37 protein-coding genes, 1 tRNA gene and 1 pseudogene (1 of these 39 only partly in view) are annotated in these 57,671 nt (G+C 65.6%); 23 read left to right on the top strand and 16 right to left on the bottom strand.

Features of this window, described 5'->3' with window-relative positions; all coding sequences use genetic code 11:
• Together rdgB and rph are read right to left on the bottom strand one after the other, a co-directional pair.
• Window positions 1–258: the start of an RdgB/HAM1 family non-canonical purine NTP pyrophosphatase gene (gene rdgB, locus Q9Q95_RS01175; RefSeq protein WP_306093226.1), read on the bottom strand. 387 nt of this gene lie to the left of the window's left edge; only the first 258 of its 645 coding nucleotides appear in the window; it begins with the start codon at window positions 256–258; its stop codon lies off the left edge, out of view.
• The gene (rph, locus tag Q9Q95_RS01170) at window positions 255–968 is read right to left on the bottom strand and encodes a ribonuclease PH (RefSeq protein WP_306093225.1); all 714 of its coding nucleotides are present in this window, start codon (window positions 966–968) and stop codon (window positions 255–257) included. Before rph ends, rdgB begins: the two co-directional genes overlap by 4 nt.
• A gap of 86 nt (window positions 969–1,054) precedes the next feature.
• Here rph and Q9Q95_RS01165 point away from each other — a divergent pair, with 86 nt between their 5' ends.
• The 8 genes from Q9Q95_RS01165 to Q9Q95_RS01130 all read left to right on the top strand — a co-directional run bounded on the left by Q9Q95_RS01165 (window position 1,055) and on the right by Q9Q95_RS01130 (window position 10,281).
• The gene (locus Q9Q95_RS01165) at window positions 1,055–1,555 is read left to right on the top strand and encodes a DUF6438 domain-containing protein (RefSeq protein WP_306093224.1); all 501 of its coding nucleotides are present in this window, start codon (window positions 1,055–1,057) and stop codon (window positions 1,553–1,555) included.
• Between the two features lie 127 nt (window positions 1,556–1,682).
• Entirely contained in the window at window positions 1,683–2,726 is a 1,044-nt protein-coding gene (gene hrcA, locus Q9Q95_RS01160; RefSeq protein ID WP_306093223.1) for a heat-inducible transcriptional repressor HrcA, read from the top strand.
• A 13-nt stretch (window positions 2,727–2,739) separates the two neighbouring features.
• Window positions 2,740–3,306, top strand: a complete 567-nt coding sequence (grpE, locus tag Q9Q95_RS01155; RefSeq protein WP_306093222.1) for a nucleotide exchange factor GrpE — start codon at window positions 2,740–2,742, stop codon at window positions 3,304–3,306.
• Between the two features lie 226 nt (window positions 3,307–3,532).
• Complete coding sequence (locus Q9Q95_RS01150) at window positions 3,533–3,931, top strand: hypothetical protein (RefSeq protein ID WP_306093221.1); 399 nt, start codon at window positions 3,533–3,535, stop codon at window positions 3,929–3,931.
• Between the two features lie 42 nt (window positions 3,932–3,973).
• The gene (locus tag Q9Q95_RS01145) at window positions 3,974–4,783 is read left to right on the top strand and encodes a ferredoxin--NADP reductase (protein ID WP_306093609.1); all 810 of its coding nucleotides are present in this window, start codon (window positions 3,974–3,976) and stop codon (window positions 4,781–4,783) included.
• A 190-nt stretch (window positions 4,784–4,973) separates the two neighbouring features.
• Window positions 4,974–7,721: a [protein-PII] uridylyltransferase gene (locus Q9Q95_RS01140; protein WP_306093220.1), complete on the top strand. Its 2,748-nt coding sequence runs from the start codon at window positions 4,974–4,976 to the stop codon at window positions 7,719–7,721.
• 13 nt (window positions 7,722–7,734) lie between these two features.
• On the top strand, window positions 7,735–8,118 hold the full coding sequence (locus tag Q9Q95_RS01135) for a VOC family protein (RefSeq protein ID WP_306093219.1): 384 nt from the start codon (window positions 7,735–7,737) through the stop codon (window positions 8,116–8,118).
• 348 nt (window positions 8,119–8,466) lie between these two features.
• Window positions 8,467–10,281, top strand: coding sequence for a glycoside hydrolase 43 family protein (locus Q9Q95_RS01130; protein ID WP_306093218.1), 1,815 nt, complete (start codon window positions 8,467–8,469; stop codon window positions 10,279–10,281).
• A gap of 28 nt (window positions 10,282–10,309) precedes the next feature.
• On the opposite strand, the gene Q9Q95_RS01125 is transcribed toward Q9Q95_RS01130, so the two are convergent.
• Both Q9Q95_RS01125 and Q9Q95_RS01120 read right to left on the bottom strand, forming a co-directional pair.
• Window positions 10,310–11,167, bottom strand: coding sequence for a hypothetical protein (locus tag Q9Q95_RS01125; protein ID WP_306093217.1), 858 nt, complete (start codon window positions 11,165–11,167; stop codon window positions 10,310–10,312).
• The gene (locus Q9Q95_RS01120) at window positions 11,164–11,370 is read right to left on the bottom strand and encodes a helix-turn-helix transcriptional regulator (protein ID WP_306093216.1); all 207 of its coding nucleotides are present in this window, start codon (window positions 11,368–11,370) and stop codon (window positions 11,164–11,166) included. Before Q9Q95_RS01120 ends, Q9Q95_RS01125 begins: the two co-directional genes overlap by 4 nt.
• A gap of 1,368 nt (window positions 11,371–12,738) precedes the next feature.
• Between Q9Q95_RS01120 and Q9Q95_RS01115 the strand changes: the two genes are divergently transcribed.
• Window positions 12,739–16,956 (top strand): RHS repeat domain-containing protein, encoded by a 4,218-nt coding sequence (locus Q9Q95_RS01115; RefSeq protein ID WP_306093215.1) that lies wholly within the window; start codon window positions 12,739–12,741, stop codon window positions 16,954–16,956.
• Between the two features lie 568 nt (window positions 16,957–17,524).
• On the opposite strand, the gene Q9Q95_RS01110 is transcribed toward Q9Q95_RS01115, so the two are convergent.
• Entirely contained in the window at window positions 17,525–23,389 is a 5,865-nt protein-coding gene (locus tag Q9Q95_RS01110) for an autotransporter domain-containing protein (protein WP_306093214.1), read from the bottom strand.
• Between the two features lie 210 nt (window positions 23,390–23,599).
• Here Q9Q95_RS01110 and Q9Q95_RS01105 point away from each other — a divergent pair, with 210 nt between their 5' ends.
• The 4 genes and pseudogenes from Q9Q95_RS01105 to Q9Q95_RS01090 form a co-directional block, all read left to right on the top strand.
• Window positions 23,600–24,487: a hypothetical protein gene (locus Q9Q95_RS01105; RefSeq protein ID WP_306093213.1), complete on the top strand. Its 888-nt coding sequence runs from the start codon at window positions 23,600–23,602 to the stop codon at window positions 24,485–24,487.
• 502 nt (window positions 24,488–24,989) lie between these two features.
• A complete protein-coding gene (locus Q9Q95_RS01100; protein WP_306093212.1) occupies window positions 24,990–25,460 on the top strand; it encodes a hypothetical protein in 471 nt (156 codons plus the stop codon).
• Window positions 25,461–25,464: 4 nt separating this feature from the next.
• Window positions 25,465–28,968, top strand: a complete 3,504-nt coding sequence (locus Q9Q95_RS01095; RefSeq protein ID WP_306093211.1) for a DUF4132 domain-containing protein — start codon at window positions 25,465–25,467, stop codon at window positions 28,966–28,968.
• 342 nt (window positions 28,969–29,310) lie between these two features.
• Window positions 29,311–29,664: pseudogene (locus Q9Q95_RS01090) on the top strand (transposase); the annotation flags it as partial.
• A 107-nt stretch (window positions 29,665–29,771) separates the two neighbouring features.
• Here Q9Q95_RS01090 and Q9Q95_RS01085 read toward each other — a convergent pair.
• Window positions 29,772–29,847 (bottom strand) — tRNA-Ala (locus Q9Q95_RS01085).
• A 202-nt stretch (window positions 29,848–30,049) separates the two neighbouring features.
• Between Q9Q95_RS01085 and Q9Q95_RS01080 the strand changes: the two genes are divergently transcribed.
• On the top strand, window positions 30,050–30,949 hold the full coding sequence (locus tag Q9Q95_RS01080; RefSeq protein ID WP_306093210.1) for a DUF2171 domain-containing protein: 900 nt from the start codon (window positions 30,050–30,052) through the stop codon (window positions 30,947–30,949).
• 78 nt (window positions 30,950–31,027) lie between these two features.
• Here Q9Q95_RS01080 and Q9Q95_RS01075 read toward each other — a convergent pair whose 3' ends face one another.
• The 4 genes from Q9Q95_RS01075 to murC all read right to left on the bottom strand — a co-directional run bounded on the left by Q9Q95_RS01075 (window position 31,028) and on the right by murC (window position 34,347).
• Window positions 31,028–31,234 carry a helix-turn-helix transcriptional regulator gene (locus Q9Q95_RS01075; protein ID WP_306093209.1) on the bottom strand — a complete coding sequence of 69 codons (207 nt, stop codon included), beginning with the start codon at window positions 31,232–31,234 and terminating at the stop codon, window positions 31,028–31,030.
• Window positions 31,231–31,653: a hypothetical protein gene (locus tag Q9Q95_RS01070; protein ID WP_306093208.1), complete on the bottom strand. Its 423-nt coding sequence runs from the start codon at window positions 31,651–31,653 to the stop codon at window positions 31,231–31,233. The genes Q9Q95_RS01075 and Q9Q95_RS01070 overlap by 4 nt, the downstream gene beginning before the upstream one ends.
• A gap of 178 nt (window positions 31,654–31,831) precedes the next feature.
• Window positions 31,832–32,800 carry a bifunctional 2-polyprenyl-6-hydroxyphenol methylase/3-demethylubiquinol 3-O-methyltransferase UbiG gene (locus Q9Q95_RS01065; protein WP_306093207.1) on the bottom strand — a complete coding sequence of 323 codons (969 nt, stop codon included), beginning with the start codon at window positions 32,798–32,800 and terminating at the stop codon, window positions 31,832–31,834.
• A 149-nt stretch (window positions 32,801–32,949) separates the two neighbouring features.
• Window positions 32,950–34,347 carry a UDP-N-acetylmuramate--L-alanine ligase gene (gene murC, locus Q9Q95_RS01060; RefSeq protein WP_306093206.1) on the bottom strand — a complete coding sequence of 466 codons (1,398 nt, stop codon included), beginning with the start codon at window positions 34,345–34,347 and terminating at the stop codon, window positions 32,950–32,952.
• 156 nt (window positions 34,348–34,503) lie between these two features.
• Between murC and Q9Q95_RS01055 the strand changes: the two genes are divergently transcribed.
• A complete protein-coding gene (locus Q9Q95_RS01055; RefSeq protein ID WP_306093205.1) occupies window positions 34,504–35,322 on the top strand; it encodes an LD-carboxypeptidase in 819 nt (272 codons plus the stop codon).
• Between the two features lie 138 nt (window positions 35,323–35,460).
• Here Q9Q95_RS01055 and Q9Q95_RS01050 read toward each other — a convergent pair whose 3' ends face one another.
• The gene (locus Q9Q95_RS01050; protein ID WP_371876655.1) at window positions 35,461–36,495 is read right to left on the bottom strand and encodes a family 43 glycosylhydrolase; all 1,035 of its coding nucleotides are present in this window, start codon (window positions 36,493–36,495) and stop codon (window positions 35,461–35,463) included.
• Between the two features lie 169 nt (window positions 36,496–36,664).
• Here Q9Q95_RS01050 and thrS point away from each other — a divergent pair, with 169 nt between their 5' ends.
• The gene (gene thrS, locus Q9Q95_RS01045) at window positions 36,665–38,668 is read left to right on the top strand and encodes a threonine--tRNA ligase (protein ID WP_306093204.1); all 2,004 of its coding nucleotides are present in this window, start codon (window positions 36,665–36,667) and stop codon (window positions 38,666–38,668) included.
• Between the two features lie 112 nt (window positions 38,669–38,780).
• On the opposite strand, the gene Q9Q95_RS01040 is transcribed toward thrS, so the two are convergent.
• Window positions 38,781–39,596 (bottom strand): TorF family putative porin, encoded by an 816-nt coding sequence (locus Q9Q95_RS01040; RefSeq protein WP_306093203.1) that lies wholly within the window; start codon window positions 39,594–39,596, stop codon window positions 38,781–38,783.
• Window positions 39,597–39,946: 350 nt separating this feature from the next.
• On the opposite strand from Q9Q95_RS01040, the gene infC reads away from it, so the two are divergent.
• Window positions 39,947–40,480, top strand: coding sequence for a translation initiation factor IF-3 (gene infC, locus Q9Q95_RS01035; RefSeq protein ID WP_306093202.1), 534 nt, complete (start codon window positions 39,947–39,949; stop codon window positions 40,478–40,480).
• Window positions 40,480–41,346, top strand: a complete 867-nt coding sequence (locus Q9Q95_RS01030) for a glycoside hydrolase family 16 protein (RefSeq protein ID WP_306093607.1) — start codon at window positions 40,480–40,482, stop codon at window positions 41,344–41,346. Before infC ends, Q9Q95_RS01030 begins: the two co-directional genes overlap by 1 nt.
• 219 nt (window positions 41,347–41,565) lie before the next feature.
• On the opposite strand, the gene Q9Q95_RS01025 is transcribed toward Q9Q95_RS01030, so the two are convergent.
• Together Q9Q95_RS01025 and Q9Q95_RS01020 are read right to left on the bottom strand one after the other, a co-directional pair.
• A complete protein-coding gene (locus tag Q9Q95_RS01025) occupies window positions 41,566–41,832 on the bottom strand; it encodes a response regulator transcription factor (protein ID WP_306093201.1) in 267 nt (88 codons plus the stop codon).
• Window positions 41,833–42,035: 203 nt separating this feature from the next.
• On the bottom strand, window positions 42,036–42,527 hold the full coding sequence (locus Q9Q95_RS01020; RefSeq protein ID WP_306093605.1) for a gluconokinase: 492 nt from the start codon (window positions 42,525–42,527) through the stop codon (window positions 42,036–42,038).
• 195 nt (window positions 42,528–42,722) lie between these two features.
• Here Q9Q95_RS01020 and Q9Q95_RS01015 point away from each other — a divergent pair, with 195 nt between their 5' ends.
• The 3 genes from Q9Q95_RS01015 (at window position 42,723) to Q9Q95_RS01005 (ending at window position 51,968) form a co-directional block, all read left to right on the top strand.
• Window positions 42,723–45,752, top strand: coding sequence for a glycosyl hydrolase family 28-related protein (locus tag Q9Q95_RS01015; RefSeq protein ID WP_306093200.1), 3,030 nt, complete (start codon window positions 42,723–42,725; stop codon window positions 45,750–45,752).
• A 127-nt stretch (window positions 45,753–45,879) separates the two neighbouring features.
• Entirely contained in the window at window positions 45,880–48,864 is a 2,985-nt protein-coding gene (locus Q9Q95_RS01010) for a TonB-dependent siderophore receptor (RefSeq protein ID WP_306093199.1), read from the top strand.
• Between the two features lie 74 nt (window positions 48,865–48,938).
• Entirely contained in the window at window positions 48,939–51,968 is a 3,030-nt protein-coding gene (locus tag Q9Q95_RS01005; protein ID WP_306093603.1) for a glycosyl hydrolase family 28-related protein, read from the top strand.
• Window positions 51,969–51,975: 7 nt separating this feature from the next.
• On the opposite strand, the gene Q9Q95_RS01000 is transcribed toward Q9Q95_RS01005, so the two are convergent.
• Together Q9Q95_RS01000 and Q9Q95_RS00995 are read right to left on the bottom strand one after the other, a co-directional pair.
• Window positions 51,976–53,262 (bottom strand): M20/M25/M40 family metallo-hydrolase, encoded by a 1,287-nt coding sequence (locus Q9Q95_RS01000; protein WP_306093198.1) that lies wholly within the window; start codon window positions 53,260–53,262, stop codon window positions 51,976–51,978.
• Window positions 53,262–56,093 carry a TonB-dependent siderophore receptor gene (locus tag Q9Q95_RS00995; RefSeq protein ID WP_306093197.1) on the bottom strand — a complete coding sequence of 944 codons (2,832 nt, stop codon included), beginning with the start codon at window positions 56,091–56,093 and terminating at the stop codon, window positions 53,262–53,264. Before Q9Q95_RS00995 ends, Q9Q95_RS01000 begins: the two co-directional genes overlap by 1 nt.
• A 112-nt stretch (window positions 56,094–56,205) precedes the next feature.
• On the opposite strand from Q9Q95_RS00995, the gene Q9Q95_RS00990 reads away from it, so the two are divergent.
• The gene (locus tag Q9Q95_RS00990; RefSeq protein WP_306093196.1) at window positions 56,206–57,216 is read left to right on the top strand and encodes a cyanophycinase; all 1,011 of its coding nucleotides are present in this window, start codon (window positions 56,206–56,208) and stop codon (window positions 57,214–57,216) included.
• Entirely contained in the window at window positions 57,213–57,653 is a 441-nt protein-coding gene (locus tag Q9Q95_RS00985) for an Lrp/AsnC family transcriptional regulator (protein ID WP_306093195.1), read from the top strand. Before Q9Q95_RS00990 ends, Q9Q95_RS00985 begins: the two co-directional genes overlap by 4 nt.
• The last annotated feature ends 18 nt before the right edge of the window (window positions 57,654–57,671 follow it).

Below are 57,671 nucleotides of genomic sequence, written 5' to 3'. Positions count from 1 at the left end.
GAGCGCGGGCAGGCCCGAAAGGTCCGCCGCCTGCAGCGCCTTCAACTCGGCATTGGCGACGAAGGTCGTGCCGGTCTCGTCGGGCTCGGGCAGATCGAGCTCGGCCGCCGAGACCGGCTCGACGCCGTACGGGCCGAGCAAAGCCTTGATCTCGCGCACCTTACCCGGATTGTGGCTGGCGATCACCAGCTTGCCGGGCTTCAGCTTGCGGATCGCCTGGGGGGTGTCGCCCCCAATGCCTTCGTCGGGATCGCTCATTGCAGGGCCTTCAACTGCGCAGCGAAGATCTGGTTGCAGCCGATGCGCGCGAGGCGGAGCAGGCGGAGCAGGCCTTCCTCGTCATAGCAAGCACCCTCGGCGGTCGCCTGCGCCTCGGCGATCTTGCCGTCGGCGAGCAGCACGAAATTGGCGTCGGCGTCGGCCGCGCTGTCTTCGTCATAATCGAGGTCGAGCACCGGATTGCCCTGATAGATGCCGGCGCTCACCGCCGCGACCTGAGTCAGGATCGGGTCCTTTTCGAGCAGTCCCGCGGTCAACAGCTTGTTGGTGGCGATGCGCAACGCCACCCATGCGCCGCTGATCGCCGCGGTGCGGGTGCCGCCATCGGCCTGGATCACGTCGCAATCGAGCGTGATCTGGCGCTCGCCGAGCAATTTGAGGTCGGTCACCGCGCGCAGGGAGCGGCCGATCAGTCGCTGGATCTCCTGGGTGCGGCCCGATTGCTTGCCCTTGGCCGCTTCGCGCTGGCCGCGCGTGTGAGTGGCGCGCGGCAGCATGCCATATTCCGCAGTGACCCAGCCCTCGCCTTTGCCGCGCAGCCAGGGCGGAATGCGCTCCTCGATGCTCGCGGTCACCAGCACGCGCGTGTCGCCGAAGCCGATCAGCACCGATCCTTCCGCGTGGCGGGTGAAATTGGGCTCGATGATGATGCTGCGCATCTCGTCGGGGGCGCGGCCGGATGGGCGCATCGGTTCATTCTCCTGAAAAGTCGATCCGGGCACGTAGACGGTGGACAGCGAACGCGCCAGTGTCGGCGCACGATCCGGAGGGTGCGATGAAGCAATGGTTGGGGCTGGGCGTGATGGGACTGGCGTTGGCCGGATGCATTCCGGAGAGTCGCGTGCCGGCCGGACCGACCCCCATCGAAGGCGATTCGATCACCTATGAGACCGGGCCGTGCTTCGGCAGGTGTCCGGTCTATGCCGTGACCGTTCGCCCCGACGGGACCGGCATATTCGAGGGCAAGCGCTTCACCGCAGTGACCGGCGAGCGCGGCTTCACCTTGAGCCGGGCGCAATATGACGCCTTCGCGGCGAGGCTCGCGCCCTATCGGCCGGCGAGCGGCGAGGTCCGCTATGCGCATGGCGAGCCCAATTGCGCGAACGCGCCGACCGACATGCCGAGCGTCGAGATTCGCTGGACGCGGGCGATCGGCGACAGCCAGGGATTGTATTTCTACCTCGGCTGCCGGCGGGACAATGCTGCGCTCGCCGAGGCGCTGGGCGGGGCGGTCGAGCTGCTGCCGGTGCAGGAATTGATTGGGGAGCGGCCCTGACAGCTCCGTGCTCCTGCGAAAGCAGGAGCCCAGAGTTACGAGCGACGAATTCTTCCACCCTGGGCTCCTGCTTTCGCGGGAGCACGGAGAGGTTGGCGTGTGCACGGACCGCGCTACATAGAAGCCCATGACCACCCCACCGATCCACGAACTTACCGATCGCGCGCGCGACGTGTTTCGGATCGTCGTCGAATCCTATCTCGACAATGGCGCGCCGGTCGGATCGCGCACCATCTCCAAAATCTCGGCGCTCAACCTGTCGCCGGCGTCGATCCGCAACGTCATGCAGGATCTCGAGGAAGCCGGACTGCTCGCCGCGCCGCATACCAGCGCGGGGCGGATGCCGACCCAGTCGGGGCTTCGCCTGTTCGTCGACGGGATGATGCAGGCGAGCGCGCCGTCGGCCGAGGAGCGCGCCGCGATCGAGGCGCGGGCCGGGCAGGCGGGTCCGGTCGAGGAAGCCCTGGCCAATACCACCGCCACGCTTTCGGGCCTGTCGGCCTGCGCCGGGCTGGTGCTGGTCCCCAAAAGCGAGCCGGTGCTGCGCCAGTTCGGCTTCGTGCCGCTCAGTCATGATCGCGCGCTCGCGGTGCTGGTCGGCGAGGACGGCTCGGTCGAGAATCGCGTCGTCGAGATCCCCGGCGGGATCGATCCGGTCGCGCTGCAGCAAGCCGCCAATTACATGAGCGCGATGCTCGCCGGGCTGACGCTCGCCGATGCGCGCGCGCGGATCGAGCGCGATCTTCGCCAGCAGCGCGCCGCGCTCAACAGCGCCGCCGCCGCTTTGGTCGAGCGCGGGCTGGCGGTGTGGAGTGAGGATGGCGGCCGTCGCCCGGTGCTGATCGTGCGCGGCCAGGCGCGGCTGATCGACACCGCGGCGACCGAGGATCTCGACCGCGTCCGGCAATTGCTCGACGAACTCGAGGGCAAGGAAGAGATCGCCCGCTTGCTCGACAGCGCCCGTGAAGGCGAGGCGACGCGCATTTTCATCGGATCGGAGAACAAGCTCTTTGCGTTGTCGGGTTCGTCGGTGATCGCAAAACCGGTACGTGCGCTCGACGGGCGCGTGGTCGGCGTGGTGGGCGTGATCGGCCCAACGCGGTTGAACTATGCGCGAGTCGTACCCATGGTGGATTTCACGGCCGCCACATTGGCCCGAATATTAGCCTGACGAACAGGGAATCATGTCGAACGAGAATGAGAAGATGAGCGCGGACGTACAGGACGCGGAAACCAATCTGCGCGAGGAAACCGCCGAGGCGGCTCCCGAAGTCGCCGAGCACGACCGCGTCGCCGAACTGGCGGCGCAACTTGCCGAGGCACAGGCGGCGGTGATGTATGCGCAGGCGGAGACCCAGAATGTCCGTCGCCGCGCCGAGAAGGAAGCGCAGGATGCGCGGGCCTATGCCGCGACTGCCTTTGCGCGCGACATCCTGTCGGTGTCCGACAATCTTTCGCGCGCGCTGCAGGCGATCCCCGCCGATCTGCGCGAGGACGAGAAACTGAAGGGGCTGGTCGTCGGGCTCGAGGCGACCGGGCGCGAGATCGATTCGGTGTTCGCGCGCCACGGCATCTCGAAGATCGTTTCGATCGGCGAGCCGCTCGATCCCAATCGTCACCAGGCGATGATGGAAGTCCCGACCGCCGATGCCGAGCCCGGCAGCGTCGTGCAGGAAATCCAGACCGGCTATATGATCAAGGATCGGCTGCTCCGCCCAGCTCTGGTCGGCGTGGCGAAGAAGCCGGACTAAGAATTTCCCTCTCCCAATGGGAGAGGGAAGGGGCCCGCTCGCGAAGCGAGTGGGAAGGGTGAGGGTGTCGCGAGGTCATCCTGCTCGCCCTCACCCTTCCGCCGACTTCGTCGGCTCCCTCCCTCTCCCGATGGGAGAGGGTTTCACAAATTCGCTATTGCTAATCATTCGCATCAAACGCTAGACGCAATGCGGCCCGCATTGGGGCCGATTGCGAGGTTGCGGCGTGTATCAGTTCCTCGATCGAACCGTGTCCGAACTCGTGCCGGGCGACGCGCTGCTCGTCTGGGCGATGCGCCAATGGGTCAGCGCGATGCGCGGCGGGCGCTGTCCCTGCGCCGCGCTCGGCCCGGCACTCGCCGCGCGCCGGCTCTCGACGATCCTGCCCGATTTCAACATCGCGATGATGCTGCTCGATCGCGAGGGCATTGCCTCGCTGCAATTCCGCACGGTCGGATGTCTCAGCTTGGGCGATGACGAGGCATTGTTGCTGGCGCTTCACGCCGCGGCCGCTAAAGGGCAGGAGACCGTGGTCCGGAACATCGTCGAAGCGCTGGTGAAGCCCGAGGCACAGCGCACGCTCCAGTTCGCCGCCACGCGCATCGCCCAGGCCCTCGCGGCCTGAGCGGAGCATCCACAGACTCAGGAACCGTTTTTCTCGATGAACATGCACGCCCGCCCGCCCCAGCTGCTTCCCGAGCATGCCGCCTTCCAGACCTGCAACGTGCGCTGGGTGCGGCACTGGAACGAGCATCTGTTCAGCTTCGCGATCGAACGCCCGGCGAGCTTCCGCTTCCGCTCGGGCGAGTTCGTGATGATCGGGCTCGAAGGCGAGGGAAAGCCGCTGATGCGGGCCTATTCGATCGCCAGCCCGACCTGGTCCGACGAACTCGAATTCCTCTCGATCAAGGTGCCCGACGGTCCGCTGACCTCGCGGCTGCAGATGATCCGCGCCGGCGATCAGCTCTATCTCGGCAAGAAGCCGACCGGGACGCTCGTCTCCGACGCGCTGCTTCCGGGGAGGCGGCTGTTCCTGCTGTCGACCGGCACCGGCCTCGCGCCGTTCCTCAGCATCGCACGCGATCCGGACATCTACGACGCGTTCGGCCAGATCGTCATCGTCCATTCGACGCGCCGGGTGAGCGACCTGGCGTATCACGACGAGCTCACCGCCCAGCTCGCCGGCGATCCGCTGGTCGCGGACCAGGCATTGCTCCAGTTCCATTACATTCCGACGGTGACCCGCGAGCCCTTCCGCACCACCGGGCGGATCGGCCAGCTGATCGAGGAAGGCTGGCTGTTCCACCCGCCGGTCTCGGGCGAGCGTGCGCTCAATCCGGAGACCGACCGGGTGATGCTGTGCGGCAGTACCGAGATGATCAAGGATTTCTCGGCGATGCTCGAGCGCCACGGCTTCGAGGAGGGCTCGAACGCCAAGCCGGGGACCTTCGTGGTCGAGCGGGCTTTCGTGGGCTGACCTGATTCCCCTCCCTGGAAGGGGTTAGGGGTGGGTAGAAAAGGCCGGGCCCGATGCCCGGCCTTTCTTTTTCTGCTGAGCGTCTCGTTGGGCTCGCCTTCGGCGCGCACCCACCCCCGGCCCCTCCCTTTCAGGGAGGGGAGCCTCAAGAGCAGGTGACGCATCGCGCCGCGTCCCCTATCTCCGCTCCATGTCCTCGCGCTTCGATTCCGTCCCCAACCGCCGCGCGCTGATCGACCGGCGGGCCGTCGCCGAACGGCTCGCGGCCTTGGAAGCATCCGATCCCGGCGAATTGCGCCGCGCCGCCACCACCCAACTCAAGGCCGCGCTCGATGCCGGGCAGGCGGAAATCGCGCGGCGGCTGGCCGAACATCCCTCGCGCGGGCACGAGATGGCTGCGGCGGGAGCGTTCCTGATCGATCAATTGCTCCGCTTGCTATGGGACTTCACCACCCAGCGGCTGCATCCCAATCACAATCCCAGCGCGGCGGAGCGGCTGACCCTGATCGCGGTGGGCGGCTATGGCCGCGGCGAGATGGCGCCGCATTCGGACATCGACATCGGCTTCCTCACCCCGTGGAAGGTGACCGGCTGGTGCGAGCAGGTGATCGAATCCACGCTCTATTCATTGTGGGACATGCAGCTGAAGGTCGGCCATTCGTCGCGCTCGCTCGACGACATGGTCCGCCAGGCCAAGGCCGACGTGACGGTGCGCACCGCCTTGCTCGAGGCACGCTACATCTGGGGCGACACCGCGCTCTATGACGAGGCCGCACGCCGCTTCAAGGCCGAGGTCCAGGCCGACACCGCGCGCGATTTCATCGCGCAGAAGCTCGCCGAGCGCGACGCGCGGCACAAGCGCATGGGCGACAGCCGCTATGTCGTCGAGCCCAACGTCAAGGAAGGCAAAGGGGGCTTGCGCGATCTCCACGCGCTCTTCTGGATCGGGAAGTACGCGTACAATGTCCGCGAGCCCGCCGAGCTGGTCGAGGCGGGGCTGCTCACGCCGCAGGAATATCGCCAGTTCCGCCGCGCCGAGAATTTCCTCTGGGCGGTGCGCTGCCAGCTCCATCTGCTGACCGGCCGCGCCGAGGATCGGCTCACCTTCGACGTCCAGCCCGAGATCGCCAGCCGGATGCGCTATGCCGACCGGCCGGGCAAGTCGAAGGTCGAGCGCTTCATGCACTTCTACTTCCTTCAGGCGAAGGTGGTGGGCGATCTCACCGGGGTGTTCCTCGCGCATCTCGACGAGAAGTTCGCCGCGCGCGGCAGCCGCTTCGGCTTCCCGCGGCTGTTCAAGAGCCCACGCAAATTGAACGGCTTCACGCTCGAGCGGAGCCGGCTGGCGCTGCCCCGCGACAGCTTCTTTCAGGAGGATCCGGTCCGATTGGTCGAGATCTTCCAGCTCGCCGATCTGCACGGGCTCGAAATCCACCCCACCGCGATGCGCGCCGCCGCGCGCGACGCGCGGCTGGTCGACGATGTCCGCGAGGATGCCCGCGCCAACGCGCTGTTCCTCGATGTGCTGACCTCGCCGCGTACGCCCGAAATGGTGCTGCGCTGGATGAACGAAGCGGGGGTGTTCGGCCGCTTCGTGCCCGATTTCGGCCGCGTCGTCGCGCAGATGCAGTTCGACATGTATCACCATTACACCGTCGACGAGCATTCGATCCGCGCGATCGGGCTGCTCAACGCGATCGAGAAAGGCGAGCTCAAGGAGGATCATCCGCTCGCCACCGGCATCTTCGAGCAGATCGTGTCGCGGCGCGCCTTGTTCGTCGCGGTTCTGCTCCACGACATCGCCAAGGGCCGCGGTGGCGACCATTCGATCCTCGGTGCCGAAGTGGCCGAGCGGCTGTGCCCGCGGCTGGGGCTGAGCCCGGCCGAGACCGAGGCGGTGGCATGGCTGGTGCGCTGGCATCTGCTGATGTCGGCAACGGCGTTCAAGCGCGACCTCAGCGACTTCAAGACCATCCTCGATTTCGCCGCGCACGTGCAGAGCCCCGAGCGGCTGCGCATGCTGCTGATCCTGACGATCGTCGACATCCGCGCCGTGGGCCCCGGCGTGTGGAACAGCTGGAAGCGCCAATTGCTCGCCAATCTGTTCGACTCCGCCGAGGAAGTGCTGCGGCTCGGCCACAAGCAGAAGGGCCGGGGCGAGCGCATCGCCGCCAAGCAGGCCGAGCTGGCGGAGATCCTCGGCTGGAGCGACGAACGGATGGCGGCTCTCAAGCGGCGGCTGACCGAGCCCTACTGGATCGCCGAGCCGCTCGACGTGCTCGAGCGCAATGCCCGCCAGATCGACGCCGCGGGGGACGAGCAATTGTCGATCGCGGCGCAGGTCTATCCCGATCGCGGCGCGACCCTGGTGACGGTCTACGCCTCGGATCATCCGGGACTGTTCTACCGCATCGCCGGGGCGATCCACGTCGCCGGCGGCAACATCATCGACGCGCGGATCCACACCACGCGCGACGGCATGGCGCTCGACAATTTCCTCGTCCAGGACCCGCTGGGCCGGCCGTTCGACGAGGCCGCGCGGCTCAACCGGATCAAGGCGAGCATCGCCGATTCGCTCGCCAACCGCTCGCGGCTGCAGGAACGGCTCAAGACCAAACCCTTGCCGCGACTGCGTGCCGACGCCTTTGCGATCGAACCGAACGTGCTGATCGACAACAAGGCGTCGAACCGCTTCACGGTGATCGAGGTCAATGCCCGCGATCGCCCGGCTTTGCTGTGCCACCTCGCATTTGCGCTGTTCCAGTCGAAGGTGACGATCCACTCGGCGCATGTCGCCACCTATGGCGAGCGCGCGGTCGATACCTTCTACCTGACCGATCTGATCGGTGATAAGATCGAAGGCGCGGCGCGACTGAAGACGATCGAGCGCCGGTTGCTCGAAGCGGCGGCGGGACAGGACATCGCTCAGGCCGCCTGAAAAGGGGACAAGCATGCCGGTGATCGGATTGGGCGGGCTGTTTTTCCGTGCGCGGGATCCCGAGGCGCTCAACGCCTGGTATCGCGACACGCTCGGGGTCGGCGGCGGTTGCGGCAAGGACGAGAACGGCGAGTCGAGCGACTGGTTCTGGTATCCCGAGCCCGGCCCGGTGGTGTTCGCGCCGTTCGCGGCGACGACGGACTATTTCGCGGCGGACAAGCAGGTCATGCTCAACTTCCGCGTCCGCGATCTCGATGGACTGCTCGAACAGCTCAATGCACTGGGCATCGCGATCACCACCAAGGACGAATGGGACACGCCCGAGACCGGCCGCTTCGCGCGGATCCACGATCCCGAAGGCAATCCGATCGAATTGTGGGAGCCGCCGGCGGCCTGAGGGCATCTCCGGCTTGCGCGCGCCATATGCACCGGCGGGTATGGAATTAATCGGACAATTCATTTGACAGCCTCGCGGCCGCGCCAATAGCGCTGCGTCCAAGCTATCGAGGGGGAAAGGTCATGCATCGGGCGTCGCGGCTGTGGATGGCGATGTGGTTGTGCCTGGCCGGGCTCCCCGCCGCCGCGCAGACCTGGACTGCCGACAATGGCGACGGCACCTTCACCAACCCCCTGTTCTACGACGAATTCTCCGACCCCGACCTGATCCGGGTGGGCGAGGATTATTATCTGACCGGCACCACCATGCACGTCATGCCGGGGCTGCCGATCCTCCATTCGCGGGATCGTGAACTGGAAGCTGCTCGGCTATGCCTTCGATCGGCTCGATCTGGGCCCCGACATGCGGCTCGAGGGCGGCAAATCGATGTACGGGCAGGGCATCTGGGCGCCGAGCTTCCGCTATCATAACGGCACTTTCTACATCTTCTCGAACGTCAACGGGCATACCACCCAGGTCTTCCGCGCGACCAACCCCGCGGGGCCATGGACGCGCACGCCGATGAAGCGCTCGCTTCACGATCTCGGGGTCCTGTTCGACGATGACGGCAAGGTCTATGTCGTCTGGGGCTATCGCGAAGTGCGGATGGCGCAGCTCAACGCCGCGCTCGACGATCTGGTGCCGGGCAGCGAACGGGTGATCATCCGCGCCGATCAGGGGATGGGCGAGGGCGCGCATCTCTACAAGGTCGACGGGCGCTATTTCATCACCAGCGCGTGGTTCTCGGGGCGGATGCGGATGCCGGTGGCGCGCGCCGACAAACCCTATGGGCCGTATGAAGTGAACCACGCGATCAGCCTAGACGAGGGCTGGGGAAGCGCCGAAGGCTATCGCCATCGCGGCGAGCCCAGGCCGCCGTTCGATATCGCGCCGCCGACCACCGCGCTCGGGCGCAACGTCCTCCACCAGGGCGGGCTCGTCCAGACGCCGAAGGGGGAATGGTGGGGCTTCTCGATGACCGATTACAATTCGCTCGGGCGGCTGACTGCGCTCTCGCCGGTGACGTGGCAGGACGGCTGGCCCTGGTTCGGGCTGCCGGGCAATCTCGGCCGGACGCCGCGGACCTGGACCAGGCCGGTGACCGGGGTGAATCAGAAGCCGTTCGCGCCTTATGTCCGCGACGACGGCTTTGCCGGGCCGGCGCTCGGCCGCATCTGGCAATGGAACCATGTCCCGGACGATAGGCGCTGGTCGCTGGGCGAGCGTCGCGGGTTCCTGCGGCTGCACACCTTGCCCGCCACCGACCTGATGACCGCGCGCAATTCGCTGACCCAACGCGCGATCGGACCGCGTTCGGTGCCGGTCGCGGTGCTCGAGACCAGGGGGCTGCGCGACGGCGACGTAGCGGGGCTGGGACTGCTCGGGCTGCCGTGGCGGACGCTGGGGGTGCGGCGCGAGGGCAATGGGCTGACGATCGAATTCCGCGACCAGCTCGGCGACCGGAAAGTCCGCGTGCCCTTCGCCGGCAACCGCATCTGGCTGCGCGCCGAATGCGATTATCTGACCGAGCGGGCGCAGTTCGCGTACAGCTTCGACGGCGAGGCCTTCACCCCGATCGGCGCGCCGTTCGTCATGGCGTTCCAGCTCAAGACCTTCCAGGGCATTCGCTACGCCTTGTTCGCGTATAACGAGCGCGGACGGCCGGGCGGCTTTGCCGATTTCGACAGCTTCGCCGTGGCCGAGCCGAGCCCTAAGGGGCTGATGCACTCGATCCCGCTCGGAAAGTCGGTGACGCTGGCACTTGCTGCGCCCGAATCGTCACTGGGCGAGCATGAGGGTTCGATCGTCGCCCGACCGGGCAAGCAAGGCGCGGCGCGTTTCCGGCTGGTCGATCGCGGGCAGGGGCGGGTGGCGCTCGCTCTTGCCGGCGGGCATGTCTCGATCAGTGCGACCGGGGACGCCTGGGTCAAGCCGGGCGCGGCGGGACCCGGCGAGACCTTTCAGTGGATGGAGAGCATCTATGGCGAGCCGATGCTGATGTCGCTGGTGACCAACCGCTATCTGACGGTGGATCCGGCAAGCGGGCAGGTCTCGGCGACCAGCCCCGGCGCGCGTCCCGATCGCGCGGATCATGCACGGTTCGTCGTGGTGGTTGCGCGCTGAGGCCCTGGCGCGCGCCGGCAACCGGCGTTCAGCGGGTCAGCAATTGCCTCCGGCCCGCCGCGATGAAGCTCGCCACGAACATCAGCGCGACGAACAGGCTCAGCCAGTCGAGTGGCGCGGGCCCGGCCACGAAACCGAGATGCGCGAGCATCGCCCAGCCGCCGCCGAGCAGGATGATCAGATAGAAGGCCATGTTGCCGGCCTCGTGCGACAGGGTGCGCCCCAGCTCGTCGAGCAGCCGCCAAACCGCGATCGACAGCAGGGTTGCGACGGCGATCAGGACCAGCGCGCCGGCGAGAACCGTCGCGGGGGACAGTACGCCCTCGGGCCCGGCAAGCGCCAGTACGATCAGCAGCAGGCCGCACGCAACCATCCAGACGAAGCTGTAGAGAAACAGCCGGCCGCGTTCGCGCATATCGTCGGCGGCGGCCGCATCGTCGATGAAACCGGCGCCGCCCTGCGCGCTCGCCACCGCAAGGACGCCGAGCGAAGCGAAGACGATGAGCGTCGAGCCCATGATGGCGGCAACCCATTCCGACACGCCCATCGTTTCCAGGGCGCCCGCACGGGCCAATGCGTCGAAGCCTAGCAGGAGGAGCGTGCAGGCGAGGACGGCCACCGCGCTCGATGCCGCGAAATTGCGGATGGTACGCAGGTTGAACGGCCGCTTCCGGCTGCTCAGCCCGACCACCGCCATCGAGAAGAGCAAGCCGAGGCCCAATATCCCTACGACCTCTCTCGATCGGAACATCGTGCCCACGCCGCCCTCGTGCAGAAGCGCGGAGGCACCCGACGCGGCGAGGATGTAGCAAAGCGCTCCCGCGACGCTCCACGCCGCGAAATTGCGCCACGCGGGCAGGGATTTGTCATTCGCCATGGCGATCATTCCTCCGGTTCCCAATGGTCGACGAACAGCTCGGGCACGGCCACGGCGAACAGCTTGGCCATGCGCAGCGCCAGCGGCAGGCTGGGATCATATTTGTCGGTCTCGACGGCGTTGATCGTCTGTCGCGACACGCCGAGCCGCCGGGCCAGTTCGCCCTGACTCCAGCCGCGCCCCTCGCGCATTTCCTTCAAGCGATTTTCCAAAATCCATCTCCGCCTGTAAAGAGCTCTTTACAGGCGACTCGGGGACATGTCAAGAACTCTTTACAGGGGCGAGGAGCTGCAGCGGCGCGACACGGCTTCGTGCAGCGGACGTTGAGAGTCAGCAGCCCGATCTTGCGATGGAGGACCGTAGTAGAAAGGGCGGCTGGTCAACTGAGGGGAATCGAGTCCCTGACAACGCAGCGTGGCGGATAGCGGTATGCAAATCGTCTCGGCGTATCGGATCGCGATCGATCCGTACGGGACGCTTGCGTTTGGGGTCCTGCGAGATTATTCCTAGACAAGTAGGGGAAAGGCGCCGCAGCGCAGCCTGCTTGGCGCACCCTGCAAAAAGAGGCCCGAGGGTTTCCCCTCGAGCCAGTGGCATGGAACTAGGCTTCGGGAGTGTCAGGCTTCCGAAGCCGTTTCATTTCAGCCAAGCCTAGGTACCCGAGCTTGACTTGGACCAGTCCGCATATCGCCTGACAAATTGTCAGTGTCATTGCGAGAATTGCCCAACTTTCCGCCGACATAGGCATCACCTCACTTTCTCTAGCGGTGACACCCCGGCGCCGGGGAAATTCTGTAATGAGCCGCAAGTTTCTGATGATCAACGGGGCAAATTGCATTATTCAGGAGTCAGGCAGGCGGCGTTGCCAGAATGCAACACGCCAAGCTTATTCGTAAGGAAGGTCGCAAGCCAAATTCCGCGGAAATCCAAGCGTTTCCTTAGATTGTTGCGCTTACGAAACGAATTGACTTTTTAAAAAGTTTGAACTTTGAACTCCGTTGGTCGCATTTTCGCTTGACCATTGGCTTTGGTAAGCCTGCGTCAGCCCGAGTCGGCAGGTATAGATGTCAGTCGACTATGCGCTCGGCAATGGCGTTGTAGCGAGGCAACGATTGCCAAGGAGGGCGCACTTCCCGATCAGCCAAGCGGTTGTGTAGATCTCGGCCTTGAAGCCTCGCCCGTCACCTTCTGCTCGGGACATTGGTCGGAGTGACCCAGCGCGAGTGTGCCATCCACACCTGACAGGCATTCGGCGTCCCGATGCGCAGATCGACCCGGCCGCCGGCCACAGCGAGGAAGGCGCCGGCGCAAACTACACCCACCTGCGTCCCGAGTATCTCCGCGGAGTTCATCGCCTCGACAGAGGCGTTCTGGGCCGCCGTCGCAGCACGCCGATGCTCATTTGCGATAGTAGTGCAGGTGTATCGCGATTTCGGAGAGCGACGATGGGCCCGCTTCCAGGAATTACGGATACGAATCGATTCTGGATAGTGCGATCGAGGTCACGATTTCGATGATGGACCAGTAGACAAGGATGCGGCAGCGACGTACGAAATTAGCTTCGAATCTAGGGGGTTTTGGTGCGTTCTTCAGACTCGTTTGCCGGTCGTTTAACGCGGCGAGATACATCGTGGCGTCACCAGGTAGCGGTCATTTTCTGCCTTGTCAGCGCGATGACGACGCCGTTTCTGGCACACGCGCAAACTGCACCTGCTGCTCCGAAGATCATCTCGCCACTGATGGTCGCCGAGGATGTCAACGGCGTCAACATCAAGACCGGCAAGGTCAGGCAGAACCTCCCCGGCTGGGGCGTGCCCGCGGCGCCTCGCATCGCAGGCAGCAGGGTCACGGACTTCCAGCCCTATGTTTCCGGCGATATCCCGGTTCCCCTCACGCCTCAGATAGAAGTCGCATCGTTTTCTGTGCATGTCGGCAAGGGGGCGTCGGAATCGTTTTCTTGTTACGACCGCGATTGCAAGTCCAACGAGGGCACCGGATCGACTCTGGTTTACGTGAATAACCTTACGGCGAAGACCGTCTCCGTCAGGTATCTTAGCGCCTCTACTGGCGCTGCGTACACGTTCAATCTGATGAATTATTACGACTATAGGGCCCCCGACAACTGGAGTACTGGCTACGCCCGCATGGCAGCTTTCGCATCGAAGGCGGAATACCCCGATCGCGAAACGATAACTTTCGCCTATAAAACCGTGAATATTGGCCCGCAGACCTCTCATCGGATCGGCAAGGTATCCACCAATGCCGGCTACGAGATAAAATTCGAATATGGCGGCGACGACCCGTACGTCATGTCGTTCAACCAGGTTAAGACAATCCGCACCTATAAAACCGGTCAGGAGAGCACTCCTCTCCGATCGTTCAATTATAGCTACGACGATTCAGGCACCGCTACGATCACCGAAGTGGGAGAAGAATCGCTTTCCCGCTCCTATTCGATTGCCAATTGCGGCTGCCAGGCCGCCGGCCAGATCGAAGTGTCGAGCGGCAGCTTCACCTATCCCAACGATTCCTCGGCTTCGAGGACGTTCACGAAGCGCGCGGACGCGAATCTGATCGAGGGCATGACCATCGACGATGGCGCCTGGTCGTATGAATACACCAGCCCCACCGCCGTCGGGCTCGATTACGCATACACGGCCGTAAAAGTAACCGACCCGAATCTGGGCGTGAAGACTTACAACCTGACGAACAAGCTGGGTCCGTTCGGCCAGATTGCCCGCAAGAATATCGATAGCATCATCGACGAGGAAAACCGAAGAACCGCGTTCCTTTACACGGATTTCGGATTGGTGAAACAAATCGACAACCCGGAAGGAGACTCGGTCAAGATCGCATATGACGACGCGGGCAACATCGTCGAGCGACGCACGCGGGCGAAGGACCCTGAGCACAACCCCGATCTCGTAGAAAGCGCCTTCTACGATCTGGCGAATTGCAGCGGTGGATATGATTGCCACGTTCCGAAGTGGACCAAGGACGCATCTCTCGCCCAGACCGACTACAGCTATAACGGGCTGGCGCAATTGACCGAGATGAACGAGCCGGCCGACAAAGACGGCGTTCGCAAGCGGACCATCATCGACTACGCCACCAGCGCTTCCGGCATCTCCCGGCAATCGAAGGTTGCCGTTTGTGGATACCATCCGGTCGATCCTCAGAAGAACAGCTGCGGCACCGACCGGGCGTTCGTCACGGAATTCGAATATTTCAACGACACCGCACTGGTTTCTGTCGAGCGCGCCATCGACCTTTCCACCGGCACGAGCCTTTCCACACGCTATTCCTATGACAGCGCCGGACGCCTCCTGTCGGTGGATCGCCCGCGGCCGGGCACGGATGACGCATCCTATCGGAAATATGACGGCCTGGGGCGTGCGCGGTGGGAGATCGGCCCGCTCGCAAGCAACGGGACCCGCTCGGCAAGCCGTACGACCTATCGACTGAGGGATGACCGGCCCGAACGGGTCGCGGCGGGCAGCGTGACTTCCATCGAGGCCGAGAATTTCGCAGTCGAGAACGAAGTGGTGCCGTCTTTCGACGATTATGGCCGCGTCGTCCGCGTGAAGACCCTCGACAGGGGCGTGACGGCAACCGTGTCGGACACGGCCTATGACAAATTGGGCCGCAAGACCTGCCAAGCCGCGCGCATGACCCTCGCCAATTTCGACGCGGCACCCATGAAAGCTTGCGTCCTGGACCCTCAGGCAGGTTCGGAGCCGGACCGCATTTCGGCGATCGAATATGACAAGTCCGGGAAGCCGAAGTCGGAGCGTCGGGGTGTCGGGACGCCGCTGGAGCAGATATACGCCAGCTACACCTACACGCCGAACGGAAAGCGCGAGTCGCTCACCGACGCGAAGGGGAACAAGGCCGGCTTCGTCTACGATAGCTACGATCGTTTGAAGCAGTGGCGCTTTCCGTCCCCCACGGTCGCGGGCGCGCCGAACGAGAATGATTTCGAGGAATATGGCTATGATGCGAACGGCAATCGCACGAGCCTGCGGAAGCGCGACGGTCGCAAGATCGAGTACCAGTATGACGCGCTGAACCGCGTGACAGCCAAGCTCATTCCCGATGCCTGCGTCATCGGCTATGCCTGCACCCAGCCTCCGGGCACGGCGACACGGGACGTTTATTACCGCTACGACGTGCGCGGCCTTCAACTGTCCGCGGCCTTCGACGCGCCGGACGGGGCGAACGCGGTGACGAACGCGTTTGATCGTTTCGGCCGGATGCTGTCGAGCACCACGCAGATGGAAGGCGTCAGCCGCACGCTGAGCTATCAATATGATGATAACGGCAATCGCACGCGCGTGTCCCACCCGGGCGGGACTGCCTTTACCTTCGAATATGACGGCGCCGATCGGCTGACGGAGGTGCGCGACCCGTCATCGGTACTGGCGACGATCACCTACGATGGGGTCGGGCGCCGAAAGACCCAGGGTGGAGGCAACGCGGAATCGCGCTACGACTATGACGGCATCGGCCGCCTGAAGCTCCTCACGGACGACCTGGCGGGCGTGCCCCATGTTTCCTCTGGCTTCGACTACAATGCCGCGAGCCAGATCGTCTCGCGCACGCGATCCAATGCCGCCTACGCATTTCGCGGCTATGCGAATTTGAGCCGCGCCTATGTTGCTAACGGCCTCAACCAATATCGCACAGTTGGCGGCGTCACCTTCGGTTATGACGCGAACGGAAATCTCGCCTCCGACGGGACGTCGTCCTACACCTACGATGCCGAGAACCGTCTCGTCACCGTCGCCGGCGCCGCGAGCGCCAACCTCGTCTACGATCCGACGGGACGGCTCTGGCAGGTCACCGGACGCGATGGCCAGAGCACGCGGTTCCTCTATGACGGCAATCAACTCTCTGCCGAGTACGATGCGAGCGGCAATCTGCTGCGCCGTTACGTCCACGGCACCGGGGACGATGATCCGCTCGTCTGGTACGAGGCCGGGCAGCCCCGCTGGCTTCACGCCGATCATCTGGGCTCCATCGTGTCGGTCAGCGACAGCTCGGGTAGGCTGATCGAGACCAATGCCTATGACGAATATGGCATTCCCGACGGCCGCAATATCGGCCGGTTCCAATATACCGGCCAGGCCTGGATCCCCGAGCTCGGGATGTATTACTACAAGGCCCGCATCTACTCGCCCACGCTTGGTCGCTTTCTCCAGACGGACCCGATCGGGTATGACGATCAGGTCAATCTATATACTTATGTCGCAAATGATCCGGTGAACGCAAAAGATCCAAGTGGAACCGAGATCGTAGTGCGAGATGAATCTCAGCGACCAACAATCCAAGCGTACGTAAATGCTCTTTCAAAGACACAGTACAAATTTGACAAAGATGGCCGATTGACAGTGGATGACAAGGCGAAGATCAACCGCAACGGGTCTGCCTACTATTCTAACCGCTTAAACCGAGCGATATCCGATAAAAGGGTATTAAACGTAGGAATCAGTCAAGGTGTAAGGTATTCAACGCGTGGAAGAGTTCAAACCTTCAATGTAAGGCGTCAGTGCGGTGGCGGATGTACTACACCTAGTGGGCGCACCGTTGTGGTGGATGGAAAGCCGACGTTCGCGCCGAGTGCCAACGGCCGTATGATTGCACTGTCACCTGCGGAAATAGTTATGCACGAACTAGTCGCTCACGCGATCCCTAGGATGTTTGGCGGAGGAACGGGGAATGGGATCAAGAACGACAATATAGCAAGGGATCAGATCGGATTGCCGCTTAGGGAGAATTCGGAAACCCATGACGAATAATAGAACTCTTGTACTTTTTTTCAGATGCGCAGCTCTTGTGGCTGCAAGCGTAAGCATTGCCGCCTGCACACAGGCTGCCGTTCCCAGAGACGCAACTGGCATTTGCTATCGCCGAATCGCGTGGTCTGATCCAAAAAAAGGCACAATGAGTCGCTTCGAGTTTGTGCTTGCAGAGCGCTCGTCGCAATTGCTCAAGGACATAAGCAGGATAGAGTGGGCCGAAGGCAGTGACTCGTCGCTGAGGAATCCCGATATGCCGCCTTTTGTCTGGACGGGCATCTGGGTTGATGACGATAGCGCCGATGGAATGAACGGACCTGACTGCTCAAATTTGCCGCATTGAAGTTTGGTTGGTGACAGGGATGCACCCCTGTGCGAGCCAGAGCCCCTAATCTCAACCCTCGACGCCACCGCGCTGCCGTTCCGGCACCGGCATGCGCATGGCGGATGAGACAATTGAGATTTTGGGGAAGCCCGGGCTAGAGTCTCAAGCCCTCCAGGCGACGGCAGGCGCCGCCCGGAGGGCCGGAGCAGGTTCAGGAACGTACCTGCTCCCCGGTGCCGGTCGTCAGAAGACGATCTTGAAGGCTCCGGTGATTGCGTGGTCAGCGTTGCCGGCGCCGAGGACCCCGTCGTAACCGACGCTCAGCGTGACATTCGGGGAGAGGCGGTACCGCGCCTCCACATTCAATGCGCCCGCATCCTTCGCTCCGGCCGTGCCGAGCACGGTGAACGGCGTGCCGCCGGCAAAGGTATGGCGACCGACCGGGTCGAGATCGCCCCGGCCGTGACGCCAGCCCGCAGTGCCCCGCAGCGAGAAGGCGCCAGCCGGGCTCGTTTCGAAGCGCACGCCGGTCATCCCGCTCATCGTCGTCTCGCTGATCGCCGCGCCCGACAGCGCCGCGATGCCGCCGGTCTCGGTGAAGGCATCGGTCCTGGCGCGGATCGCGGACAGGCTGACGAAGGGCTCGACATGCCCGCCGCCCACCGGCAGCCGGTAGCCGGCCTCGACAAAGCCCTGGAGCACCGAGCCGTGATAGTCGGCGGTCGTCGTGGCGCTGAACCCCTGGAACGCGATACGGCGGGTGGTTTCGGTGGTGGTACGGGCATAGCCTGCCCCGCCCCGCAGCCCGAACCCGCCCAAGCGTGCCCCGGCATAGACCATGCCGTGGATGCTCCCGATCGAGCCACTGCTGTTCCGACGCGCGACGCGCAGGTCGGTATTGGACCAGCCACCCGCCAGGCCGAGCGTCACCGCGCCGAAGCTGCGGTCAAGCCCGACCACGCCGCCCTTGGTGTCGCGATCGAGCGCGGCGGCGTTGTAGTCGCCGTCGCTGATACCCGAGGTGCCGAACAGGCGGCCCCATAGCGCGCTTTCCCCGGCATCGACCAAGCGGTCGAGCACCGCGCCGCGCACCAGCCGGCTATCCGCCACCATCGCGTTGCGACCCGAGGGGTGGATTTCGCCCGAGAGCTGATCGAAGGCATCCTGCGCCGCCGCATCGGTGGGGAGCAGCAGCAGCGCGTCCTTCAGCGCATTGCCGTCGTGCAGGCTGTCGGCGCCGGCGCCGGTCTCCTTCTGGTTGGGAGTCAGCCCCGCCGCCGCGAATGCCTTCATCTGGGCGAACTCGAGGAAGGCGGTGGTCGCGGTATAGCCGTCGCGGACGCCGGCAAAGGCCGTGACGAGTTGGTCCTCGAACAGGAACTGACCGGTCAGCCCGCCATCGGCCTGCACCACGACATATTTGCCGTGGAGCACCAGCGGCTGGGTGACGGCGACCTGCAGCCGGCTGCCGGCGTCGATCTGGACCTTCCCGGTGGTGCGGAAGGAGTCCGCCCCGTTCAGCCCGGCAATGTCGACCGCAAGCACCGCGCCGTTCGCGAAGGTGGTGGCCGCCGATGTCTGAAGGACATCGCCGACGCCGCCGTCCTGCAGCCGGAGGAGGCCGCTGTTCTGGAAGCGCTCGAGTCCCTGCCACCGCGTCGTCTCGGCAGTCGCAGCCGACAATCCGCTGATAATCGTGCCGGGCGTGGCGTTGAGCAGTTGATCGTCCACGGTGGTGAAGCTGCTGGAGCCGCCGATGCTCTGCCAGCTGCCCGTATTGACCACCACGCTGTTGCCGCCGGAGAGCGCGAGCGTACCGATCAGCGTGCCGGAATTGCCGATCCCCGTCGACCCGCCGGTGACACGGATGGCTTCGTCCGATCCCCATCCGGATGCGTTGCGGATCGTGCCGGTGTTGAGGATCGTCGCGTCCTGCGCCGTGTCGGAAACGGCCATGACGCCGCGATTGCCGCCCTGCACGACGCCGGTCACCGTGATGCTTGTGTCGCCGAGGCCGTTGTTGATCGTCGAGATGCCGCTGAGGCCGCCCGAGGCACTGGCCGCTTCGACCAGAATGTCGCCCGACCCCGCTCCGGCGCGGACACGGATGCCGTCGTTGGTCTGAGTAACGACGCTGCCGGTGGCGATCACGCGGGTTTCGCCGGTGCCGAGATTTTCGGCGCTGATGGCATTGCCGACTGCCTGCACATCGGTGGCGCGGATCGTCAGATCGGTCGCGCTCGCGGCGTTCTCGGCGCGGATGCCGAAGTCGCCGCCGCTGACGAGCTTGGTGGTCTCGATCATCGCCGCGCCGAGGCCGTAATTGTCGGCACGGATGCCGCCCAGGCCGCCCGAAACGTCCGCGGCCAGCACGGTCAGGCTGGTGCTGTCCGGGCCCGCGCCGAGCAGGATGCCGACCTCGCTTACGCCGCTGACCTTGCCGGTGGCGACGACCATCGTGTCACCGCTACCCAGGTTGTTCGCGCCGATCCCGAAGCCGCCGCCCTGGACCTGGCCCGCGCGGATGGTCAGGTCGGTCGCCGAGAATAGTGACTCTGCGTAGATGCCGAATTCGCCTGCCGTCACCGGCCCGGTGGCGGTGATCGACGTCGCGCCCAGCCCGCTATTGTCGACGCGGATGCCATGTTCGCCGGCCGAGACGGACGCGGCCTCGATGGCGACGTCGCCAGCCGCCGTGCTTGCGAACGCGCGGATTCCGGTTCCGCTTCCTGCCGTGACCGCTCCGGCGAGCACCTGGGTGCCGCCGCTGCCCAGATTATCGGCGGCGATGCCCGCGCCCGCGCTCTGGATCTGCGACGCACGAATGATCAAGTCGGTCGCGCCGGCGCCGTTGCGGGCCAGTATGCCCGCCTCGGCGCCGGAGACGAGGCCGGTAGTGGCGATCAGCGTCCCGCCCGTCCCGTCATTGACGGTGCCGATACCGCGGGTGCCGCCCGCGACGTCGACTGCGGCGACCCGCAGGTCGGTCGAGCCGGTCCCGCCGACGACCGCGATCCCAGTGCCGGTCGCGAACGTGCCGGTGACCGTTCCGCTCGCAGCGACGCTCGCCGCGCCCTGGCCGAAATTCTGGACGGTGATGCCGTTGCCTCCGGTGACGCTGGTCACATCGACGGTGACGTCGAGCGTCGCGGTATCGGCTCGCACGTCGATCCCGGCAGGACCGTCGCCGGTGACGTCGCCGGAGCTTCGGACCGAAGTCCTGCCGATGCCATGGTTGACCGCGAAGATCCCGGTCGATCCTCCCTGGACCGCGGCGACGTCGATGACGAGGTCGCTCGCCATCGCGTCGTTGCGGACGATCATCCCGTCCCCGGCCCCGGTGACCAGACCCGTGGCGACGACCGAGGTGTTGCCGGTGCCGCCGTTCTGGACTGCGATGCCATAGGTCTCGCCGCTAACCTGCGCGGCGCGGAGCGCAATGCCCGTCGTCGCGCCGCCATTCTCGATCGCGATGCCGCCATCGCCGATGCCCGCGACGATCCCGGTGGTCTCGACATTGGTGGTGCCGGTGCCGAAATTGCTGACCAGCACGCCATAATCGCCGCCGCTCGCATCGCCGATCGCGACATTGACCGCGCCCGCGGTCCCGCTCGCATCGACGCGCACGCCGGCACCGGTCTGGCCGGTCGCCTTGGCAGCGGTGATGTTGGTGGTGCCGGTGCCGACATGCTCGGTGGCGATGCCGTCCTCCGCGCCCAGCACATTGTTCGCCGAAATCGTCAGATCGGCCGCGCCGGCGTCGTTGCGTGCGAAGATGCCGGAGCTGAACCCGCCGGTGACCGTTCCGGTGCTGGTGATGGCAGTCTCGCCGGAGCCGAGATTTTCGGTGTAGATGCCGCCCGCATTGCCCAATACGTCGGCCGCGACGATGCGGATGTCGGTCGAGCCCGTGCCGGTTGCGACGACGATGCCGAAGCCATCGGCCGCGAGGGCGCTGACCGTACCGCTCGCGGTGATGGTCGTCGGTCCGGCGTAATTGGTGACGTTCACGCCGGTGGTGGAGCCGGTGACGTCGGCTACATCGATCTCGACCCCGTCGTTCAGCGTGTAGGCGAGCACATTGATGCCGGCCCCCGTGGTGCCGGTGACGGTGCCGGTCGCGGCGATGCGCGTAGTGCCGGTTCCCTGGTTGTCGACGACGATGCCCGAAGTCCCGGTAACGTCGACCACATCGACAGCGACGTCCAGCGCGGTGGCGCCGATCGCGGCGTCGATGCCGTACCCCGTGGCAGCGGAAACCGTGCCGCCCGCACGGATGCTGGTCGAGCCGATTCCCTGGTTGCTGATCCGCATGCCGCCAGTGTTGCCATTGACGACGTTGACATCGACCCGCAGGTCGGTCGCAGCTCCCTTAGTGCCGACGACCACACCTTCGGCCGAATAACCGGTAATGGTTCCGGTCGAGACGACATCGGTCGTGCCCGTGCCGAAATTGGTGATGCTGAGGCCGCGGCCAGCGATGACGTCGACGGCTGAGACCGTCATGTTGCGCGCCGTCGCCTCGTTCAGTCCGATGATGCCATAGATGTCGTCAACCGCGACCAGGCCGGTCGTTTCGATCAAGGTATCGCCGGTACCCTCGTTGAGCCCGAGGACTCCGAAATACGAGCCGGCGTTCACGTTGTGGGCGTGGATCTCCAGGTCGGTCGCGTTGACACCATTGCCGACGTTGATGCCGATGCTGTTGGCCCCGGTCACGGTGCCAGTTGCGGTGAGCCGTGCGGCGCCAATGCCCCCATTCGAGATGACGGCGCCGGCCTCGCCGCCGGTCACGTCCCCGACGGTAAGGTCGACCGAGCCCGCAGAATTTGCCGTGGTGATGCGGACGCCCACATCGCCCAACCCGGTCACCGTGTCGACGACGACATTGGTCGTGCCCGATCCGAAATTCTCCACTTCGATGCCGTTGCCGTTGGCGGCGACATTGGCGGCGCGGATATTCATGTCGGTCGAGCCGACGACATTCTGCGCGATGATCCCATAGTCCGTGCCCTCGACGAGGCCCGTGGTGTTGATCGAGGTTGCGCCGGTGCCCTGGTTGAAGGTGCGGATCCCGTAGAAACCGGAGACGTCGGTGGCACCGATCGAGATGTCATGCGCGGTAGTGCCGTTGACGGCGAGAATGCCATTGCCTTCGCCGGCGACCGCGCCACTCGCGGCGATCAGCGTGTCGCCAATCCCCTGATTGGTGACCTCGATTCCGGAGACCAGGCCGTTGACCTGCGTGGCGCGGATGTTGATGCCCGTGGCGCTCGCACCAGCCTGCACCGAGATGCCGCTGTCGTTCAGTCCGGTCACGGTCCCGGTCGCATCGACCTTGGCGACGCCGGTGCCGTCATGGTTGACGAGAATACCGTAACTGCCGCCGATCACCTCGTCCGCGGTGAGGTCGAGATCCGTAGCCCCGCCGTCCAGCGTAGCCTGTATTGCGGTGCCGAGATGAGCCACCACCTCGACGGTCGCCGAGATGGTGGCCACTCCGTTCCCGCTATGCTCCACGACGATGCCGTCGTCGCGCGCACTCACCTTGCCGACGAGCAGGAAGAGCTCGCCCGAACCCGCGAAGTTGCGCGCAAGGATGCCGCTGCCGCCGCTGTTCGCGATCGCACCGCTCCAAAAGGCGGACGTGGCGCCGCCACCGAGATTGTCCAGCGACAGGCCGTTGCTGCCGTTGGCGAAAATGCGGCCGCTTGACGAAATGGCGAGTTCGCCCACCGACGCGCCGCTGGCGCCGCTGGTGGTGAATCGCGCGCCGGCGCCGGTCAGCTCCGGCGACCCGTTGAAGCTGATCAAGCCGTCGCCGGTGACCTGCAGCGCGAGGCCGTTGCCATTGTTCGTCGTATCCACGACGAAATCGAGATCGGTGGTCACCGTCGCATCGTCGGCGATGATGACCTGCGGCACGTCGGTCTGGCCCGAGCAGGTGAAATTGGCCGGCGGCCCCTCCACGCACTGGGCAAAGGCCGGGGAAGCGATGGCGGCGAAGCTGACCGAGGCGGCGAGCGCCGCCATGCGGGTGGCACTGCGGCCACGGCGATGGGAGCGCTGCGCCCCCGGAGGCGCGGCGTGCGAGCAATATCCAGTCATGATCGGTGTCCCTGTTCCTGATTGCGACTCGCGCCCCGGGGCTGCCTGCCGAAACGGCGGGCGGCGGCCTGGACTTGGGCCGCCGGCTCGATACGGCGCCCGCGCTTCCGCAATCAGATGCACCGCCCGTCGCCGAGCGTTGCCTCGAAATGCACCGGGTTGCATTCCATCAATCGACTGGCCAAACTCTTGAGAGAAAAGGGGACGAGGATGGCAAACGGCTTCGGGGATCGTCTCACGCTGGCGCTCAAGGCCCTGTCGATGAGCCGCGGGCGGCTGGCCGCCGAACTCCAGGTCGACAAATCCCTGGTCGGGCGATGGGCCTCGGGCGCGGTCCACCCGGCGGCGCACAATCTCGAGCGCCTGACGCACTTCCTCGCCGAAAAGCATCCCGGGCTGACCTTGCTAGACTGGGAGCGCGAGCCCGCCGACTTCGCCGCCTTGTTCGGAGTCGATCTGGTCGCCGCCGCGCCGGAGCGTTCGTCCGGAGTGACGTTACCCGCCGAAACGCTCGACGCGGCGCACGCATCGACCGATCTGCGCGGCGAGGCCTATGAGGGATTCTGGCGCGCGACCCACCCCGCGGTGATCGCCCCGGGTCGCTTCTTTCACGAGCATGGCATCATCCGTCGCGGCGCCGCCGGCCTGCTCGAATTCGAACTCGGCGGACCCGATGTCCGTTATGTCGGATCGATCCTGCCGATCGAAGGACAGGTGTTCGTGATCGCGACCGACACCGTCCGGCATCTCCCCTGCTTCATGATCTTCAACATCGTAACGACGCCCAAGATCGTCCTGATGGACGGCGTGCTGCTGACCGCCGGGAACGCGATGCGCGATCCCGCGGCCTATCCGATCGTCATGGAGCGGATCGGCGACCTAAGCCGCGACACCGAGGCCGATGACGCACACGCCGCGGGGCTGATGTCACGACCGCAATTCGTTCATGACGAAAGCCTGGTGTCACCGGCCATGCGCGCTCATCTTGTCCGCGACTTTGGACCCGAAGCCTCAAGGGTCGGAGGCGCGCTTTTGTTGACAGCCTCTGGCACACCCCACCTCGCCGCGATCATCGCTGCGAATACATATTCCGACTGACGGTATAGCCAGTTGAGGATGCAGGGACACATTGGGCTCTATGTCGTACTGGTACGAGGCGCCTTGCCGGCGATAGGCGGTCAATGGACAGATGCAGGCAAGCCCGCGTCAAAACGAGATGAGGGCTAGCGGTCCGGCCGCTTTTGGGCAGCGAGCTCACATAATCGGACCTTCGTTCAACCGAAACGAGACGGCAGCTAAGCGCCCTGATATCCGCCGATCACAGCCATCGCGCGCGCTCCCGAAAGCAGACGATCAGACTTCCGCAGCCATCGTTAGCGGATATCTGATCGCGCGGGCAGGCGCCGGTTGCTCACCCCCGGACTCAGCCACCGCTCACTGCACACTGCAACTTCTTCGACGGTTTTGTCCCGAAGCGTCAGGCGACGATCATCGGAGCTGGGACTTAACGCAGATGTGTTTTGTTGCACACCTATCGCGCACGTTTGTTCGGTTTTAATTTCTGTGTGTAGAACTATGCGGTGTAATCTGGGCGCAAGAAATGCAAGTTGCGATATGTGACGAGGTGCCGGGTCGTCCGCGCGATCCGGTGATGGCGCTGACGCTAGATCGGCCGGTGATCAGCTTGCGCGATCTGATTCGCGCACGCATCGCGCTGGAGCTTGAGCAACTGGCGGAGGTTGAGACCGATCCACAAGATGCCGAGGAGCGGCTGCGCAAGATGCAGCGGCGATTCCTCGTGGTGCCTGACAGCGTGGAACGGCAGCTCAACGGCGAACGCGGACCTTATGGACCCGGCACGCGCCTCTTCCCTGGTGAAAACCGGGAGGCGGGCGACGCGGCGCCTGCCGACGCCGGGAGAATGGCTGAACTTGCCTTCGCCGCATTTGCGAGCGGGGGATTTTTCGTGCTGACCGGGGAGCGGCAGATCCTCGATCTGGACGAGGACCTGAGCTTTGCCGAGACCGGCGATATCACCTTCCTCAAGATCACGCCGCTGCAGGGAGGATGATGCGATGCTGAGCCGCATCTTCGGTTTGAAGCACGCGCGGGTGGCGACGCTTGCGGAATGGCATGCTGATCTTGGCTGGGACGATCTGGATCACGATGCGCTGACAGCCGAATTGCTTCAGCCGACCGACCCCGCGCTGCGGGAGATCTGCCGGATCATCACGGATATGGCGGGCGAGCACCCCACCAACGAGGAGCGCGCGAAGATGCGCGCGCGCACCGATGCCGCGCTGCAGGATGGACCGGCCTTGCTTCTGGCGGAGGCGCTGCGTCGCTTCCCCTATGCCGAGGCGCTCTGGCAGCGCCGTTCCGGACGGCTCAACAATCTGCGGCCCGTCCTTGAACACGCCACCGCCCACGCCGCGGCGAGGTTGGCGGGCGGGGGCGTGGCGTTGCTCGGCGTCGTCGATTGCCGGGAGGCGCTAGAGACGCTCGTCAAACTGCATCATCCCTCGACCTATCCCGGTTCGATGCGCGACACGCTGACGGTGAATGTGTCGCGGCTGGCCGCGCGGCATCAGGATGCAACGCTGACAGCGGCATTCAGGCGGCTGATCGCGGCGATCGAGGCGCATCCCAGGATGGGCGAGGCGAAGCAGGTGGGCGCCGTGCGCGGGATCCTCCATGCGACCGGGTTGCCGACCCACCTTGCTCCCGGGCTGCAGGCGCACCTTCGCAAACACGAGTCGCTGTTGGCCATCCGGCGAAAGCTGGGGCTGGCGGCAGGTGCGGATCTCGCGCCGCTGCTCGACGCCGTGTTCGACGAGACGACGCCGCTGACGGATAGCAACGCGATCAAGGCGGCGGCATATCCCCCCTTCAAGGCCTTGCTTGATCAAGGTCCCGAGGCGCTGGGCCAGCACCTCATGGCGCTGATCGCGATCATCGAGGGGAAGGCCAATCTCGGCGTGACGCGCTGGTCAGACCTTCAGCGCGATGGCAGCGGCGAATTCCGGTCGTACCCAGTCCAGGGCAATGCCGAGACCGGCATGGCCAATCTGGCCACCGGGATGCTTGCGCGAAAGCTCGCACTCAATGATGCTGAGGTCGGGCGCGTGGTACGCTGTGCGGGAAAATTCCCCGGGCTGCAGACGCGGCATCTGCTCAACCTTGCGCTAAAAACGGCGGCCGGGCGCCGCGCCGGTGCGACCGAAACAGCGCTACGAGCTCTCGCCGCAAACAACACGAATGTCGCGATCGGTTGCCTGCCCGACGACTGGAAGGTCGACATCAGGCGCGCGCTAGAAGGCGAATCCGAAGCGCAGGCGCGTACACTGCGGCCGTTCGAACTACCGACGATCAACTTCAAGGTATGGTGCCCCGAAGGCGACATGCTGTGGCATTTCAACCCACTGCTAGACGTCCGGCTATATGACGCTCGGCACGCCGCCTGGCTGGCGGAGACGATCAGCGCCGCGGACCATGGTCTGGGGCCGACCCCGGAGGAGGAACTTGCCGCGCGCGAACATTTCGGCGCACCGCTCGGTGCCGAGGAGCGCGCGCGTGTGCTCGCCAGTTACACGGCCAGATATCGGGAGCGTAGCGCGCGGATAGGGACATATGCGCGCTTTCTCCGCGGGCTCCTCGTCGCGGTGCGCCCCTTTGCCGAAACGGCGCCCGAACCGCTGCGGCGGTTCGGAGAGCATTGCCTCTCCCTCGCCAACAAAACGACTCCGCCGCGGAAGTGGCGCGACGAAGCGCGGCTGTTATGGGATGCGATTGGCGAAGAACGCGGGCAGGCTTTGTTAGTGGCAGTGATCGGCGCGCTCGGTAGTGCTCCCGACGGCGCGAAACTGGCGGAGCCGGTGCTGCGCGGACTGGTCTACAGCGCGGCTGAATGGGAGGCGGACGTCGTGGCGCCGCTGCTGGCGGATTTCGCGCTCCGCAAATGTTATCAGACCGTGCCCGGCGTAGGAATTCGTGACGAGAAACTGGGCAACGCCTGCCTGTGGACGCTGGTACAGCTGCCGGGAGGCGCAGGTGTGCCTTATCTCGCGCGGCTTATTGCGCGGGTAAAATATCCGAAGATCCGGGCCAAGATCGACGTCGCGCTCAACGAAGCTGCGGCGCAGGCCGGCGTGTCGCGGGCGGCGCTCGACGAAATGTGCGTGCCGACGCACGATCTCGATGCGGAAGGCGCGGTGACGTTTGCGCTAGGCGGCGGTCAAGCGGCACTCACACTATCTGGCAATCGCGAAGTCGCGATCCGTTGGGTCACGCCGGAGGGCAAGACAGTCAAGGCGCCGACCGCAGCAATGAAGGATGACCGGGAGGCGCTCAAGGCGGTGCGCGCGACTGCGAAGGAAATCGAAGCCGATCTCGCCACCCAGATCGCGCGTCTCCAGCGAATCTTCCTCGAGGATCGCGCTTGGCCGATCGATCAATGGCGCCAGCGTTACCTTGATCATCCGCTGCTGCGAACGCTCTCGGCGCGCCTGATCTGGTGGGTTGCCGAGGACAGCACCCGGACCAGCGTGATCGCCGCAAAGGGCGGACTGCACGACGTCGCGGGCCGTGTCGTCGCGCCCGATTCCGACGCGCGGATCCGCCTGTGGCACCCCATCGAGGACGCGCCCGAGGCCGTGCTCGCATGGCGGGACCGGATCGAGACCCTGCACGTCGTCCAGCCGTTCGCGCAAGTATGGCGCGAAATCTATCGCCTGACCGATGCGGAGCGCGCCACCGACATCTATTCCAATCGCTGGGCAGGGCACATTCTCAAGCAGCACCAGGCAATGACGCTGGCGCGGCTCAACGGCTGGACGGTGACACATCGCATGTGGGTCGATGCACCCAACGACGCTCCGTGGCATCTGACTCTCGGCACGCACGGGCTGGTCGCGGACTATTGGATCGAAGGTACGGGCGGCGATAATCCTGACGTGCTCGACAGCCAGGCCTATGTCTATGTCAACACCGACCGCGTCATGTTCCACCGCATCGCGGAGACCCATTCGGGCAAGGACAGCGCCTATGGCCCGGATCGCGGTGCCGCAGCCCCGCTGGCAGAAGTTCCGATAGTCGTCTTTTCCGAAGTCATGCGCCACTGCGACCTGCTGACCGGCGTCGCCTCGATCGCCAGCGATCCGCAATGGTTGGACGGCGGTAGCGACGCCGAGCACCCCAGCCAGTGGAGGCGCGGTGCGGCAGCCGACTATTGGACGCGAGCGACCGGCGCCGAACTGGAGGAGGCAGGCAAGATCCGGCGCGAAATGCTTCAGCGCATTGTCCCGCGGCTGGCCATCGCGCCGCTCTGCAGCTTCGACCGTCAATGGCTGCTGGTACAGGGCAAGAAGCACCTGTACCGCATTCACCTCGGGTCCGCCGCGGTACATGTCGGCGAACAAAGGCAACATGTCTGCATTGTGCCGGCGTCGAGCAGCACGGCCCCCGATGCCGCATGGCTCCCTTTCCAGGGCGACCGGACGCTGTCGATCATCTTGTCAAAGGCGGTGCTACTCGCGGCGGACGACAAGATCACCGATCCAGTGATCCTGCGGCAAATCTGATACGGTCGTGGACGGGGGAAGCCCTTACCAGGGCCGACCCGGTCCGTCCCCGCGGACGCCATCCCCGCAACGGCCCAGAAAGAAGCGAGCCTGCAGACGCACACTGCCGCTCGCTACCCCCACGAGCAGGGCGCTCCCGTCTGAGAACTATACGTCAGCGATGGCCCGTCTCAGTTGGCCGAAGCCAGGACTTCGCTGATCCAGGGCATTTGGATGGTTGGCGGCGAATAGCAGCTATCGAATTCCTAAATCTCCAAGCGGACTGTCCGCTGATGATGCTGTGGACGGCTCTCCACCCTCCCGCGGTTAGCCTCGCGGGGTTGAGCTGGAAGGAGAGCAACGATGGAGAAGGTTGCGACGATCGGTCTGGATATCGCGAAGTCTGTGTTCCAGGTGCATGGGGTGGGCGCGAATGGTGAGGTTTTGATCCGCCGCCGGCTGACGCGAGCGAGGATGCTGCCGTTCTTCGCGAAGCTGCCACGCTGTGTCGTGGGCATCGAGGCGTGCAACAACTCGCATTACTGGGCGCGCGAACTGACCGCGCTCGGCCACGACGTGAAGCTGATGCCGGCGCAATACGTGAAGCCCTACGTCAAGCGCGGGAAGAACGATGCGGCCGATGCCGAGGCGATCTGCGAGGCGGTGACATGCCCGACAATGCGCTTTGTCGGGGTGAAGAGCCCGGAGCAGCATGCCATTTAGCCTCACAACAGCCCGGGCAAGCATGGGGCCGAATGTGGGACGGCTCGAATAAGCCCACCCCGAAGGGTTTGTTTTTTAACGATATTTAGTTAGTGCTGGCGTGGTGGAGCTGAGGGGAATCGAACCCCTGACCTCTGCAGTGCGATTGCAGCGCTCTCCCATCTGAGCTACAGCCCCGCCGCCGGCCCCGGCGAACCGGGAGGCGCTTCACTTAGCGAGCCCCGATCCCCTGCGCAACTGCGTTGCGGACGCATGCCCCGCGATCCGTCGATTCGATGAAATGCGGAACCGAATCTGCCTCTCGCACGCTGAATCCGGCGTCAGGCGCGGCGCGCTCTTGCGCAGCGGCGCCTTGCCCGGAAGATCAGGAGAGACCCAGATGGACGACCGCAATCGCCGCTATGGCCAGCGTGACCAATACGGCCGCAGCAGCCCGTACGACCATTCGCAGGACTATGGATCTGGCCGCAACTATTCTTATTCCGCCGGCGATCCGGGGCGCGAGCGTGGCTATGGCGGCCGCGACTGGCGCGACAGCGAGGACCGCGGCGATCGCAGCCAGCGCGGCGGCTGGGACGAAGCCCGCTCCGAACATTATCGCGGTGAGACGACCGGACAACGCCAGTATGGCAGCGAACGTGGGTATGATCGCGATCGCGGGCGGGATCGCTATGACGACGATCGCGGCTTCCTCGAACGCGCCGGCGACGAGATTCGCTCGTGGTTCGGCGACGAAGAGGCGGAACGGCGCCGCGAGCGCGATCAGCGCTACGACGCCCGGATGGGCCGCGGCGAGCGCAGCCATAGTGCCGCGGGCGACCACCACTATCATTCGTGGCGGCGCCAGCGGATCGCCGAGCTCGATCGCGACTATGACGAATATCAGCGCGAGAATTCGCAGCGCTTCCACAATGAATTCACCAGCTGGCGCAACGAGCGTCAGGGCCAGCGCGATTCGCTGCGCCGGGTGCGCGAGCATATGGAAGTGCTCGGCTCGGACGGCAGCCATGTCGGCACCGTCGACAAGATCCGCGGCGATCGCATCCTGCTGACCAAAAGCGACGGCGATGCCGGCGGGCATCATCATTCGATCCCGTCGCGCTGGATCCAGTCGGTCGACGAACGGGTGACGCTGCGCAAGACCGCCGAGGAAGCCAAGGCGCACTGGCGCGACGAGGAACGATCGGGCGCGATGTTCGGCGATGCTGGCCGCGACGACGACCGCCAGGATTGGTCGAGCGAGGGCAACCTCAACCGGAGCTTCTCCGGCACCTATTGAGCCGGATCGACACGGGAGCGGAAGGGCCGGGGAGCGTTCCCCGGCCCTTTTCATCGGGCGAGAAAGCGACCACGCCCGTCATTCGGTCCCCTTGGCCGGATTGGTGAAGATGTCCTCGATCGCCATTCCGAACAGGTCGGCGATCTTGAAGGCGAGCGGCAAGGAGGGGTCGTAGCGGCCGGTCTCGATCGCATTGACGCTCTGGCGCGAGACCTCGAGCCGATCGGCCAGATCCTGCTGACTCCATGCCCGCTCGGCGCGCAGCACCCGGAGGCGGTTGATCATGCGCCGCGCACCGCGAGATGGTCGCGCAGGCTGATCACGCACTGCGCCGCACCCCAGGAGAAGCACCAGAGCGGGAATACCCAGAGGAACAGGTCGGGATCGGCCTCGATGGCGCCGCCATTGACCAGAAAGCCATAGATCGTGGCGACCGACAGCAGCACCCCGGTGCCGAACAACATGCAGCTGGCGACCTGCTGGCGAAGAAACTCGTCGGTCTCCTCGATGAGGTACAGCCCCATCACCCCGATCCCGCCGATGATCGGCAGTGCCGGCAACACCGAGAGGATGAGCAATTGGAGACCGACGGGGTGCCAGTTGCGGATCGCCCAGACGCAGGCGAACAGCATTATGACATAGGCGAACATCATCGGCATGAACCGCCGGATGTAGCGGCGGGTGGCCGCGCTAGCTATCTTCATAAGTCAAGCTCCCTTTCTAGTTGGTAAGGTGAGCTTTACATAACCAGGCGCCAAGGTGTCAACGTGAGTTTACATATGGAAAAGTAATATGGACATTTTGTCAGGCGTGCCCGACAGGGCGCGGCGAGCGGCGTTCAAAACCAGAAGCGAGCCGCCGGGCGAAGGCGGCGAAGCCGCGTCAGTTTGCTTCGGAAAGCGAGGCGCGCCTCGAGCGGGTCGGCGCGCGAGCGTCGAGGGCGGTCTCGGCGGCAGGGGGCACCAGACTATCGGCACCGGCCTTCCGCAATCGGCAGTGCAGGGAGACCGTCGCGAATTCGTCGACGCCCCGGCTCACCCGTCCGAGTGCAAGCAGGGCATCGCGCACGATCCCGGCAAATCCGCCGCGATATTTTGCGACGGGACGGCGCTCGACCTGCACCTCGTCGAAGATGGCGGTGCTCAGTGCGTCGAATTGCGCCGAGGTGAGGCCGTTGAGGGTCGGCAGCGCCGCGCGTCCGCCATCCCATGTCTTGCGCGGCGCGGGTTGCCGCGAATGCGCCAGACCCAGCCGGTCGATCTCCCGATTCGCCGCGTCGACCAACGTCTCGGGCGAGAAGAGCAGGTGCAATCCGGGAAGCGTCGACACGTAATCGAGATGATGGCTCAGCATCCCGTCATAAGGCGGGAAGGCCAGATAGGCGATGCCGCCGGGGCGCAGCACGCGGTGGATCTCGGCAAGCGCCGAGGCCGGATCGTCGACATGCTCGATCACATCGTGACTGACAACGATATCGAAGCTGTCGTCGGGATAGGGGATGCCAGCCTGTGTGCAGATGCGGAACTCGGCATTCTCCACGCCGCGGTGCCGTCGGAACGCCTCCGAAAGCTCGATATGCGTCTGGACCGGCTCGATGCCCGCCGCGAACCGGGCAAGGCGCGCATAGGCGACGGTCTTCCCGCCATAGCCGCACCCGTAATCGAGCACGTCCTTGCCGGCGAACGCGGCGGGAAGCTCGGGGAAGATGCGGTAGAAATCGTCGACGCCCTCGAACTCGGTATAGCCCTGGCGAAGGCGCTTCCGGGGATCGGCTTCCGAAAGTTGATCCGGAGTGGCGGCGTAGCCGACCCCTCTGCTGCGAAAGGGCGTGTATTGCGCAGCGCGAATCAAGCTGCTGGCCAGAAAAGTAGCTACTTTCCCCATGATCGGAACGTAACACGGAAACTTGCGGCCGTCTTGGTAATTACATCGCCCGAGCGATACGCCGGTCGATCTCGACTGCACTTGCCGCCGAGGGCGCCGCAGCCATTTTCGTCAATCTAGCCGGACATCTGGTCGATCATGTCTTGCGCCAGCAGGCTGAGCGTGTCGTCGCGCGCGCCCATGATGACGATGCGGTCCCCCGCGCGCGCCTGCGCGGCGAGATGCGCCGCGGCGGCCTCGCGATCGGGGATGTGGAGCGCGCGCCTGCCGGTGGCGGCCACGTCGGCGACGATGTCGGCGCTGGTCACTTCGCGGGTCACCGTGCCGCCCTGATAGACCGGATCGGGGAGGACGAGCAGATCGTCGGCGCCGAGCTTCGACGCGAACATCGCCACAAGCTCGCCGCGCATCACCTTGAGCGGGCCGTAGCCGTGCGGCTGGAACAGCAGCAGCAACCGGCCGGGAAAGGCGTGGAGGGTGTCGAGCGTGGCGGCGATCTTGTCGGGGTTGTGCCCGAAATCGTCGATCACCGCGACGCCACCCGCCTCGCCGACCAGTTCGAAGCGGCGCTTGAGCCCGGTGAAGCCGGCGATCGCGCGGACCGCCGCGTCGAGCGGCACGCCCGCCGCCTGGACTGCGCCGAGCGCGGCGAGCGCGTTGGAAATGTTGTGCCGCCCCGGCACCTGCAGCGTCACCCGGACCGGCGCCGCGCCCCCGGCGTGCAGATCGAAGGCGGCGCCGAAGGGCTGCTGCTCGAGATTGCGCGCGACCAGATCGGCATCGCGCTCGATCGCGAAGCTGGTCAGTCGGTCGGCGGGCAGGGTCATCGCCAGCGCCGCGCCCTCGCCATTGTCGAGATTGACCACCGCGGTGCCGGCCTTGGCGATGAAGGCGCCGAACAAGGCGATCAATTGCGCCATCGGCATGTGATCGAGGCTGACATTGTTGAGCACCGCGACCCTGGGCCGATAGAGCGCGATAGAGCCGTCGCTCTCGTCGACTTCGCTGACATAGGCCTCGCCCGCGCCGACCAATGCGCTGGCGAAAGGCGCGTCGGGCGAGGCGAAGTTCTTCATCACCGCGCCGTTCATCACCGTCGGATCGCGCCCGCAGGCATGCAGGATCCAGCCGATCATCCCGGTGACGGTCGATTTGCCGCTGGTCCCGGCCACGCCGATCGATTGCGGCGCGGCGTTGAACAGAGCGGCGTTGAGTTCGGCGCGGGTCATCCGTTCGTTGCCCAGCGCCGCGGCGCGGACCATGTCGGGAACGCTCGCCTCGATCGCCGCGGAGGCGACCAGGATCTGGTCGGGTGAGGTGATCCCGCTGCCGTCCTGCGCGAACAGGGCGATGCCGCGGCGCTCGAGGTCGTCGAACTTGGCGGGCAGCCGGCCGGCATCGAGGCTGCGATCCGACCCGGCGACCGTGGCGCCCTGTCCCGCTAGGATCATCGCCAGCGGCATCATCCCCGAGCCGCCGATGCCGACGAAGAAATAAGGTTTATCGTGCTGCATGGGCTCGGCTATCGGCAATCCGCCGATCAAGGGCAAGCCGCACCGCCTCATTCCCTTCGTGCCGAGCTTGTCGAAACACCGCTTTGTCCTCTACCTGCGGGCGCAGAAGACGAGGGCCCTTGGACGAGCTCAGGGCGAACCGGGAATTGGACGAGCATGCGCATCGGAGTCGTCGCACCCGCAAGACCGGTCAGCCGCGAAGGGTCGCTGCGGATGGCGGCGTTCATGGCGCTGACCTATCCCGATCACGACATCGTGTTTCACCCGCAATGCTATTTCGAGGCGGGGCATTTCGCCGGCACCGACGCGCAGCGCGCCGCGGCGTTCCTCGAATTCGCCAACGATCCCGGCTTCGACGCGATCTGGTTCGCGCGCGGCGGCTATGGCTCGAACCGCATCCTCGACACGGTGATGCCGCGGCTCAACGCGGCGGCGGGGCGCAAGACCTATATGGGCTTTTCCGACATGGGGTTCCTGCTCGGCGCGCTCTATGCCCGGCGGATCGGCCACCCGGTCCACGCCTCGATGGCGAGCAGCCTCGGCAAGAACGATACCGGCGAGGCGGCCGGCTGGGCATTGGGCTGGCTGATCGACAAGGATCGCCGCGCGCTCGAGCCGAGCCTCGCCGATGGACGCCCCGCCGCGGCGTTCAACCTCGCCATATTGACCAGCATGATCGGCACGCCGTGGCTGCCCGATCTCACCGATCATGTGCTGATGATCGAGGAAGTCGACGAGCCCCTCTACCGGATCGACCGGATGCTGTTCCAGATGGCGCATGCCACCCAGCTCAAGGGCATTGCCGGCGTGCGGCTCGGCGCGGTGAGCGCGGTGGTCGACAACGGCAACGACTTCGGCGAGACGATCGAGCAGATCATCGCGCGCTGGTGCCGCGACATGAAGGTGCCGTATCTGGGCCGCGCCGAGATCGGCCATGTCGAACTGAACCGCGTGGTGCCGTTCGGGGTGGCCTAAGTTGACCAAATCCTCCCTCGCGCAGCGGGGGAGGTGGCGCCGAAGGCGTCGGAGGGGGCCTGACCGCGAACGACGTCTGTGCGGAGACGCCCCCTCCGTCAGCTTCGCTGCCACCTCCCCCGCTTCGCGAGGGAGGATTTAGCGCAGCACCCCGTTCCGCACCGGCTCTCCGAAATCGGGCGTCCCGTCCTTGCGGTACCGTACCACCTGCACCCGGGCGTGGCGGTTGGGATCGAACAGGGGATCGCCCTTGATCGCGCGATAGTCGCGGCCGTGATACACCAGAAGGTCGCGGCCCTGCTCGTCGACGACGAAGCTGTTGTGCCCCGGGCCAAAGATCTGGTTCGCCTCCGAGGTCGCGAACACCGGGGCCGGGGATTTCGTCCACGACGCCGGGTCCATGATGTCGGCATCGGCGTCGGCGCTGAGCATGCCCATGCAATAGCGCGCGTCGGTGGCGCTCGCCGAATAGGTGAGGAACAGCTTGCCGTTGCGCGCGAGCAGCGCCGGCCCCTCGGCGACCTTGAACCCCTGGACCTCCCAGTCGAGCGTCGGCACCGTCAGCCGCGCGGGCGGCGCGGCGAGGGTGGTCGGCGTCTTGAGCGGCGCGAGATAGAGGTTGCTGTTGGTCTCGATGCCCGGCTCGCGCTGCGCCCAGCAGATGTAGCGAATGCCCTTGTGCTCGAAGATCGTGCTGTCGAGCGTGAAGCTATCCCATGGCGTTTCGAACTGGCCGAGCAGCGACCAATCGGCGGTCAGCGGGTTCGCGCCCTTGCCCTGCAGGACATAGGTGCGGATGTGGAACTTGTCGTCGCCATTGCCCGCGGCGAAATAGACGTGCCACGCGCCGTCGAAATGGTGGATCTCGGGCGCCCAGATATAGCCCGCCGTCTTGCCGCGTGCCGGGCGCTGCCACAGCACCGTCTCGGGGGCGTCCCGCAGCCCGGCGATCGTCTTCGCGCGGCGCAGCACGATGCGGTCATATTCGGGGACCGAGCCGGTGAAATAGAAATAGCCGCCGTGGCGCAGGATCTGCGGGTCGGCGCGCTGGAGGATCAGGGGGTTGGTGATCTTCGCCTCCTTGGGCTGAGCGATGGCAGGCATCGCGGCGACGATGCCGAGCGCCGCGCCGCCGGCAATCAGGTTCCGTCGGTTCATGGTCTGGTTCTGCATACGGAAGTCCTCAACCTGATCACGGCCCAACGCGCAAGCCGAATCATCAGACTATTGGCATGAACTGGTCCTTGCCGGGTGCCTTGCCTATATCGCGCATGGGCGGGCATAAGCCGCGCTTCCAGAATCAACTTTTAGCTGATTCCAACTTCCAGTCGAAAGAGATCCCGTGTCCGAGATGTTCCGTATCACGCTGCCCGACGGTTCCGTCCGTGAGGTAGCCCCGGGGACTACCCCGGCGGACATCGCTGCGGCGATCGGTCCGGGGCTCGCCAAGGCCGCCATCGCCGCGCGCGTCGACGGCGAATTGCGCGACATCGGCCGCCCGTTCGAAGGCGATTCGCAGCTCGCTCTGGTCACCGCCAGGAACGAGGCCGACGCGCTCGAGCTCGCGCGCCACGATTACGCGCATATCCTCGCCGAGGCGGTGCAGAAGCTGTTCCCCGGCACCCAGATCACCTTCGGCCCGTCGACCGACGACGGCTTCTATTATGATTTCGCGCCGAAGGACCGGCCGTTCACCGAAGAGGATCTGCCGGCGATCGAGGCCGAGATGCGCAAGATCATCGCGGCGGACGAGCCGCTGATCCGCGAAGTATGGAGCCGCGAGGATCTGATCGCGCGCTGGAAGGCGCAGGGCGAGAGCTTCAAGGCCGAATGGGCCGCCGAGCTTCCCGGCGACGAGGAGCTGACCGTCTATCGCGCCGGCAAAGGCGACGACGCGTGGCTCGACATGTGCCGCGGGCCGCATCTCGCCTCGACCGGCAAGGTCGACCCCAATGCGTTCAAGCTGACGCGCGTCTCGGGCGCCTATTGGCGCGGCGACCAGAACAACGCGATGCTCAGCCGCATCTACGGCACCGGCTGGCTCAACAAGAAGCAGCTCGACGAGCATCTGACCCGGATCGAGGAGGCCGCCAAGCGCGACCACCGCAAGATCGGGCAGGAGATGGACCTGTTCCACCTCCAGTCCGAGGCGCAGGGTTCGGTGTTCTGGCACCCCAGGGGTTTCATCCTGTGGCGCCAGCTCGAGGCCTATATGCGGCGTCGTCTGGATGCTGCCGGCTATGAGGAGATCAAGACCCCGCAGCTGATGGACTCGCGCCAATGGGAGCAGTCCGGCCATTGGGGCAAATATCGCGAGAACATGTTCGTCGTTCCCGACGAGATTCCCAATGCCGAGGAGGAAGGGCCGATCCTCTCGGGCGAGGGCGACCTCATGGCGCTCAAGCCGATGAACTGCCCGGCGCACATCCTCGTGTTCAAGCAGGGGATCAAATCGTATCGCGACCTGCCGATCCGCCTCGCCGAATTCGGCTGCTGCCACCGCAACGAGCCGCACGGCGCGCTGCACGGCATCATGCGCGTCCGCCAGTTCACCCAGGACGATGCGCACATCTTCGTGCGCGAGGACCAGCTGATCGCGGAAGTGCAGAAATTCTGCGACCTGCTCGACAGCGTCTACCGGGATCTCGGCTTCGAGAAATATGCGATCAAGCTGGCGCTGCGCCCCGACAAGCGCTTCGGCAGCGAGGAAATGTGGGACTGGTCCGAACAGTCGCTGCGCGACGCGGTCAGGGCGACCGGCCGCGACACCGAGGAATATGGCTGGGAAGAGCTGGAGGGCGAGGGCGCCTTCTACGCGCCCAAGCTCGAATTCCATCTCACCGACGCGATCGGCCGGACGTGGCAGGTCGGCACGATCCAGACCGATACGGTGCTCCCCGAGCGGCTCGACGCGAGCTATGTCGGCGAGGATGGCGAGCGCCACCGCCCGGTGATGCTCCACCGCGCGATCCTCGGCACGTTCGAGCGCTTCATCGGCATATTGATCGAGCATCACGCCGGCCGCTTCCCGCTCTGGCTGTCGCCGGTGCAGGCGGTGGTCGCGACGATCGTCTCGGACGCCGACGATTATGCGAAGCAAGTGGCGGCGAAGCTCGCGGCGGCGGGGATCCGGGTCGAGACCGACCTGCGCAACGAGAAGATCAACTACAAGGTCCGCGAGCATTCGGTGGCTAAGGTCCCGAACCTGCTGGTGGTCGGCAAGCGCGAGGCGGACGAGGGCACCGTCGCGCTGCGCGTGCTCGGGAGCCAAGGGCAGCAGATGCTGTCGCTGGACGAGGTGGTGGCGAAGCTGGTGGCGGAGGCGACTCCGCCCGATTTGCGCTAGAATATAGTCACCCTCACCCTTCCGGCGCTTCGCGCCTCCCTCCCTCTCCCGGTGGGAGAGGGAAGGGGCCCGCCGCCGCAGGCGGTGGGAAGGGTGAGGGTGATCAGCTAGTTCAAAACGCCGCCGACACCGAAAACACCACCTGGCTGCCGGCGATGCTCGATCCATCCTTGGTCGAGGAGAAGTTCGGCAGCAGATAGGCCGATTCGGCTTCGCTGATGTCGGTGTCGGTATAGGCGATGCCGAGGGTCAGCGGGGTGCCGGCGATCGCCATGTCGGCGCCGAGCATCCAGTCCCAATATTCGCCGGTTGGCGACAGGCTGGTCCCGTTGGGGCCGAGCCCGGGATTGCCTTCGGAGCGGCCGATATGCGCCTTGAGCGTGACCGGCGTGCCCTTCACCCCCGCGGCGAAATCGCCCCACAGATAGAGATTGTCCTCGGACTGGCCGTTGCTCTGCGGCGTCGCCGAGAAATTGCCGAGCGCTTCCTGCTTGGGCGCATAAGCGACGCCGGCGAGCGCGGTGAGCGGGCCGATCGTGCCGGAGAGCTTGACATAGGGCTCGGCGAAGTCGGTGTTCTGGAAGCCGCCGGGATACATGTACCAGGTGAGGCCTACGTCGAGCGTGCCGCCGCCGCCGACCGGGAATTTGAACCCGCCGTAGAGATCGAGTTCCATATTGGCGCCGCCGAACGTGCCCCAGCCGGCGAGGTTCGATGCCCAGGTGCCGGCATAGAGGCCGCTCTCGTGGCTGACGGTGAGGCCGCCCTGGATCGCGATTTCCTCGTCGGTCTGCGAGACGCCGCGGAAGCGATAGTCGGAGACGAGCGCGACGCTGCCCGAGACGGTGACCGCCCTGGGCGGCTCTTCCTGCGCGAATGCAGGCGTGGCCGAGCCGAGCAGGATGGCGAAAGCGAGACGTGTCTTCATTGGGACTCCCCCTGGATGGTGGTGGTCCCCTGCGGGCCGGATCGGGCTTGCCTCTGGGCGGGCGGGCTCCTTGTCCGACACCCAAGAGCTATCGGAAGAAGCGTGGCTCGTGTGTAACGAAGTGTTGCTGCGGTCAGTCCTCCCCCGCTTGCGCGAGGGAGGATTTCTCCGTCGCCGCTTGCGAAAATCCCACCGCATCCCGATATCGGCACTGTTGCGGCCGGGCATCGGCGCGCGACAAATCGGCAGTTCGCGCGTTCTTCCCCTGTTCGGGATGGTGCCCGCGCGCTATCGTGCCGCAGCAATTGATGTGATCAACCACTACAGGAGCAGTCCTTATACGTCCTCCCATGTCCCGGCGCCCTCTGGCACCGCCGCCGATGAACGGCCCGCGCTTCAATGAATTCATTCAATCGCCCAAGGTGCGGGTGATCGATCATGAGGGTGAGAATCTCGGCGTGATGTTCACGCGCGAGGCGATGGAGCAGGCGCGCGAGGTCGGTCTCGACCTGGTCGAAGTGTCGCCCAACGCCGATCCGCCCGTCGCCAAGTTCCTCGACGTCGGCAAGTTCAAGTACGAGGCGCAGAAAAAGGCCAACCAGGCGCGGAAGACCCAGAAGACGCAGGAGATCAAGGAGATCAAGATGCGTCCGAACATTGACGATCATGATTATGATACGAAGATGAAGGCGATCCACAAATTCCTCGGCGAAGGCGACAAGGTGAAGATCACCCTGCGCTTCCGCGGCCGTGAGCTTTCGCACGGCCAGCTCGGCATGATCCTTTTGAAGCGCGTGCAGGACGATACGGCGGAGATCGCCAAGATCGAAAGCTATCCGCGCATGGAAGGCCGCCAGATGCTGATGGTCATCTCGCCCAAGTGATGCGCCGGCGAGGGCTGCCGTTCGCGGCCCTCGCCGCTTTGCTGCCGGTCGCGACGAGCGCGCAGACCGTCCATTCTCCCCCGATCACCGCCGGTACCGACGAGAAGCTCGCGCTGCCCGCCGACTATCGGCAGGTCTGGGCCGACGAGTTCGATTCGCCCGGCCTGCCCGATCCGAAACGATGGGCGTACGACACCAGCCGCAACAAGGAAGGCTGGTACAATGACGAGCGCCAATATTACGCCGCCGAACGGCCCGACAATGCCCGGGTCGCGCGCGGGCGGCTGATTCTCGAGGCGCGCAAGGAGCGGCTGGCCGACCGGCCCGATTTCGGCGGGCAGGAATTCGCCTCGGGCAAGCTGGTCACCGCCGGGCGCGCCGCGTGGCAATACGGCTTCTTCGAGATTCGCGCGAAGCTCGCCTGCGGGCGCGGAATCTGGCCGGCGATCTGGATGCTGGCGTCGGACGGCAAGGCCGGCTGGCCGGCGATGGGCGAGATCGACATCATGGAACATGTCGGCTGGGATCCCGGCCGCGTCCATGGCACCGTCCACACCAAGGCATACAACCATGTCGCCAAGACCCAGAGGGGGGCGAGCGTCTTGATCCCCGATGCGTGCACGGCGTTCCACAATTACCAGCTCGACTGGAATGCCGACCGCATCCTGATCGGAGTCGACGGCCACGCGCACATGCGCTTCGACAACGACCATGAGGGCGATCCCGCGACCTGGCCCTTCGCCAGCCCGCAATATCTGATCCTCAACGTCGCGGTCGGCGGCTGGGGCGGAGAGAAGGGCGTCGACGACGCGGCCTTCCCGTCGCGGATGGAAGTGGATTACGTCCGGGTCTGGCAGAAGCGCTAGGTTCGGGGCCGTTACCGTCATCCCGGAAGCCGATTTTCTTCAAATCTCTGATTTGATCAGAAAATCGAGCTGTCCGGGATCCACCGTGAGGCGGGCATCCAGCGGCGTGGTGGATCCCGGACCGAAGGCTTTCCAGCGTAAAACCTGCAGTTTTCCGGGAAAGCCTGACATCCGGGATGACGGGAAGTTTCTTGGGTACAGGTCTTGGCGCCGAACCGTTCAGGGCCGCGACCAGCCGTAATTTCCCGCGACGATCGCCGCCTGGGTGCGGTTGCGGACGTTCAGCTTGCGCATCAGGGCGGTCATATGGACCTTCACCGTCGCCTCGGCGATGCCGAGCTCGTGCGCGATCTGCTTGTTGAGCAGGCCCGAATGGACATGCCGCAATACTTCCATCTGCGTCCGGGTGAGCTGGGGCGGACCGGATTCGGGCGCTCTCCGATCCCGGGGATCGCGATTGTCATGCACATGGGCCGCTGCATGCATCTTGCCTCTCCTGTTCGCGATCCGGTTCGAGGCAATGATCCGGCTCCCGCCGGACACGCCAAAGGATTCGTTACCGCTAACAGTAATAGAATCGGTTAGACAGGTTCAAGTAGAAATTCGCCGCCAGCGTTGTCATATGGCGAAAAAAGCGCGCGATACCGTCGATTCTGCAGATGGTCGGTGCGGAAAATCTGTCTAACAGATTATGCGCTTCCCCCGGCCAGCTGCGCCAGAACCATGTCGCGCAGCCGCTCCGGCGGATCCTCGGTCACGAGCGTGATCGCTTCTTCCTCGGCCAGCGGCCGCTCGAGCGTGGCGAGCTGGCTGTCGAGCAGGCTGGCGGGCATGAAATGGCCGGCGCGGCCGGTCAGCCGGGCAAGCAATCGCTCGCGGCAATTGTCGAGCAGGACGAACCGCACCGGCTGGCCGATCGTGGCGCGCAGCCGATCGCGATAGCGCTTGCGCAGCGCCGAGCAGGCAGTGACCGCGACGCCGTGCTCGGCGATCGATTGCGCGGTGGCCGCGCCGAGCCGCTCGAGCCACGGCCAGCGATCCTCGTCGCTGAGCGGCTGGCCGCTGCGCATCTTGGCGACAGCCTCGCGCGCGTGGAAATGGTCGCCCTCGAGAAACGGGCAGCGCAGCGCCTCGGCGAGCAGCGTCCCGACCGTCGTCTTGCCGCAGCCGCTGACGCCCATGACGACGAGCGCGAGCGGCGGGGCAGGGGCAGCGACAGGCGGCAAATCGGAATTCCTCGGGAAACGGGCCGTGCCCTTCGTCGCGCGGTTCTGGATCGGGCTCCGCCGGCTGCAAACTACGACCTTGGTCGCAGATGCCACGTGCGGGGCGGCGCGTTAGCCAGACGGATCGAGAGGCGAGAGACGGAGGTTTCGATGGATATCCGCGGCTTTGTGCTGGCTCTGACCGCGGCGACGGCGCTGACCGCGCCGGCCGAGACCTTGGCGCAAAGCGTCTCCGTGTTCCCGACCGCCCCCGCCGAACCCGGCGCGGTGACCGTCAAGGCCATTGGCGACGGCAAGGCCGACGACAGCGAAGCGCTCCAGCAGGCCTTCGATCAGGCGCGCAACAAGACCGGCCATGGCCTCGTCTTCCTGCCCTCGGGCAAATATCGCATCACCCGCACCTTGGTCGTGCCGCCGGGCGTGCGGGTCTACGGCGTCGGCAAGACCCGCCCGGTGATCCAGCTTGCCGCGAACACGCCCGGCTTCCAGCAGGGCGTCTCGACGATGATCGTGTTCGGCGGCGGCGATCAATATAATGTCGGCAAGGTGCCGGTGCCGGTGCCGACGATCGTGCCGCGCGACAAGGTGGTGCGCGACGCCAATTCGGGCACTTTCTATTCGTCGATGCGCAACGTCGACGTGGAGATCGCCGAAGGCAATCCCGCCGCCGCCGGGGTGCGCTTCCGCATGGCGCAGCACGCCTTCCTCAGCGACATGGAATTCCGCCTCGGCACGGCCTTTGCCGGGGTCTATCAGGCCGGCAACGTCATCGAGAATGTCCATTTCAAGGGCGGCCGCTACGGCATCGTCACCGAGAAGACCTCGCCCGCCTGGCAGTTCACCTTGCTCGATTCGACGTTCGACGGGCAGAGCGACGCGGCGATCCGCGAGCATGAAGTCGATCTGACATTGGTCAATGTCGCGATCCGCAATACCCCGGTCGGGATCGAGATCGACCGCGGGTACAGCGACTCCTTGTGGGGCAAGGACGTCCGCTTCGAGAAGGTCAGCCGCGCCGCGGTGCTGATCTCGAACGAGAACAATGTCTTCACGCAGGTGGGTTTCGAGAACGCGCTCGCGACCGACAGCCCGGTGTTCGCACGGTTCCGCGACACCGGCCGCACCGTGAACGGCAAGGGCAAGGCCTATAAGGTCGCATCCTTCACCTATGGCCTCGTCGTTCCCGAGCTCGGCCATAGCGGCAGCTACGCCACCGAGGCCGATGTGCAGCCGTTGCGCGCGATGCCGAAGCGCCGCGCGCCCGCGATCCGTGCGCTTCCGAAGATGGCCGATTGGGTGGACGTGCGCACCCTCGGCGTGGTCGGCGACGGACAGGCCGACGACACCGCGGCGATCCAGCGCGCGATCGATACGAAACGCGTCCTCTATTTCCCCGCGGGCTTCTACAAGGTCACCGACGGCCTGAAGCTGCGGCCCGACAGCGTGCTGATCGGGCTGCATCCGGCACTGACCCAGCTCTACATTCCCGACGAAAATCCGCGCCATGCCGGGCTCGGCGCGGTGCTGCCGATCCTCGAGACGCCGCGCGGCGGCGACAACATCCTCTCGGGGCTCGGGCTGTTCACCGGGCGGGTGAACCCGCGCGCGTCAGCTTTGCTGTGGCGCTCAGGCGAGCACAGCCTCGTCGAGGACGTCAAGATCATGGGCGGCGGCGGCACCCCGACCTCGGACGGCAAGCCGCTCTATACGCTGTCGGCGCGCAGCGGCGATCCGGTGTCCGACGGGCGCTGGGACGCGCAATATCCGAGCATCTGGGTGACCGATGGCGGCGGCGGCACCTTCGCTGATGTGTGGAGCCCGAACACCTTCGCCTCGGCCGGCTTCACCGTCACCAACACCAGCACGCCGGGCCATGTCTACGAGATGTCGGTCGAGCATCATGCCCGCAACGAATTCGTGCTCGACAATGTCCAGAACTGGGAGTTCCTCGCGCCGCAGACCGAGCAGGAAGTGGGCGACGGGCCGAATGCGATCGGGCTCGAGATCCGCAACTCGCGCAACCTGCTGTTCGCCAATTATCACGGCTATCGGGTGACGCGCAGCTATGCCCCGCAGCGCAGCGCGGTGAAACTTTTCAACTCGAGCGACATCCGGTTCCGCAACATGCACGTCAACGCCGAGAGCGGCTATGCGAGCTGCGACGACGAGGGCTGCGGCACCTTCCTGCGCGCGAGCAAATATCCGTTCGACAATGCAGTCGAGGACGTGTCGCGGGGGCTGGTGGTCCGCGAGCGCGAATTCGCGAGGCTCGACATTGGGGCCGCGGATCGTGCGATCGCGGCGCCGACGCCGAGTGCAGCCAAGGTCGACAAGGTGGCCGAAGGCTTCTGGTCGATTTCCGGCGCGGCGGTGGACGCGCAGGGCGCGCTCTATTTCATCGACCGGCGATTCCAGCGCATCCATCGCTGGACCGAAGCGAAGGGGCTGGAGGTGGTGCGCGATCACGCGCTCGACCCGGTGAATCTCGCGGTCGACGCGTCGGGGCATTTGCTCGTGCTGTCGTCGCTGGGGGCGAAGGGCGCGGTCTATTCGCTCGACCCGAACGGGCCGCCCGATGCGCTAACCCTGATCCAGCCGACCCCGGTGCGCGCCGGGGCCGCGGGCAAGACGCTGCTGCCGGTCAATTGGTGGAACAACGGCGAGTTTCGCGACCAGCTCGATCACCAGAGCTATCAATTCACCACCCTCGCCGAATTGTTCGCGCGCGAGGTCGGCACGCCCAAGGGGCGCGAATATGTCTCGCCCGACGGCAGCGTTGCGCTCCCGGCCTTCCGCGTCTGGCAGCAGGGCCCGATCGACCATGTCGGCTGGCGCTGGTCGAACGGGCTCAACGCCAACGGGCTGGTCGGCGCGAAACAGGGCGAGCGGCTGTTCGTCACCAATGGATCGGAGAACATCACCTATAGCGGCGCGGTCGGGCCGGGCGGGACGCTGACCGACCTGAAGCCCTTCGCCAATCGCGGCGGCGAGAGCGTCGCGGTCGACGCCGAGGGCCGGGTCTATGTCGCGAACGGGCAGGTGTTCGTCTACGGCGCCGACGGCAAGGAAGCCGGCCGCATCGACGTGCCCGAGCGGCCGCTGCAGATCCTGTTCGGCGGACCCGAGCGGCGGACCTTGTTCATCCTGACGCACCACGCGCTCTACGCGGCGCGGCCCTGAGCGGGGCCGCTACGACCTTTGTCGTACGTGCGGCAGGGCGGGCGCGGCGATACGCTTGATCGACGGTCGCAAACGGCAAAGCCGGCGCCGCCAGAGAAAAGACGACAGAATTCAGAGGAGGGGACAGATGAAGCGGATTTTCGCATGCCATCGGCAGCGCCACGGAGTGAGCCTCGCCGCGCTCGCGGCAATGGCGCTGGCCAATGCCGCACACGCGCAGACCGCGCCGGCACCGGCGCCGCAGGAAGAACCCGCGGCCCAGATCGACACCGCACCCGAGGCGACGGCCGAGCGCGAGGGCGACATCGTCGTCACCGGCTCGCGCATCATCGCCAGCGGGTTCACCGCGCCGACGCCGACCACGGTGATCGGCGAGGAGCAGATCGCCGCCAACGCGCAGCCGAACCTGTTCAATACGATCGCGCAACTGCCGTCGCTGCAAGGTTCGACCGGCACCGCGACGGGGACGTTCAGCACGTCGAGCGGGCAGCAGGGGCTGAGCTCCTTCTCGTTGCGCGGCCTCGGCCCGATCCGCACGCTGACCCTGCTCGACGGCCAGCGCGTCGTCGGCGCCAACGTCACCGGCGTGCCCGACATCAGCCTGTTCCCGCAATTGCTGGTCAAGCGCGTCGACATCGTCAACGGCGGCGCCTCGGCTTCCTATGGCTCGGACGCGGTCGGCGGCGTGGTGAACTTCATCACCGACACCCGCTTCACCGGCTTCAAGGGCAATGTGCAGGGCGGCGTCACCACCTATGGCGACAATGAGCAGATCCTCGCCCAGGCCGCATGGGGCGGCGCATTCGCCGGCGACAGATTGCACCTGATCCTGAGCGGCGAATATGCCCATGACCAGGGCGTCGGGCCGGGCGATTTCGGCACCGACCTCGCGGGCAAGCGCGACTGGTATCGCGCCACCACCCTGCTCAATACCGGGCAGACCAATAACGGCCTGCCACAGTTCAATTATCGCGATTATGCCCAGCCTTACCAATATGCGCGCTTCGGCCTGATCAACAACGGCCCGCTGCAGGGGATCGCGTTCGACGCGAACGGCACGCCGTTCAACTTCAACTACGGATCGGGCGGTGCGCCCCTGGGCAATGGCCGGGTGAGCAATTGCTATCCGGGCAACAGCTTCTGCGTCGGCGGCGACCTGTCGGGCGCGCCCGGCTCCGGCGCCTCGCTGGTGTCGCGGCTCCAGCGCGTCAACGGCTTCGGCCGGATCGGCTACGACTTTGCCGGAAGCAACGAGATCTATCTGACCGTGAGCGCGGCGCAGGTGAAGACCAGCAACCAGCCGAGCCCCGGTTACGGCCGGCCGAACCTGACGGTCCAGTGCGCCAATCCGTTCCTGCCGCAATTGGTGCGCGACCGGTGCGCCACCGCGGGGATCACCAGCTTCAATTTCGGGACGAGCAACGGCGCGTTCCCCGATCCGCGGGTCTTCACCGACCGGCGCCAATATCGCTTCGTCGGCGGGCTCAAGGGCCAGTTCGGCGTGGGCGGGGGCGAGTGGAATTACGACGCCTATTACGCGCACGGCATCACCATCTCGGACATCGACGTCAACGACATCGTCCTGCAGAACCGCTATGTCGCCGCGACCAACGCGATCACGCTGAACGGCGCGGTGGTCTGCGCCGATGCGGCGGCGCGGGCGGCGGGATGCCAGCCGATCAACATCTTCGGCGGCTTCGCGCCGTCGGAAGCGGCGCTGGCGTACGTCACCCCCCAGAACGGGCCGTTCCAGCACACCAAGTTGACCCAGGACGTGGCCAGCCTCAATTTCTCGGGCAATCTGTTCGATCTGTGGGCAGGTCCGCTGACCTTGGCGTTCGGCGGCGAATATCGCCACGAATTCTACCGGGTGAATGCCGATCCCTATGGCGCGGGGGTGAGCACGCTCAGTCCGAACAGCGACGCCTATCCGGTGGATCCTTTGCTCAATGCCGCGCAGGGCAGCAACTGGGCGGCCGGCAACTACAAGAACGGCCGCGGCGCCTATGACGTGTACGAAGGCTTTGCGGAACTCAATCTGCCCCTGTTCGACGGCGGCGGGGCGGGCAAGGCCAATCTGAACGGCGCCGCCCGCGTGACCCATTACAGCACTTCGGGCACGGTCTGGGCATGGAAGATCGGCGGCACCTGGGAAACCCCGCTCGACGGCTTCCGGCTGCGCGCGGTGACGTCGCGCGACGTCCGCGCGCCGAACCTGTCCGAATTGTTCGCCGCGCCGACGGTGACGACCCTGCCCAACTTCGCCAATCCGTTCCCGCCCGCCGGCGCGGTGCAGGCTTTCCAGAACACGATCGGCAATCCCGATCTGAAGCCGGAGATCGCGCGCAACACCGAAGTCGGCGTGGTCCTCGCCAACCCGTCCTGGCTGCCGGGATTGAGCCTGTCGTTCGACTATTACAGCATCAAGCTGGACGGCGTGGTCTCGACCCTGTCGGCGGACCAGATCGTCCGCTTCTGCTTCGAAGGCAATCAGGCGTTCTGCGGCGGCTTCGTGCTCAACAGCCCGGTGCAGGGCGGCAATTTCATCAACGTTCAGCCGTTCAACCTCGCCTCGTGGAAGACCAGCGGGTTCGACATCGAGGCGAGCTATCGCTGGAACCGGCCGCTGGGCCTGCCGGGCAGCTTCACCGTGCGCGCGCTCGGCACCCATATCCGCGAGTTCCTCGTCGATGCCGGCATCGCCGGAGTCGACCGGGTCGATCAGGCCGGGGCGAACAGCGGGAACACGCCCGACTGGAAGTGGCTGGCAATCCAGAGCTACGAGAATGACCGCTTCAGCCTGAGCGTTCAGGAGCGCTGGTTCTCGGACGGGGTGTTCGGCAACCAATATGTGGTCTGCACTTCGGCTTGCCCGGCATCGACCGGCAACCATCCGACGATCGACCGCAACTTCATGAAGGGCGCCTTCTATGTCGATGTCGGCGGGTCGTACAATGTGACGTCGAGCATCAAGACCTATTTCAAGGTCGACAATCTGTTCGATCACGATCCCGAGCCGTCGCCGCAGACCAATACCGGGCTCGACGTCAATCCGGCGCTCTACGACACGGTCGGGCGCACCTATCGTGTCGGCGTCCGCTTCAACTTCTGATCGCAACCCACCTCCCGTGGGAACTCGTCCCGGCCACGCGGCCGGGACATTTTTTTCGTGTCGGAGTACGGATGATGTACCGGAGACTGGTCGAGCTCTGCGCAGCCCTGTCGCTGCTGTTCGCGGTGCCGGCGGCGGCGTCGCAATCGGTCTATGCCAGCGCGCCCGACGAGCCGGCCGCGGTGCGGGTGGCGGGAGTCGGCAATGGCCGCGCGGACGACAGCGCCGCGCTCCAGGCGGCGATCGACAAGGCAGCCGATAAAGGCGGCGGCATCGTCTTCCTGCCGCAGGGCACGTACCGGATCACCCGTACGATCTATCTCTGGCCCGGGGTGCGCATCTTCGGGGTGGGTGCGAAGCGTCCGGTGATCCTGCTCGGCGCCAATACGCCGGGGTTCCAGCGCGGCGTCGCGCATATGCTGATCTTCGCCGGCGCGCGGCCGGGCACCGGTCCCGCGCCGCGTGCAGTGGCGTTCCCGCCGCCGGGAAGCGTCCCGTTCAACAAGGAGGTGCCCGACGCCAATTCGGGGACCTTCTATTCGGCGCTCGGCAATGTGGACTTCCGCATCCTCGGCGGCAATCCGGCCGCCACTGCGATCCGTTTCCACGCCGCCCAGCACAGCTTCGTCAGCCATGCCGATTTCGACATCGGCTCGGGGCTGGCGGGCCTCTATCACGTCGCCAACCATGCCGAGGATTTGCATTTTCGCGGCGGCCGCTACGGGATCCTCGCCGAGAAGACCTCGCCGGCCTGGCCGTTCGCTCTGGTCGATTCGACGTTCGAGGGGCAAAGCGACGCGGCGATCCGCGAGCACGAAGCGGGGCTGACCCTGGTCAACGTCGCGTTCCGCAACGTGCCCGTCGGGATCGAGATCGACCGCGGCTATGGCGACTGGCTGTGGGGGCAGGATGTCCGCTTCGAGAATGTCTCGAAAGCGGCGGTCGTGATCTCCAACGAGGACAATGTCTACACGCAGATCGGCTTCCAGGATGTGGTCGCCGCGAACACGCCGGTGTTCGCGCGGTTCCGCGACAGCGGCAAGGCGGTGAAGGGCGTCGGCCCGGCGTACAAGGTGGCGTCGTTCACGCATGGGCTGACGCTCCCCGGGCTCGGGCGGATGGGAGTGTTCAAGACCGAAATGGCGGCCGGGCGCATCGCGGCGCTGCCGGCCCGGCCCGCGCCGGCGATCCGCGCGCTGCCGCCGGTTTCGGAATGGGTCAGCGTCCGGACCATGGGCGCGAAGGGCGACGACAGGACCGACGATACCGCCGCGCTCCAGAAGGCGATCGACAGCCACCGCATCGTCTATCTGCCAGCGGGCTTCTACCGGGTCAGCGACACGCTGCGGCTGCGCCCCGACACGGTGCTGCTCGGGCTGCATCCCAGCCTCACCCAGATCGTGCTGCCCGACGGGACCCCGGGCTATCAGGGGATCGGCGCGCCCAGGGCATTGATCGAAAGCGCGCGCGGCGGCGACGCGATCGTCGCGGGGCTCGGCCTCGACACCCAGGGCGCCAATCCGCGCGCGACCGCCTTGCTGTGGAGGGCGGGCGCGAATTCGATGGTCAACGACGTCAAGTTCCAGGGCGGCCACGGCACCAATCGCTACGACGGCAGCCGCGTCACGCCGTACAACAACAACGCCACCGCCGATCCCGATGCGGCGCGGCGCTGGGACGGGCAATATGCCAGCCTGTGGGTCACCGCGGGCGGTGGCGGCACCTTCGCCAATATCTGGAGCCCCAGCACCTTCGCGCATCCCGGCATCCTGATCTCGGACACCGAGACCCCGGGCCGGATCATTCAGGCATCGGTCGAGCATCATGTCCGCACCGAGATCGGCTTCAACCGCGTCGCCAATTGGGAATTGCTCGCCGGCCAGACCGAAGGCGAGGCGGGCGAGAGCGGCGACGCGGTGGCGCTCGAGATCCGCGATTCGCGCAATATCCTCGTCGCCAATTTCCACGGCTATCGCGTCACCCGCACGCGCAAGGCCGCGCCCGCCGCGGTGACGCTGTACAATTCGCACGACATCCGCTTCCGCAACATGCACGTGAACGGCGAGAGCGGACTCGGCACCTGCGACGAGAATGGCTGCGCGACCTTCCTGCGGCTGACCAAATTCCCGTTCGAGAATGCGATCCGCGACGTCACGCGCGGGCTCGACGTGCGCGAGCGCGAATTCGCCGTGCTCGACGTGCCTGCCAAACCCGAGGCCGTGAAGCCTGCAACGTTCGAGGGCGCGAAGGTCGAGAAGCTCGCCGACGACTTCCATTCGATCGGCGGCGGCGCTGTCGATGCCGAGGGAAGGCTCTATTTCGTCGATCGCTTCTTCCGGCGGATATGGCGCTGGTCCGATGCCGGCCGGCTCGAACTCATCCGCGACGCGGCGCTCGATCCGGTCAATCTCGCGGTCGATCGCGCGGGCAATCTGCTGGTGCTCTCGTCCTATGGGCGCAACGGCACGGTCTACAGCTTCCGCCCGGGTGCGCCGGACACGGAACTGACCGTGATCCAGCCGACCCCGACGGCCGCGCGTCCGGGAGCCGCGCTGGTGCTGCCGGTAGGCTGGTGGAACAATGGCGAGTTCAAGGATCAGCTCGATCCGCAGACGATGGAGTTCACCACGCTCGCCGAGATGTTCGCGCGCGACGTGGCGACGCCCCAGCTTCGCGAATATGTCTCGCCCGACGGCAGCATCGCGCTGCCGGCGTGGCGGGTATTCCAGCAAGGGCCGCCCGATCATCGCGGGCTGCGCTTCTCGCACGCGCTCGACAGCTATGGTTTCGTCCAGGGCAAGCCGGGAGAACATGTGTTCGTCACCAACGGCTCGGAGAACCGCACCTATCGCGGCACGCTCGGCGCGCGCGGCGAGATCACCGGTCTGACGCCCTTTGCCGAGCGAGGCGGCGAGGGCGTGGCGACCGACGCACAGGGACGCGTCTACATCGCCAACGGCCAGGTGTTCGTCCACGCGCGCGACGGCAAGGCGATCGGACGGATCGACGTGCCCGAACGCCCGCTCCAGCTCGTCTTTGGCGGCGCCGATCGCCGGACGCTCTACATCCTGACGCACCACGCATTGTACGCAGCGCGACTGTGAGCGGGGATTACCGGGCGAGCCGCGAGATCAGGATCGCGGCGCGCTTGGCCTGACGGCGGATGCTGCGCAGATCGACCGTCTCGCCGGGAGCGTGATCGCCGCTGCTCAAGGTGCCGAGCCCGGCGAGGCTGTCGACGTCCGCCGCGACGAACGAGATGTCGCCGGCGCCGCGCTTGAGCGGATCGAGCGGCGCCATCTCGGCGAGGCCGAGATCGCGGTTCACCCCGTTGAGCGCGGCGAGCAGTGCCTTGTTGCCTGCGGTCGGCGCCATCGCCGGATAGCCTTCGCCGAACTCGATCTTCGCGTCCGTGCCCGGCGCATGGGCAGCGACGATGCGCTCCATCTTCGCGCGCACCCGTGCGCTCTGCTCGATGCTGAGGGTGCGGAAATCGCCGGTGGCGACCGCCGTGGCGGCAATGATGTTGGTCTTGCCGGTCGCCGTCGCATTGCCGCTCTCGTCGATCGCCACCGCCGCGCCGCCGGCGATCACCCCGGCGTTGAAGGTGAGATTCGGCTCGGGCAACTCTTTGCGGAACGCCGAGAGGATGCGGGCGAGCTCGGTGACGGCGCCGTCGCCGAATTCGGGGGTGAAGATCAGCGACGAATGGCCGGTCTTGCCGGTCGCGGTGATTCGCCAGTCGATTACCGAGCGGCGCGCGATCGAGCCCATGTCGCGACCGTCCTGCGTCACCAGTCCCTCGAAATCGAGCGCTATATCGGCGCGCTTGCCCGCGGCGATCAGATCGGCGCGCGAAATGGCCAGCGGGCTGCCGGCATCCTCTTCGTCGCCGGTCAGCACGATCTCGATATTGGCGTCCTCGAGCGTGCCCGCCGCCTGCATCGCGTGCAGCGCCGCGACGATCACCACCATCCCGCCTTTGTCGTCGCCGACGCCGGGGCCTTCGGCGAAATCGCCCTTGCGGACGAATTTCTGGAAGGGCGAGGCGGGCTCGAACACGGTATCGAGATGCCCGATCAGCAGGATGCGCTTGCCCTCCGCGCGGCCGCGATGGACCGCGATAAGATGGCCGGCGCGGTTGACCGCGGTCATCGGCTTCCATTCGACCGCAAAGCCGAGCGGCTCGAGCTCGGCGCGCATCATCGCGCCGACCTTGGTCACCCCGTCGAGGTTGAGCGAGCCGCTATTCTGGTCGACCAGCTTCTGGAGCAGCGCCACCGAAGCCTCGAACCGCGCGTCGACCGTCCGGTCCATGACTTTCTCGGCCGGCGACAGCGATTGCGCCGCCGCCGGAGCCGTGGCCAGAAGCAGCGCCGCCGCCAGACCGATCCGCATCACAATTTGGCTCCGCCCATCTTGTAGGTCAGCTGGAGATAGAAGCTGCGGCCGACGCCGTCGAACCACGAAATGTCGTAATAGGGATAGGCGCTATAGGTCCGGTCCTTGATCGGGTTCTGATCGAACAGATTGTTGACCGTGCCGGAGATGCGCATCCGATCGGTGAGGTCGACCTGCGCCGACAGATTGAACAGATAGCTCGCTTTTATGTACGCTTCCTCGGCGTAATTGGGCAGCTTGCCCAGTCGCTGGCCGTTGAGCGTGGTCGAGAAGCGACCGAGATCCCAGGTCAGGCTCGCGGTCGCCTTGTCGCCGGGGATGTAATAGCCGCTGTCGAACGCCAGTTTGTCGATCGACGGATCGCCCGGATATTGGCGGATCGTGTGGCCGAACACATGGGTGTAGCTCGCCGCGAGCGAGAATTGGCCGATCCCGGCGGTCGGCACGCGGAGATGCATCGCGATGTCGATGCCGTCGGTGGTCTCTTCGGCGATATTGATCGGGTTGATAGAAACCGACTGGATCTCGCCTTCGAGCGCGCCGCTGGCGTAACGCTGGACCCGGGCGATGGCATCGACGCAGGTCGGGGTGGTCGGATCGGCCTCCGGGGGCGCATTGTTCGGGCCCGGGCGGCATTCGGCTTCGTCGCGCAGGATCGTGTCGATCCGCATGTTGAGCACCTGATTGCGCATCTTCACGCGGAAATAATCGGCCGAGAAATCGAAATTGCGGGTCGGCTGGAAGACGAAACCGGCGTTGAGCGAGGTCGAGGTCTCGGGGCGCAGGCGGCGATTGCCGTTATGGCGCGCGATGAAATCGACATCGTCGAACCCGCAATCGCCGATCTCCTCCTCGTTCTGGCCGCACAGATAATAATCGGTGCCGCCGGTATGGGTGTTGCCCGGGCCCTTGAAGACATAATGCAGATCGGGCGCGCGGAAGCCGGTGCCATAGGCGCCGCGGATCAGCAGGCTCTTCATCGGGCGCAATTCGGCGCCGAGATTATAAGTGAACTTGCCGAAGCCGTTTCCGGCGAAGGCGTAATGATCGTAGCGCCCGGCGCCGCTGAGCTGGAGGAAATTGAGCACCGGCACGCGCAGCTCGCCGCCGGCGCCCCAATGCTGGCGCGTCCCCTCGCCGTCCGAATCGACCAGCCCGACATAATATTGGGTGAGCGCGAGCGGATCGGGGTTCATCTCATAGCCCTGATCGCCGACCTCCGCGACGGCCGCGAAGCCGACCGGCCCTGCCGGAAGCTGGAGCAGATCGGTGGTATTGATCGTCGCCGAGAAATTGTTGACCCAGGTCTTGGGCCGATAGGTCGAATAGGCTGTGATCGAAGCGTATTCGGCCGGGGTCAGCGGCTTGTAGAGCCGGGCGATGTCGGCATCGAACGCCGGATAATCATTCTCCTCGCCGATCTGCGGCCCCAGGAAGAAATCGTTGGCCTTGCTGATCACGACCTGCGGGAAATCGATCTTCGAACTGTATTCGGCGTGGTTGTAGGTGACTTCATAGCCCCATTTGCCGCCGCCGAACCTGCCGCGGATGCCGGGGGTGATGTTGTAGGTGAACGAGCGGTTGCGAGTCATGCCCTTGTCGAGCCCGCCCATCTCCTCGGGGGTGAACAGCCGGTACCAATTGTCGAGCTGATCGCCGCTATAGGTAAGATCGACAGGCATGTTGGGGTTGAAGAAGGTGCCCTCTTCGTTGCCGTCGGGCGCGACATATTGCCAGTCGAGCACGTCGCGGAACAGCTTGAGCCGCGAATAGCTGGCCTGCACGTCGACGAAGAGCTCGGCATTGTCGCTGAGGTGATAGCCCATCGAACCATAGAGGCTCGCGGCACGGCGCTCGCTGATCGTGGTGCCGTAACCGATCGCTTCGTTGCTGCCGCAATAGCGGCCGTCGACATATTCGTCGTTGACGATGTCATAGCCATATTCGGGACGGCGGGCGTAATAGGTCGTGCCGCCGTTGAGGTTGGCGAGCGCGGCGCACACCGATGCGCCGGGATCGAGATAGTCGTTATCCTCGTCGGTGCGCAGGAAATTGCGGCGCGCGATCGGATATTCGGTGGTCGGGCTGTCGGCCGACGAATCCTGGAGGCGGCGCTGATAGGCCCAGAGCGGACGCTGATCGAGCAGTTCGACTCCGACCACGCCGTGGAAGCCGCCGGTCTCCCAGCCGGTGGTCAGCGACAGGCGCTGCGAGCTGCCGCCGCCATGTTCGGTGAAGCCGGCGCGGTAATCGATCCGCGTTCCGTCGGGCTTCGACTTGAGCTGGAAATTGACCACGCCCGAGATCGCGTCCGAGCCGTAGATCGCCGAGGCGCTGCCGCTCAGCACCTCGACCCGCTCGATCAGCCCGACCGGGATGTTCGAGATGTCGGTGAAGTTGCTGTTGCCGCCATAAGGCAGCGGGAAATCGGCGATGCGGCGGCCGTTGACGAGCACGAGCGTGTGGTTCGGGCCGAGCCCGCGCAGATCGACCTGCTGCGCGCCCGGGGTGAAGTCGGCGCCGGAGAAGCTCTGCTGGCTCTGGGTCTCGCCGCCATTCTGGGTGATCGCGCGCAGCACGTCGGGCACGCTCTGATAGCCGTTGCGGAGGATGTCTTCGGAAGTGATCGTGGTCACCGGCGCCGGCCCTTCCGCCTGGACCCGGGGGATGCGCGAGCCGAGCACGACGATCTCGCTATCGGCGCCGGCCTCGTCCTGCACGGCGGTTTCGACCTGCGCGGCGTCACTCGTCTGTGCGGCGGCGGGACCGGCGAGCGCGCAAAAGGTCGTGCCCGCCAGTGCCGAGGCGATGATGTTCCGATAGCGCATATGCGTCCCCCTTATGTCGTGTTGACATATTGATATCGCTGAGCTGCAAAATGGAATAACAAAAATGCAGAATGCGCGCCTGTTTCGAACGATTTGAATGGAGATGGTGGCCGTGAAGACACTATGGGGGCTGGTGGTCGCGATCTTCGCCTGGTCTTGGGCGGCTGCCGCCCCCGCCCAGAATCCGCCCGCTTATGCCTATTACGAGATCGGCGACGTCGCCGCGCCGACGCCCGCGCCGACGCGGCAGGCAATGATGCTGATGGGCGGCGGCGAATGGCCGCGCGACGCCTTTCGCTGGTTCACCGCGCGGGCCGGGCACGGCCATCTCGTCGTGCTGCGCGCCTCGGGCGCGGGGGACGCCGGCGAGGAGATCTATCGCGATATCGGCGGGGTGCTCTCGGTCCAGACGATCGTGTTCAGCGACCGCGCCGCCGCCAGCGACCCGCGCGTGCTCGACATCTTGCGCAAGGCCGACGGCATCTTCCTCGCGGGCGGCGACCAAGCCAATTACGTCCGGTTCTGGAAGGACACGCCGGTGGCGGAGCTGCTGAACGCGCATGTCCGCAAGGGACGGCCGATCGCCGGCACCAGCGCCGGGCTCGCGATCCTCGGCGGCACCGCGTATGGCGCGATGGACGGCGGCAGCGTGGACTCGCCGACCGCGCTCGCCGATCCCGCGGGTCCGGCGGTGACTCTCGTCACGGATTTCCTCCACATGCCGCGGCTCGCGCATGTCGTCACCGACACGCACTTCGCCGCGCGCGACCGGCTCGGGCGGCTGATCGCGTTCGTCGCGGCGGCGCGGCAGCGCGATTCGCGTGCGGTGGGCATCGGCGTCGACGAGGAGAGCGCGCTCTGCGTCGAGGCCGATGGCACCGCGAGGCTCCATACCCGCAATGGCGGCTTTGCGTGGCTGGTCGAGCCGAGCGGGAAGCCGAAGCTGAGGCCGGGCGCGGCGCTGGACTGGCGCGCGATCCGGGTCACCGGCATCGGCACGACGAGCCGTTTCGACCTCGATCGGCTGCGCGTCGGGAATGCCGCGTTTTCGTGGGTCGCGCGGGTGGAGAAGGGCCAATTGCTGGGTGCGCCCGTCGTGCCGCCCAAAGCGGCGGTGCAGTGACTCACCGCGCGCCGGAAGAGCTCGACCTGCAGCTGCTCGCGCTGCTGCGGGCGGATTCCCGGCGCAACGTCTCCGAGCTGGCCGCGGCGCTCGGCGTGTCGCGGACCAGCGTCTATAGCAGCATCGAGCGGCTCGAGCGGCAGGAGACGATCGTCGGCTACACCGTCCGGCTGGGCGAGGAATATGACCGCCGCCAGATCCGCGCGCACGTGATGATCAAGCTCTACCCCAAGGCGACGAGCGCGACGCAGGACCAATTGATGACGATGCCCGAAGTCGCCGGCCTCTACGCGATCTCGGGCGAATATGATCTGATCGCGGTGGTCGAGGCGCCGCACGTCAATCGGCTCAACGATCTGCTCGATGCGATCGGCGCGCTGGAAGGCGTCGAGCGCACGACCTCCTCGGTCATTCTGGCGACCAAGCTGCAGCGCTGAGGCGCCGTGCGCCGTTCG

It is taken from the genome of Sphingomonas sp. DG1-23, assembly GCF_030730875.1.
In the GTDB taxonomy this organism is placed as follows: domain Bacteria; phylum Pseudomonadota; class Alphaproteobacteria; order Sphingomonadales; family Sphingomonadaceae; genus Sphingomonas.
This window is presented reverse-complemented; position numbering and strand designations above follow the sequence as displayed.

Bases quoted from the DNA above. Each gene is read 5' to 3' on its own strand.
- Q9Q95_RS01080 (WP_306093210.1), top strand. From the start codon at position 30,050: ATGGACGACCGCAATCGCCGCTATGGCCAGCGTGACCAATACGGCCGC.
- Q9Q95_RS01075 (WP_306093209.1), bottom strand. From the start codon at position 31,234: ATGATCAACCGCCTCCGGGTGCTGCGCGCCGAGCGGGCATGGAGTCAG.
- Q9Q95_RS01055 (WP_306093205.1), top strand. From the start codon at position 34,504: ATGCGCATCGGAGTCGTCGCACCCGCAAGACCGGTCAGCCGCGAAGGG.
- grpE (WP_306093222.1), top strand. From the start codon at position 2,740: ATGTCGAACGAGAATGAGAAGATGAGCGCGGACGTACAGGACGCGGAA.
- Q9Q95_RS01165 (WP_306093224.1), top strand. From the start codon at position 1,055: ATGAAGCAATGGTTGGGGCTGGGCGTGATGGGACTGGCGTTGGCCGGA.
- Q9Q95_RS01030 (WP_306093607.1), top strand. From the start codon at position 40,480: ATGCGCCGGCGAGGGCTGCCGTTCGCGGCCCTCGCCGCTTTGCTGCCG.
- Q9Q95_RS01000 (WP_306093198.1), bottom strand. From the start codon at position 53,262: ATGCGGATCGGTCTGGCGGCGGCGCTGCTTCTGGCCACGGCTCCGGCG.
- Q9Q95_RS01020 (WP_306093605.1), bottom strand. From the start codon at position 42,527: ATGGGCGTCAGCGGCTGCGGCAAGACGACGGTCGGGACGCTGCTCGCC.
- Q9Q95_RS01010 (WP_306093199.1), top strand. From the start codon at position 45,880: ATGAAGCGGATTTTCGCATGCCATCGGCAGCGCCACGGAGTGAGCCTC.
- Q9Q95_RS01135 (WP_306093219.1), top strand. From the start codon at position 7,735: ATGCCGGTGATCGGATTGGGCGGGCTGTTTTTCCGTGCGCGGGATCCC.
- Q9Q95_RS01040 (WP_306093203.1), bottom strand. From the start codon at position 39,596: ATGAAGACACGTCTCGCTTTCGCCATCCTGCTCGGCTCGGCCACGCCT.
- Q9Q95_RS01015 (WP_306093200.1), top strand. From the start codon at position 42,723: ATGGATATCCGCGGCTTTGTGCTGGCTCTGACCGCGGCGACGGCGCTG.
- Q9Q95_RS01025 (WP_306093201.1), bottom strand. From the start codon at position 41,832: ATGCATGCAGCGGCCCATGTGCATGACAATCGCGATCCCCGGGATCGG.
- Q9Q95_RS01005 (WP_306093603.1), top strand. From the start codon at position 48,939: ATGTACCGGAGACTGGTCGAGCTCTGCGCAGCCCTGTCGCTGCTGTTC.
- hrcA (WP_306093223.1), top strand. From the start codon at position 1,683: ATGACCACCCCACCGATCCACGAACTTACCGATCGCGCGCGCGACGTG.
- Q9Q95_RS01050 (WP_371876655.1), bottom strand. From the start codon at position 36,495: ATGCAGAACCAGACCATGAACCGACGGAACCTGATTGCCGGCGGCGCG.
- Q9Q95_RS01140 (WP_306093220.1), top strand. From the start codon at position 4,974: ATGTCCTCGCGCTTCGATTCCGTCCCCAACCGCCGCGCGCTGATCGAC.
- Q9Q95_RS01100 (WP_306093212.1), top strand. From the start codon at position 24,990: ATGCAAGTTGCGATATGTGACGAGGTGCCGGGTCGTCCGCGCGATCCG.
- infC (WP_306093202.1), top strand. From the start codon at position 39,947: ATGTCCCGGCGCCCTCTGGCACCGCCGCCGATGAACGGCCCGCGCTTC.
- Q9Q95_RS01125 (WP_306093217.1), bottom strand. From the start codon at position 11,167: ATGATCGCCATGGCGAATGACAAATCCCTGCCCGCGTGGCGCAATTTC.
- Q9Q95_RS01095 (WP_306093211.1), top strand. From the start codon at position 25,465: ATGCTGAGCCGCATCTTCGGTTTGAAGCACGCGCGGGTGGCGACGCTT.
- Q9Q95_RS00995 (WP_306093197.1), bottom strand. From the start codon at position 56,093: ATGCGCTATCGGAACATCATCGCCTCGGCACTGGCGGGCACGACCTTT.
- murC (WP_306093206.1), bottom strand. From the start codon at position 34,347: ATGCAGCACGATAAACCTTATTTCTTCGTCGGCATCGGCGGCTCGGGG.
- Q9Q95_RS01110 (WP_306093214.1), bottom strand. From the start codon at position 23,389: ATGACTGGATATTGCTCGCACGCCGCGCCTCCGGGGGCGCAGCGCTCC.
- Q9Q95_RS01070 (WP_306093208.1), bottom strand. From the start codon at position 31,653: ATGAAGATAGCTAGCGCGGCCACCCGCCGCTACATCCGGCGGTTCATG.
- Q9Q95_RS01105 (WP_306093213.1), top strand. From the start codon at position 23,600: ATGGCAAACGGCTTCGGGGATCGTCTCACGCTGGCGCTCAAGGCCCTG.
- Q9Q95_RS01145 (WP_306093609.1), top strand. From the start codon at position 3,974: ATGCACGCCCGCCCGCCCCAGCTGCTTCCCGAGCATGCCGCCTTCCAG.
- rph (WP_306093225.1), bottom strand. From the start codon at position 968: ATGCGCCCATCCGGCCGCGCCCCCGACGAGATGCGCAGCATCATCATC.